This window comes from Ruegeria sp. CDSA033, assembly GCF_059612305.1.
Genome location: NZ_JBXWQI010000006.1, coordinates 109,093 through 164,827, shown reverse-complemented (window position 1 = coordinate 164,827; position 55,735 = coordinate 109,093). Strand labels below are relative to the sequence as shown.

Annotated in this window: 53 protein-coding genes, 1 other RNA gene and 1 riboswitch (2 of these 55 running past the window's edge); of the genes, 24 read left to right on the top strand and 30 right to left on the bottom strand. The window is 58.4% G+C overall.

Annotated features, from left to right (window positions below; genetic code table 11):
• Positions 1 to 705: the 5' portion of a transcriptional regulator FnrL gene (gene fnrL / locus AC2FLA_RS10845; RefSeq protein WP_496722122.1), read on the bottom strand. 36 nt of this gene lie to the left of the window's left edge; 705 of the gene's 741 nt are visible here — the first part of the coding sequence; the start codon lies at positions 703 to 705; the stop codon falls past the left edge of the window.
• A gap of 64 nt (positions 706 to 769) precedes the next feature.
• On the opposite strand from fnrL, the gene hemN reads away from it, so the two are divergent.
• The gene (gene hemN, locus AC2FLA_RS10840) at positions 770 to 2,125 is read left to right on the top strand and encodes an oxygen-independent coproporphyrinogen III oxidase (RefSeq protein WP_496722120.1); all 1,356 of its coding nucleotides are present in this window, start codon (positions 770 to 772) and stop codon (positions 2,123 to 2,125) included.
• Between the two features lie 177 nt (positions 2,126 to 2,302).
• The gene (locus AC2FLA_RS10835) at positions 2,303 to 4,231 is read left to right on the top strand and encodes an elongation factor G (RefSeq protein WP_496722118.1); all 1,929 of its coding nucleotides are present in this window, start codon (positions 2,303 to 2,305) and stop codon (positions 4,229 to 4,231) included.
• 20 nt (positions 4,232 to 4,251) lie between these two features.
• Here AC2FLA_RS10835 and AC2FLA_RS10830 read toward each other — a convergent pair whose 3' ends face one another.
• The 5 genes from AC2FLA_RS10830 to AC2FLA_RS10810 form a co-directional block, all read right to left on the bottom strand.
• Entirely contained in the window at positions 4,252 to 5,829 is a 1,578-nt protein-coding gene (locus AC2FLA_RS10830; RefSeq protein WP_496722116.1) for an ABC transporter ATP-binding protein, read from the bottom strand.
• Positions 5,826 to 6,932: an ABC transporter permease gene (locus tag AC2FLA_RS10825; RefSeq protein ID WP_108861177.1), complete on the bottom strand. Its 1,107-nt coding sequence runs from the start codon at positions 6,930 to 6,932 to the stop codon at positions 5,826 to 5,828. The genes AC2FLA_RS10830 and AC2FLA_RS10825 overlap by 4 nt, the downstream gene beginning before the upstream one ends.
• Positions 6,933 to 8,018: a microcin C ABC transporter permease YejB gene (locus AC2FLA_RS10820; protein WP_058272504.1), complete on the bottom strand. Its 1,086-nt coding sequence runs from the start codon at positions 8,016 to 8,018 to the stop codon at positions 6,933 to 6,935.
• Between the two features lie 9 nt (positions 8,019 to 8,027).
• On the bottom strand, positions 8,028 to 9,932 hold the full coding sequence (locus AC2FLA_RS10815; protein ID WP_496722114.1) for an extracellular solute-binding protein: 1,905 nt from the start codon (positions 9,930 to 9,932) through the stop codon (positions 8,028 to 8,030).
• A 174-nt stretch (positions 9,933 to 10,106) separates the two neighbouring features.
• Entirely contained in the window at positions 10,107 to 10,613 is a 507-nt protein-coding gene (locus AC2FLA_RS10810; RefSeq protein ID WP_496722165.1) for a c-type cytochrome, read from the bottom strand.
• Between the two features lie 119 nt (positions 10,614 to 10,732).
• On the opposite strand from AC2FLA_RS10810, the gene AC2FLA_RS10805 reads away from it, so the two are divergent.
• On the top strand, positions 10,733 to 11,566 hold the full coding sequence (locus AC2FLA_RS10805) for a prephenate dehydratase (protein WP_058279807.1): 834 nt from the start codon (positions 10,733 to 10,735) through the stop codon (positions 11,564 to 11,566).
• Between the two features lie 12 nt (positions 11,567 to 11,578).
• On the opposite strand, the gene AC2FLA_RS10800 is transcribed toward AC2FLA_RS10805, so the two are convergent.
• Genes AC2FLA_RS10800 through nudC form a run of 3 tightly spaced genes read right to left on the bottom strand, consistent with a single transcriptional unit; the run spans position 11,579 to position 13,561 of the window.
• A complete protein-coding gene (locus AC2FLA_RS10800) occupies positions 11,579 to 12,046 on the bottom strand; it encodes a GNAT family N-acetyltransferase (protein ID WP_496722112.1) in 468 nt (155 codons plus the stop codon).
• 26 nt (positions 12,047 to 12,072) lie between these two features.
• The gene (locus AC2FLA_RS10795; RefSeq protein ID WP_496722111.1) at positions 12,073 to 12,540 is read right to left on the bottom strand and encodes an SRPBCC family protein; all 468 of its coding nucleotides are present in this window, start codon (positions 12,538 to 12,540) and stop codon (positions 12,073 to 12,075) included.
• A gap of 40 nt (positions 12,541 to 12,580) precedes the next feature.
• A complete protein-coding gene (gene nudC, locus AC2FLA_RS10790) occupies positions 12,581 to 13,561 on the bottom strand; it encodes an NAD(+) diphosphatase (protein WP_496722109.1) in 981 nt (326 codons plus the stop codon).
• Between the two features lie 207 nt (positions 13,562 to 13,768).
• Here nudC and AC2FLA_RS10785 point away from each other — a divergent pair, with 207 nt between their 5' ends.
• The 3 genes from AC2FLA_RS10785 to rsgA all read left to right on the top strand — a co-directional run bounded on the left by AC2FLA_RS10785 (position 13,769) and on the right by rsgA (position 16,923).
• Entirely contained in the window at positions 13,769 to 15,598 is a 1,830-nt protein-coding gene (locus AC2FLA_RS10785; protein ID WP_496722107.1) for a bifunctional 2',3'-cyclic-nucleotide 2'-phosphodiesterase/3'-nucleotidase, read from the top strand.
• A gap of 39 nt (positions 15,599 to 15,637) precedes the next feature.
• Positions 15,638 to 15,736, top strand: an RNA gene (gene ffs, locus AC2FLA_RS10780) — signal recognition particle sRNA small type.
• A gap of 158 nt (positions 15,737 to 15,894) precedes the next feature.
• Entirely contained in the window at positions 15,895 to 16,923 is a 1,029-nt protein-coding gene (gene rsgA / locus AC2FLA_RS10775; protein WP_496722105.1) for a ribosome small subunit-dependent GTPase A, read from the top strand.
• An 8-nt stretch (positions 16,924 to 16,931) separates the two neighbouring features.
• Here rsgA and AC2FLA_RS10770 read toward each other — a convergent pair whose 3' ends face one another.
• Positions 16,932 to 17,789: an alpha/beta hydrolase family protein gene (locus AC2FLA_RS10770; protein WP_496722103.1), complete on the bottom strand. Its 858-nt coding sequence runs from the start codon at positions 17,787 to 17,789 to the stop codon at positions 16,932 to 16,934.
• A gap of 144 nt (positions 17,790 to 17,933) precedes the next feature.
• A riboswitch (cobalamin riboswitch) is annotated at positions 17,934 to 18,153 on the top strand.
• An 84-nt stretch (positions 18,154 to 18,237) separates the two neighbouring features.
• On the opposite strand from AC2FLA_RS10770, the gene AC2FLA_RS10765 reads away from it, so the two are divergent.
• Positions 18,238 to 18,645: a hypothetical protein gene (locus AC2FLA_RS10765; RefSeq protein ID WP_496722101.1), complete on the top strand. Its 408-nt coding sequence runs from the start codon at positions 18,238 to 18,240 to the stop codon at positions 18,643 to 18,645.
• A 7-nt stretch (positions 18,646 to 18,652) separates the two neighbouring features.
• On the opposite strand, the gene AC2FLA_RS10760 is transcribed toward AC2FLA_RS10765, so the two are convergent.
• Positions 18,653 to 19,150, bottom strand: coding sequence for a protein-tyrosine phosphatase family protein (locus AC2FLA_RS10760; RefSeq protein ID WP_496722099.1), 498 nt, complete (start codon positions 19,148 to 19,150; stop codon positions 18,653 to 18,655).
• A 157-nt stretch (positions 19,151 to 19,307) separates the two neighbouring features.
• Here AC2FLA_RS10760 and AC2FLA_RS10755 point away from each other — a divergent pair, with 157 nt between their 5' ends.
• From AC2FLA_RS10755 to recR, 3 genes are all read left to right on the top strand, one after another.
• Positions 19,308 to 21,059 carry a DNA polymerase III subunit gamma/tau gene (locus AC2FLA_RS10755; RefSeq protein ID WP_496722097.1) on the top strand — a complete coding sequence of 584 codons (1,752 nt, stop codon included), beginning with the start codon at positions 19,308 to 19,310 and terminating at the stop codon, positions 21,057 to 21,059.
• A gap of 157 nt (positions 21,060 to 21,216) precedes the next feature.
• The gene (locus tag AC2FLA_RS10750) at positions 21,217 to 21,561 is read left to right on the top strand and encodes a YbaB/EbfC family nucleoid-associated protein (RefSeq protein ID WP_496722095.1); all 345 of its coding nucleotides are present in this window, start codon (positions 21,217 to 21,219) and stop codon (positions 21,559 to 21,561) included.
• 64 nt (positions 21,562 to 21,625) lie between these two features.
• Positions 21,626 to 22,219 (top strand): recombination mediator RecR, encoded by a 594-nt coding sequence (gene recR / locus AC2FLA_RS10745; protein WP_496722094.1) that lies wholly within the window; start codon positions 21,626 to 21,628, stop codon positions 22,217 to 22,219.
• Between the two features lie 101 nt (positions 22,220 to 22,320).
• On the opposite strand, the gene AC2FLA_RS10740 is transcribed toward recR, so the two are convergent.
• Positions 22,321 to 22,803, bottom strand: coding sequence for a hypothetical protein (locus AC2FLA_RS10740; RefSeq protein WP_496722092.1), 483 nt, complete (start codon positions 22,801 to 22,803; stop codon positions 22,321 to 22,323).
• A gap of 109 nt (positions 22,804 to 22,912) precedes the next feature.
• On the opposite strand from AC2FLA_RS10740, the gene AC2FLA_RS10735 reads away from it, so the two are divergent.
• Complete coding sequence (locus tag AC2FLA_RS10735) at positions 22,913 to 23,401, top strand: hypothetical protein (RefSeq protein ID WP_496722090.1); 489 nt, start codon at positions 22,913 to 22,915, stop codon at positions 23,399 to 23,401.
• Here AC2FLA_RS10735 and AC2FLA_RS10730 read toward each other — a convergent pair.
• Positions 23,398 to 24,039: a ribonuclease T2 family protein gene (locus tag AC2FLA_RS10730; protein ID WP_496722088.1), complete on the bottom strand. Its 642-nt coding sequence runs from the start codon at positions 24,037 to 24,039 to the stop codon at positions 23,398 to 23,400. The genes AC2FLA_RS10735 and AC2FLA_RS10730 overlap by 4 nt on opposite strands.
• Positions 24,040 to 24,167: 128 nt before the next feature.
• Between AC2FLA_RS10730 and AC2FLA_RS10725 the strand changes: the two genes are divergently transcribed.
• Positions 24,168 to 24,929, top strand: coding sequence for a DUF1013 domain-containing protein (locus tag AC2FLA_RS10725; protein WP_058279793.1), 762 nt, complete (start codon positions 24,168 to 24,170; stop codon positions 24,927 to 24,929).
• 51 nt (positions 24,930 to 24,980) lie between these two features.
• Positions 24,981 to 25,370 carry a hypothetical protein gene (locus tag AC2FLA_RS10720; RefSeq protein ID WP_108861162.1) on the top strand — a complete coding sequence of 130 codons (390 nt, stop codon included), beginning with the start codon at positions 24,981 to 24,983 and terminating at the stop codon, positions 25,368 to 25,370.
• Positions 25,371 to 25,408: 38 nt separating this feature from the next.
• On the opposite strand, the gene AC2FLA_RS10715 is transcribed toward AC2FLA_RS10720, so the two are convergent.
• Entirely contained in the window at positions 25,409 to 26,437 is a 1,029-nt protein-coding gene (locus AC2FLA_RS10715) for a permease (RefSeq protein WP_496722086.1), read from the bottom strand.
• Positions 26,430 to 26,738 carry an ArsR/SmtB family transcription factor gene (locus AC2FLA_RS10710; protein WP_058272522.1) on the bottom strand — a complete coding sequence of 103 codons (309 nt, stop codon included), beginning with the start codon at positions 26,736 to 26,738 and terminating at the stop codon, positions 26,430 to 26,432. Before AC2FLA_RS10710 ends, AC2FLA_RS10715 begins: the two co-directional genes overlap by 8 nt.
• A 134-nt stretch (positions 26,739 to 26,872) precedes the next feature.
• Between AC2FLA_RS10710 and pdxR the strand changes: the two genes are divergently transcribed.
• The 6 genes from pdxR to AC2FLA_RS10680 all read left to right on the top strand — a co-directional run bounded on the left by pdxR (position 26,873) and on the right by AC2FLA_RS10680 (position 35,865).
• Positions 26,873 to 28,333, top strand: coding sequence for a MocR-like pyridoxine biosynthesis transcription factor PdxR (gene pdxR / locus AC2FLA_RS10705; RefSeq protein ID WP_282153009.1), 1,461 nt, complete (start codon positions 26,873 to 26,875; stop codon positions 28,331 to 28,333).
• 124 nt (positions 28,334 to 28,457) lie between these two features.
• Complete coding sequence (xsc, locus tag AC2FLA_RS10700) at positions 28,458 to 30,233, top strand: sulfoacetaldehyde acetyltransferase (RefSeq protein WP_282153008.1); 1,776 nt, start codon at positions 28,458 to 28,460, stop codon at positions 30,231 to 30,233.
• A gap of 4 nt (positions 30,234 to 30,237) precedes the next feature.
• Complete coding sequence (gene pta, locus AC2FLA_RS10695) at positions 30,238 to 31,260, top strand: phosphate acetyltransferase (protein ID WP_496722084.1); 1,023 nt, start codon at positions 30,238 to 30,240, stop codon at positions 31,258 to 31,260.
• Positions 31,261 to 31,338: 78 nt separating this feature from the next.
• A complete protein-coding gene (locus AC2FLA_RS10690) occupies positions 31,339 to 34,152 on the top strand; it encodes a molybdopterin oxidoreductase family protein (RefSeq protein ID WP_496722082.1) in 2,814 nt (937 codons plus the stop codon).
• A 91-nt stretch (positions 34,153 to 34,243) separates the two neighbouring features.
• Positions 34,244 to 34,993 (top strand): 4Fe-4S dicluster domain-containing protein, encoded by a 750-nt coding sequence (locus AC2FLA_RS10685; protein WP_496722080.1) that lies wholly within the window; start codon positions 34,244 to 34,246, stop codon positions 34,991 to 34,993.
• Positions 34,993 to 35,865 carry a dimethyl sulfoxide reductase anchor subunit family protein gene (locus AC2FLA_RS10680; protein WP_496722078.1) on the top strand — a complete coding sequence of 291 codons (873 nt, stop codon included), beginning with the start codon at positions 34,993 to 34,995 and terminating at the stop codon, positions 35,863 to 35,865. The genes AC2FLA_RS10685 and AC2FLA_RS10680 overlap by 1 nt, the downstream gene beginning before the upstream one ends.
• Positions 35,866 to 35,994: 129 nt before the next feature.
• Here the strand turns inward: AC2FLA_RS10680 and dapA are convergent, their stop codons facing one another.
• A complete protein-coding gene (gene dapA, locus AC2FLA_RS10675) occupies positions 35,995 to 36,867 on the bottom strand; it encodes a 4-hydroxy-tetrahydrodipicolinate synthase (RefSeq protein WP_496722076.1) in 873 nt (290 codons plus the stop codon).
• A 133-nt stretch (positions 36,868 to 37,000) separates the two neighbouring features.
• On the opposite strand from dapA, the gene AC2FLA_RS10670 reads away from it, so the two are divergent.
• On the top strand, positions 37,001 to 38,965 hold the full coding sequence (locus AC2FLA_RS10670) for a lytic transglycosylase domain-containing protein (protein ID WP_496722164.1): 1,965 nt from the start codon (positions 37,001 to 37,003) through the stop codon (positions 38,963 to 38,965).
• Here AC2FLA_RS10670 and AC2FLA_RS10665 read toward each other — a convergent pair.
• Together AC2FLA_RS10665 and mnmC2 are read right to left on the bottom strand one after the other, a co-directional pair.
• The gene (locus AC2FLA_RS10665) at positions 38,939 to 39,808 is read right to left on the bottom strand and encodes a DMT family transporter (protein ID WP_496722075.1); all 870 of its coding nucleotides are present in this window, start codon (positions 39,806 to 39,808) and stop codon (positions 38,939 to 38,941) included. The genes AC2FLA_RS10670 and AC2FLA_RS10665 overlap by 27 nt on opposite strands.
• Complete coding sequence (gene mnmC2 / locus AC2FLA_RS10660; RefSeq protein ID WP_496722073.1) at positions 39,805 to 40,470, bottom strand: tRNA (5-methylaminomethyl-2-thiouridine)(34)-methyltransferase MnmC2; 666 nt, start codon at positions 40,468 to 40,470, stop codon at positions 39,805 to 39,807. The genes AC2FLA_RS10665 and mnmC2 overlap by 4 nt, the downstream gene beginning before the upstream one ends.
• A gap of 49 nt (positions 40,471 to 40,519) precedes the next feature.
• On the opposite strand from mnmC2, the gene AC2FLA_RS10655 reads away from it, so the two are divergent.
• Positions 40,520 to 41,560: an NAD(P)/FAD-dependent oxidoreductase gene (locus AC2FLA_RS10655; RefSeq protein ID WP_496722071.1), complete on the top strand. Its 1,041-nt coding sequence runs from the start codon at positions 40,520 to 40,522 to the stop codon at positions 41,558 to 41,560.
• On the opposite strand, the gene AC2FLA_RS10650 is transcribed toward AC2FLA_RS10655, so the two are convergent.
• The 4 genes from AC2FLA_RS10650 to AC2FLA_RS10635 form a co-directional block, all read right to left on the bottom strand.
• On the bottom strand, positions 41,552 to 42,352 hold the full coding sequence (locus AC2FLA_RS10650; protein WP_496722069.1) for an HTD2 family dehydratase: 801 nt from the start codon (positions 42,350 to 42,352) through the stop codon (positions 41,552 to 41,554). The genes AC2FLA_RS10655 and AC2FLA_RS10650 overlap by 9 nt on opposite strands.
• A 49-nt stretch (positions 42,353 to 42,401) precedes the next feature.
• Positions 42,402 to 42,944 carry an NADPH-dependent FMN reductase gene (locus tag AC2FLA_RS10645; RefSeq protein ID WP_496722067.1) on the bottom strand — a complete coding sequence of 181 codons (543 nt, stop codon included), beginning with the start codon at positions 42,942 to 42,944 and terminating at the stop codon, positions 42,402 to 42,404.
• A gap of 115 nt (positions 42,945 to 43,059) precedes the next feature.
• Entirely contained in the window at positions 43,060 to 43,731 is a 672-nt protein-coding gene (locus tag AC2FLA_RS10640) for a YiaD family glycine zipper/OmpA-like lipoprotein (RefSeq protein WP_058272535.1), read from the bottom strand.
• Positions 43,732 to 43,839: 108 nt separating this feature from the next.
• Positions 43,840 to 44,529, bottom strand: coding sequence for a helix-turn-helix transcriptional regulator (locus AC2FLA_RS10635; RefSeq protein WP_496722065.1), 690 nt, complete (start codon positions 44,527 to 44,529; stop codon positions 43,840 to 43,842).
• Between the two features lie 103 nt (positions 44,530 to 44,632).
• Between AC2FLA_RS10635 and AC2FLA_RS10630 the strand changes: the two genes are divergently transcribed.
• Entirely contained in the window at positions 44,633 to 44,818 is a 186-nt protein-coding gene (locus tag AC2FLA_RS10630) for a hypothetical protein (RefSeq protein ID WP_496722063.1), read from the top strand.
• A 2-nt stretch (positions 44,819 to 44,820) separates the two neighbouring features.
• Here the strand turns inward: AC2FLA_RS10630 and AC2FLA_RS10625 are convergent, their stop codons facing one another.
• Positions 44,821 to 45,468, bottom strand: coding sequence for an RluA family pseudouridine synthase (locus AC2FLA_RS10625; RefSeq protein WP_496722061.1), 648 nt, complete (start codon positions 45,466 to 45,468; stop codon positions 44,821 to 44,823).
• A gap of 98 nt (positions 45,469 to 45,566) precedes the next feature.
• On the opposite strand from AC2FLA_RS10625, the gene AC2FLA_RS10620 reads away from it, so the two are divergent.
• Entirely contained in the window at positions 45,567 to 45,977 is a 411-nt protein-coding gene (locus AC2FLA_RS10620) for a nuclear transport factor 2 family protein (protein ID WP_058279776.1), read from the top strand.
• A gap of 2 nt (positions 45,978 to 45,979) precedes the next feature.
• Positions 45,980 to 46,690 carry an SGNH/GDSL hydrolase family protein gene (locus AC2FLA_RS10615; protein ID WP_496722059.1) on the top strand — a complete coding sequence of 237 codons (711 nt, stop codon included), beginning with the start codon at positions 45,980 to 45,982 and terminating at the stop codon, positions 46,688 to 46,690.
• Here the strand turns inward: AC2FLA_RS10615 and rarD are convergent.
• From rarD to AC2FLA_RS10580, 7 genes are all read right to left on the bottom strand, one after another.
• Positions 46,681 to 47,586, bottom strand: coding sequence for an EamA family transporter RarD (gene rarD, locus AC2FLA_RS10610; RefSeq protein WP_496706391.1), 906 nt, complete (start codon positions 47,584 to 47,586; stop codon positions 46,681 to 46,683). The genes AC2FLA_RS10615 and rarD overlap by 10 nt on opposite strands.
• A gap of 145 nt (positions 47,587 to 47,731) precedes the next feature.
• Positions 47,732 to 50,185: a GcvT family protein gene (locus tag AC2FLA_RS10605; RefSeq protein WP_496722057.1), complete on the bottom strand. Its 2,454-nt coding sequence runs from the start codon at positions 50,183 to 50,185 to the stop codon at positions 47,732 to 47,734.
• Between the two features lie 89 nt (positions 50,186 to 50,274).
• A complete protein-coding gene (locus AC2FLA_RS10600) occupies positions 50,275 to 51,249 on the bottom strand; it encodes a GlxA family transcriptional regulator (protein WP_496722055.1) in 975 nt (324 codons plus the stop codon).
• A 10-nt stretch (positions 51,250 to 51,259) separates the two neighbouring features.
• Entirely contained in the window at positions 51,260 to 52,153 is an 894-nt protein-coding gene (locus AC2FLA_RS10595; RefSeq protein WP_496722053.1) for a homocysteine S-methyltransferase family protein, read from the bottom strand.
• Positions 52,154 to 52,165: 12 nt separating this feature from the next.
• Positions 52,166 to 53,218, bottom strand: coding sequence for an alcohol dehydrogenase family protein (locus AC2FLA_RS10590; RefSeq protein WP_496722051.1), 1,053 nt, complete (start codon positions 53,216 to 53,218; stop codon positions 52,166 to 52,168).
• A gap of 2 nt (positions 53,219 to 53,220) precedes the next feature.
• Positions 53,221 to 53,697: a cupin domain-containing protein gene (locus AC2FLA_RS10585; RefSeq protein ID WP_282120300.1), complete on the bottom strand. Its 477-nt coding sequence runs from the start codon at positions 53,695 to 53,697 to the stop codon at positions 53,221 to 53,223.
• An 18-nt stretch (positions 53,698 to 53,715) separates the two neighbouring features.
• Positions 53,716 to 55,735, bottom strand: the 3' portion of a protein-coding gene (locus AC2FLA_RS10580; protein WP_496722049.1) for a GcvT family protein. The gene runs 431 nt beyond the window's last position; the window shows 2,020 of its 2,451 coding nt (coding positions 432-2,451); its start codon lies off the right edge, out of view; it ends in the stop codon at positions 53,716 to 53,718.

Here is a 55,735-nt window from a genome sequence, read left to right as displayed (position 1 = left end):
CTCGTCCATCAGACGCCGCATGTCGGGGATTGTCACGTGGCGTTTGCCTTCCAACTCGATAATCCCCTCTTTCTTCAGGGCCGAAATCTGGCGACTTACGGTTTCCAAGGTCAATCCCAGGTAATCTGCCATAGCCTCACGTGTCAGAGGAAGATCGAAAACGATCGGGCCAGGTTTTTGCTTGGGCGCAATTGAAGCGTCCCGCCGGGCAATGATTGACAGCAAGCTTGCAATCTTCTCGCGCGCGGTCTTGCGCCCCAGAACCAACATCCATTCACGCGCCGCGTCCAACTCATCCAGTGTCATCTGCAGCAGTCGATGGGCGATGTGCGGGGTGCTACCCATCAGGGTTTCGAACGGTTTCTTGCGAAAACAGCACATAACCAAATCTGTTGTGGCCAGCACATCGTAGGGCGCTGTTTCGCGACCGGGTCGTCCAACAAAATCGCTGGGCAATAGCAGGCCGACCATTTGCGTCCGCCCATCTTCCATCGTCTGGGTCAACGAGGCGATGCCCGACACGACAGAGCCCACAAAATTCATCTGATCCCCCGACCAGATAACCGTTTGGCCCGCCTCAAAGGTCCGATAATACTTGATGCCTTCAAGCGCTTCCAATTCATCGATATCACAATGTGCACAGACGGCGCGATGCCGAATGGGGCAGTCCGAACAGTTGGTATGGTCAAATTGCGCTTTTAACATCGTTCGCGGTTCCACTTGATCTCAGTCAAGGTTTCGTAGACGGCCGTGCCTTAACGGTATCGGTATGATAGTGAAACCGCAATTATCAAAGCTTGGACTATTTGACGCGAAAGTCCCGCGTTACACAAGCTATCCCACCGCCCCACATTTCAGCAACGATGTGGGGCCAAGTCTTTTTGGCGACTGGATTTCCGGGATCAAGCCCGGCAGTTCCGTGTCGCTGTACGTCCACGTCCCGTTCTGCCGCAGGCTGTGCTGGTTCTGCGCCTGCCGGACGCAAGGCACCCAGACCGACAACCCGGTGATCGCCTATGTGGATGTCCTCAAGGCCGAGCTGGACCTGCTGGCCGCCCACCTTCCTGCGGGTGTAACCCTTTCGCGCCTGCATTGGGGCGGTGGTACACCCACCCTGCTGAACCCCGATTTGATGCGCGATCTGGCCGCCCGGATTCTTGAGATTGTCCCGCTGGGGCCGGATGCAGAGTTCTCGGTCGAAATCGACCCGAACGAGATTGACGAGGGTCGGCTCGATGCATTGGCCGAGGCCGGCATGAACCGTGCGTCTATCGGCGTGCAGGATTTCGACGACGAAATCCAGAAAACCATCGGGCGCATCCAAAGTTACGACACCACCCGCAAGGCCATAGAAATGATCCGCGCGCGCGGCATCGCCAGCCTGAATGCCGATATTCTGTATGGTCTGCCGCACCAGACCAAGGCGCGGATGACTGAAAGCGTGCAGAAATTGCTGTCGCTCAGCCCGGACCGGGTGGCGTTGTACGGCTATGCGCATGTGCCGTGGATGGCCAAGCGGCAACAGCTGATCCCGACGGATGCCCTGCCAACGCCCGAAGACCGCCTGGATCTGTTCGATACGGCCCGGCGCCTGTTCCTGTGGGACAAGTATGCCGAAATCGGCATTGACCACTTTGCCACGCAGGATGACGGGCTGACGCACGCACTGAATACGGGAAGGCTAAAGCGCAACTTTCAGGGCTACACCGACGATCAGTCCGACGTTTTGATCGGGATTGGTGCGAGCTCGATCTCACGATTCCCGCAAGGATACGCCCAGAACGCACCCGCAACGTCGGCGCATACCAAAGCGATCCGCGAGGGCGGGTTCTCAATATCCCGTGGGCATTTGTTCAAAGGCCAAGACATCTTGCGCGCCCGATTGATTGAAGCGTTGATGTGCGATTTCCGGATAGATACCGCCGAGATACTGCGCGACCACAACATCACCGCCGCGGAATTGCAGGAGATGTATCAGACTGCAAACGCAACCTTCGACGGGTTGCTAAGCATCTCTGAAGACGGCCTGTTCATCCCGCCCGAGGCGCGCGCGCTGACCCGAATGGTCGCCCGCACCTTTGACGCCTATGATCTGAGCAAGGCGGGACACAGCTCGGCGATCTGATACCGACGCAGGACAGGACTTGACGCGGAGGGTGGGTTTTCCCCACACTTGTAGGGCGGGTGGAAATCCGCCCCGTGCCTGAGGCAGGCAGAGTATCAGACAGTATGTGCCGACGCGTTCGCGCTCGACCGACTTTTTCGTGCAGCCGTTCTGCAACTTGAAAGAGGGACTGCATTCATGCGCGTTTTTTCTGTCCTCGGCCCCAGCCACTCGGGCAAAACAACACTGGTCGAGGCCATTAGCCGCCTTGATGGCCGGCCAACCACATTCGACGTTTCCGGAACCGTGCATTTGCACGGTTTTTCTTACTTGGACGAACCCTGGTGTGCCATCGACGTGAATGGTGGCAGCGACACCATGGCTTATGTCGGCCCTGCCATGGCGATCTCGGATGCTGCTGTCGTTGTCGTACCGCCCGACCCGGACGCCGCCGTGCTTTGCGCCCCTTATCTGCGGCTGGTCGAAGAGGCGAGTATTCCCTGCTTTCTGTTCATCAATCGCATGGACACCCCTAACGGACGCATCCGCGATATCATCGCCGCTCTGCAAACCTATTGCACACACCACATCGCATTGCGGCAGGTTCCAATCCGCGATGGCGAGGCGATCATCGGCGCGGTCGACCTGATCTCGGAACGGGCATGGAAGTATCAGGAAGGGCAACCCTCGGCCCTGATCGAACTTCCGCAGTCCGTCGAAGACCGGGAACAGGAAGCCCGAACCGAATTGTTGGAGACGCTTTCAGATTTCGATGATCATCTGTTGGAGCAACTGATTGAGGACAAACAGCCGCCCAGCGCAGAAATCTATGATCTGGCCGCGCAGGTTCTGCAAAACCATCAGTTGATCCCGGCCTGCCTGGGGTCCGCCAGCCACGGCAACGGGTTGACCCGTTTGATGAAAGCGCTGCGTCACGAAGCTCCTGAATTCAACATCGCCGCCGGGCGGGACGAAGCAGCTGAAGACGCGCGCGCAATTGCCGGGTTCGCGGATGTTAAAAAGCACATCGGAAAAATCATCGTGCTGCGCGGTCTGGGAAAGGGCGTCAAAGCGCATGAAGCTCTGGGCGGCGAAACGGTTGGCAACCTGACGACACTGGATGCCAAAACACAAATTTCGGAATTGGAAGCTGGCCAGATCGGGCTGGCCGTGAAATCCGACCACCTCAATCCCGGCAACCTGTACGACAACACCGGAACTACACCGTTACCGGAATGGGCCGAGGCCCATCCGGCCGCCCACCGGCAAATTGTGTCGCCTGCACATGAGCGCGACGATGTACGCCTGTCAAACGCGTTATCCCGACTGGTCGAGATCGACCCCGGACTGCACCTGCAACACGATGAACTGAGCGGTCATGCGGTTCTGGGATCGCAGGGGCCTCAGCATATGCGCCGGGTCAGCGCCAAACTGGCCGAAGACTTCGGTATCGAGATTGAGACCCAGACGGTTGAGACGGCCTATCGCGAGACCATCCGCGCACCGATCGAACATCGTCATCGCCACCGCAAACAATCCGGCGGCGCAGGACAATTTGCCGATGTGGTGATCTCGATCGCTCCGACCCCACGTGGGGCCGGGTTCGAATTCGTAGAGATCGTCAAAGGGGGCGCTGTGCCCAGAAACTATATCCCTTCGGTCGAACACGGGGCCAAGGATGCTCTGGTGCGAGGGCCCGAGGGGTTTCCCGTTGTGGATGTCAAAGTCACGCTCAGCGATGGCAAGCATCACAACGTCGACAGTTCTGACTATGCGTTCCGCACTGCGGGCAAGAACGCGGTGCGGGAGGCTTTGCCGCAAGCGAAACCGGTCGTGCTGCAGCCCATCCTGAACGCCGAAATTCACCTGCCCTCGGATTTCGTGGGCGACCTGGTGCCTACGATCAGTTCGCTGCAGGGTCAGGTTCTGGGCTTTGAAGGCAATCCCAACGCGTCTGGATGGGAGATTTTCAATGCCCAACTGCCTGCTGTGGCCGAAGACGAGTTACACCGCACCCTCGCCAGCGCGACACGCGGCACCGGGTGGGTAAAACTGCAATTCGACCATTACGAAGAGCTTCGCGGCCCGGTTCCAAAATCCGCGGCACGCGAAACAGCGAATGCCTGAAAGCCCCGGGCGGGCTGGTTTCAGCCCGCCGCCGCAATCAGTTCGCGGGTATAGTCTGTCTGGGCGTTTTCGAACAGATCTTCGGCTGACCCCATTTCGATCACGTCACCGTTTCGCATGACAATCACATTGTGGGACATCGCACGCACGACTTTCAGATCGTGGCTGATAAATAGGTAGGCCAGTCCGTACTTACGCTGCAAATCGCGCAACAGGTCGACGATCTGAACCTGCACAGTCATATCCAGGGCGCTGGTCGGTTCATCCAGAACCAGCAATTTGGGCCTGAGGACCATGGCTCGTGCAATGGCAATACGCTGACGCTGCCCGCCCGAGAATTCGTGCGGATAGCGGTCCATCGCAGCCGGGTCCAAGCCCACTTCGGTCATCACTTCGGTCACCAGCTCCCGTGGCGAGCGGTGCGGGTCGACCTTGTGGATCGCCAGCCCCTCGGCAATGATCTGCTGGCAGGTCATCCGCGGACTGAGGCTTCCGAATGGGTCCTGAAACACAATCTGCATGTCCTTGCGCAAGCGCCGCAACTCTCGCGTCGACCAGCGGCGTACATCCTGATCGCGGAAGGTTATCGCCCCTTCGGACGCAATCAACCGCATGATTGCCAGCGCCAGCGTTGTCTTACCTGAGCCGCTTTCGCCCACAATCCCTAAGGTTTCACCGGCGCGTACGCTGAGCGTTGCATCGTTCACCGCCTTCACATGGCCAACTGTGCGTTTCAGGAACCCGCGCTGGATCGGGAACCAGACCTTAAGATGATCGGTGCGCGCCACTTCTTCGGCGTCGGGGGCCACAGGATCGGGGTGACCGGATGGCTCCGCCGCCAGCAGCTTGCGAGTATAAGGATGTTGGGGGTTGTCGAATATCTCCTGGGTCGGGCCGGTCTCGACAATCTCGCCATCTTTCATCACACAGACCCGGTCGGCGATGCGGCGCACGATCCCAAGATCGTGTGTGATGAACAACATCCCCATATTTTCGGATTTCTGAAGCTCGGCCAGCAGTTCGAGGATCTGCGCCTGAATGGTCACATCCAGGGCCGTTGTCGGCTCATCCGCGATCAGGATATCGGGCTTGTTGGCAAGTGCCAGGGCGATCATGACGCGTTGGCGTTGGCCACCTGACAATTGATGCGGATAGCTGTCCAGGCGCTCCTCGGGATCGCGGATGCCAACCTTGGTCAGTAGTTCGACAATCCGGGCCCGTGCAGCATCACCTGTCAGACCCTGGTGCAATGCCAGCGACTCGGCCATCTGTCTCTGGATCGTGTGCAGCGGGTTGAGCGAGGTCATCGGCTCCTGAAAGATGAAACTGATGTCGTTGCCGCGCACATCCATCAGGCGCTGGTCAGACGCGCCGATCATCTCCTGCCCTTCATAGGTGACCGAGCCTTCGACAATTGCACTGTCGCCCAGCAAAGACACTGTCGACAGCGCAGTGACTGATTTTCCGGATCCGGATTCGCCTACCAGCGCAACCGTTTCACCCCGATCCACAGTAAAGGACACGCCCTTGACTGCTGCGCTCACCTGCCCGTCCTGACGGAACGAGACCTTGAGGTTGTTCACATCCAGCAGGCTCATGAAAAGGTCTTTCTGGGATCAAATGCATCGCGCACGCCTTCGAAGATGAAGACCAGTAGCGACAGCATGATGGCAAAGGTGAAAAAGGCGGTGAAGGCCAGCCACGGTGCCTGCAGGTTCTGCTTGGCCTGCAAGGTCAACTCACCCAAAGACGGGGCGGAAGATGGCAGGCCGAAGCCCAGAAAATCCAATGAGGCCAAGCCGCCGATGGTGCCCGTCACGATAAAGGGCATGAAGGTCAGCGTGGCGACCATCGCGTTGGGCAGCATGTGGCGGAACATGATTGTCATATTGCCCACACCCAGCGCCCGTGCGGCGCGTACGTATTCCAGATTTCTCGCCCGCAGGAACTCGGCGCGCACAACTCCCACAAGCCCGGTCCAGCTGAACAGGATCATCAGCGCGACAAGCAGCCAGAAACTTCGACCCAGAATGGCGAACATGATGATGATGACGTAAAGCGAAGGCGTCGCTGACCAGATTTCGATGATCCGTTGGAAGATCAGGTCCAGCCAGCCGCCAAAAAAGCCCTGAATGGCCCCGGCGAATATCCCAACCAGACTGGCCACACCCGTGACCATAAGCGTGAACAAAATCGACAGGCGGAAGCCATAAATTACACGGGCCAATACGTCGCGCTTGGTGTCATCCGTGCCCAGCAGGTTTTGTCCGTTGGGTGGCAGCGGCGCTGCACCGGGGCGATCAACGCTGGTGTTGAAGGAATACGGGATCAACGGCCAGACGGCCCAGCCACGCTCGTACCCTTCTGCCTGGAATGTACCGGCCTTGATTTCGTCGATAATCCCCTCGGGATCGTCAAAACAGTCTTCGATGCCACCGCTGTCGATCAAACACTGCACCTCGGGGTCGCGATAGATCGCCTCGGTCTGGAAATCACCGCCGAATTCGGTTTCCGCGTAGAAATTGAAGATCGGTGTGTAAAATTCACCCCGGTATTTTACGAGGATTGGTTTGTCATTGGCGATGAACTCGGCGAATAGCGATAGGCCGAAAAGGACGGAAAAGACCATCAGCGACCAGAATGCACGCCCATTACGACGAAAATTGCGCCAGCGACGCTGGTTGAGAGGAGAAAGGGCCATTTACCCCTCCCGCTTTTCGAAATCGATGCGCGGGTCGACCAGCACATACATCAGGTCACTGATGATGCCGACAACCAACCCCATCAAGCCAAAGATGAACAAGGTTCCAAAGATCACCGGATAGTCGCGCGCCACTGCGGCCTCGAACCCCAGACGGCCGAGACCGTCAAGCGAGAAGATCGTTTCGATGATGATCGACCCCCCGAAGAAGACGCCGATGAAAACCGCAGGGAATCCGGCGATTACGATCAGCATCGCGTTGCGGAAAACATGGCCGTACAGAACCTGACTTTCGCTCAGACCCTTGGCGCGGGCGGTCATGACATATTGTTTTTTGATCTCGTCCAGAAACGAGTTCTTGGTCAGCAGAGTCAGCGTCGCAAAGGCAGAAATCGTCAGCGCGATAATCGGCAGGGCAATGTGCCAGAAGTAGTCGACGATCTTGCCAAACAGGCTGAGGCTGTCCCAGTTATCCGAGGTCAGCCCCCGAAGCGGGAATATCTGCCAATAAGATCCCCCGGCAAACAGAACCAACAGCAGGATCGCAAACAGGAACCCGGGAATAGCATAGGCTACGATGATCGCGCCGCTGGTCCAGGTGTCGAACTGTGAGCCGTCCTTAATCGCCTTGCGAATGCCCAGCGGGATTGACACCAGATACGCGATCAACGTGGACCACAGACCCAGCGAGATTGACACCGGCATCTTCTCCAGCACCAGATCGGTTACGCTGATCGACCGAAAATAGCTTTCGCCAAAGTCCAGCGTCAGGTAATTGCCCATCATGTCGAAGAACCGCTCAACCGGCGGTTTGTCGAATCCGAATTCCTTTTCCAGCTCTTCGATAAACTCGGGCGGAAGGCCACGCGCACCAATGTAACGGTCATTCGTACCGCCGGTTTGTTGCTCGATGTCACTGCCGCCGCCGGCGATCCCTTCAAACACATCACCGCCACCTTCCAACTGGGCGATGATCTGTTCAATCGGACCGCCAGGAACGAACTGAACCAGCGTGAAGTTGACGATCATGATCCCAAGCAGGGTTGGGATGACCAGCAACAGTCGTCTAAGAATATATGCTCCCATGGGGGCGGATTACCTCAAGGCGCCGGAGGATTTCAACTCGGCCTCTTTCTCTTCGTTGATCCACCAGAGGTCTTCAACACCCAATGCGTAAGGCGGCAGATTTTCCGGGTATTCGTACATGTCCCAGTAGGCAACCCAGTGCTTGCCCAGATACCACGTGGGAACCATGATCCGCTTCGCGCGCAGGACGCGGTCCAATGCGCGGACGTTTGCAAACAGCTCTTCGCTGTCTTCGGCAGAGGCAATGTTATCGATCAGCGGTTCGATATCCGGGCCATGCACACCCGACGGGTTGAAGACCGAGTAAGAGGCCGCTTCGGTTCCGAACTGCTGATACAACCCTGTCGACGGCTGCAACGACCTCGGGTACCCGCCAACAATCATGTCGAAATCACGGTCCCGGCGGCGCAAGGTGAACTGGGCGTTGTCCACCCGGTTGTAACTCGCATCAATCCCCATTGCCCGCAAATTGGCGACGAAGGGTTGAATAAGCCTGTCCAGCGTTGGCTGGTCGGACAGAAATGCAACAGACAGCACTTCGCCCTTGTCGTTGCGACGAATGCCGTCATCCCCAACAAGCCAGCCAGCTTCGTCCAGCAGTTTCATCGCCTTACGCAAGTTGCCGCGGTCATTTTGGCGGGCGGCCCGGGATTCATGCGCCGAAACCGGTTCCTGGGTCAGGATGGCGGGGTCCAGTGCGTCGCCCAATTCTTGCAACACCTCAAGCTCGCGCCCTTCGGGCTGGCCGGTCGCCTCTAGATGCGTTCCTTCCCAGAACGAACTACGTTGCTGGAATAGCCCATATTGCAGGCTCTCATTCGTCCATTCGAAATTATATGCCAGCTGAATAGCTTCGCGAACGCGGGGATCCTGAAACTTTGGCCGGTCAAGGTTCATGATGAAGCCCGACGCCGACGGCACATTTCCGTCTGCCAGTTCGGCCCGCACGACAGAGCCATTCGCAATTGCCGGGAAATCATAGGCCGTTGCCCAGCTTTTTGAGTTGTTTTCCTGCCGAAGGGTAAATGTGCCCGCCTTGAACCCCTCCATTGCAGCAATGGAATCGGCGAAATACTCAACGCGGATGGTGTCAAAGTTGTTGCGGCCCATGTTAACGTTGACATCGTTGCCCCAATAATCGGGGTTGCGCTTGTAGACGATGCGCCGGTTGATGTCATAATCATCCAGAACATACGGCCCCGAGCCGATACCCGGATCCAGCCGCGACTTGTCCAACCGGCGGTTTTCAGGGTCTTCCTCGAACCATTTCTTAGAGAAAATCGACGTGGCCCCAACTTGAGAAATCCGGCCTCGGCGGGGGAAATCTGGCGAGAAGTAGAACTTTACACGATGGGTATCCAGCGCCTCGGCCTTGGGGATCCGTTGGCGAATTGCGTCGGCATAAGATTTCAGCCCTTGGTCCAGCAGCAGATTATGGGAAAACACCACATCCTCGGCCGTCACCGGTGTGCCGTCGGAAAACCGCGCCTCGGGGCGGATGTTGAAGATCACCCAATCATAGCTTTCGGGGTACTCCAGGCTTTCGGCTAGCAGGCCATAGTAGGCCGCTGGTTCGTCATAGGACGGAACCAGCAGGCTTTCGTAGTGATCTGCCGACCGCGCGCCAGCCCGGCCCTGCCTGGTATAGGGATTAAAGCTGTCGAACGTGCCTTGCGCCGCATAGGAGAGTTCTCCACCACGTGGCGCATCCGGGTTCACATAGTCGAAATGCGCAAAGCCTTCGGGGTACTTTAAATCACCGAATTCCGAGAACCCATATGATTTGATTATCTTTTCCTCAGCAAAAAGCTGAGTTGCAGCGGCTGCACAGAGCAATGCCCCCAAAGCCAGAATGTGAACTAAGCGTCCGAAATCCCTTGTTCGCGCTAAAGCGGTAACTCTATTGGATTTCATGTGGCTGATCCCCTGCTCGTTGACGTCTTTAATATTGTTTGCGCCAGCTAAAAGACCAGCACTGCCAGTTTCAAGTTTAGAGTGCGTGAACACTTTGTGAAGATTTACTTAGACAAAAAATAAAGCCGCTGCACGGGGCAGCGGCTTTTGAATGCGTCAAAACTGAGCGAAAGATCAGTTGATGGTCTGCAGATAAGCAATCAGGTCTGCCCGGTCTTGCGGTTTTTTCAGACCGGCAAAGCTCATGGACGTACCCGAGATATATGCGCTGGGCTTGGCGATGAATGCGTCCAGCGCCTCGGGAGTCCAGTTTCCGCCATGCGCCTGCATCGACGCTGAGTAGCCGCCGAAACCTTTGGCCGTAGCGACCGGGCGATCCACGATTGCAAACAGGTAGGGGCCTGTGCCGTTGGCGCCGTCTTCCAACTTGTGGCAGGCAGTACACTTGCGGAAAACCCTCGCGCCCTTTTCGGGGTCTGCGGCGGCCAGCATGTCTTCGAACACCACTTCTTCGCCGTCAGCGCTTTCACCAGAGCTTTCGGTTTCGATAATATACGAGGCCGTCTCACCATGCCCATCCGCATGGTAAAGCACTTCGGCACCCCATTTGGCCAGAAGCAGCACCAGGAAGGTGCCAAACAGGCCTGCTGCGGCCTTGGTAACTGTCATCGTGTCGAACATTGATCGCGAGTCCATTTCAGCTGTCTGCGGGGTGTCTAAGGCTTCCCCTTACAAGAGGCAAGGTATAGACACCGCGACTAAACGCCCAATTATCGAACTTGTTGCACGGAATCGACCAAATGACCAAACGTATTGCATTTCAGGGAGAACCCGGCGCCTACAGCCACGAGGCCTGCCGCAATGCCCGCCCCGATATGGAGGCCCTGCCCTGCCGAACTTTCGAAGATGTGATCGAATCGGTCCGCGCAGGTGAGGCTGAATTGGCAATGCTGCCGGTCGAAAACACCACGTACGGCCGGGTCGCCGATATCCACCGTTTGCTTCCCCACAGCGGGTTGCACATCATCGAAGAAGCGTTCGTGCGCGTTCACATCAACCTTCTTGCCGTTCCTGGGGCCAAAATCGAGGATGTCACCGAGGCACACTCGCACCTGGTTCTGCTACCGCAATGCGCCGGGTTTTTGAAAGAGCACAACATCAAAGGACGCGTCAGTCCTGACAACGCGCGTGCGGCCCGCGAGGTCTCGGAACAAGGCGAGGTGCATTCCGCAGCATTGGCCAGCGAGTTGGCCGGCGAAATCTACGGCTTGAACGTACTTGCCCGGCACATTGAAGACCGCGACAACAACACCACGCGCTTTCTGGTGATGTCACAGCAGGCCGACATGTCACGCCGCGGAGAACACGGCATGATCACCAGTTTTGTTTTTCAGGTGCGCAACATTCCGGCTGCGCTTTACAAAGCGATGGGCGGGTTTGCGACGAACGGCATCAACATGACCAAGCTGGAAAGCTACATGGTCGATGGGTCCTTCACTGCGACCCAGTTTTATGCCGATATCGTGGGCCACCCGGACGACCGGAACGTACAGCTGGCGATGGAAGAACTGGAACACTTCACCACGAATGTCGAGATTTTGGGCGTCTACCCAGCGGCTCAACCGCGCGGCTGAAGCGACCTCGGTTCAAGTCACAGAGAAGCTTTTGCGCCGGGCGCCCTCGTGCTGCCGGTAGTCCACAAAGCCCATTGCCGAATAATAGGCCAATCCTTCGGCGTTTGTGGCCGAAATGGTCGCGTCAATGGCCGGTAGTCCACTTTGCCGTGCCGCCAAGAGCGTCGCACGAAACAGGGCACGCCCGACACCGCGCCGTGCGGCCGACGGGCGAATATGCGTTCCAATGACGCCCCACCCGACCGGAGCACCATATGGGTTGTTTTCGAACGCCCATTTCAACGATTGAAATCCCAGGACCTGTTCCACTTGAACAGCGACAGAACATCTGATCCGGTCGGGGTCGGCCACGTAATGCTCGCGGGCAAAATCAACGTCGCAGCGCTTGTTACGCTTTCCGGCCGCTGCGATGTCCCGCAGCACCTCTGAGATACCTTGGGCATCCGTCAACACCGCCTCACGAACAATAAAACTATCCATCTCGTTCCCACCAAAGCTTTGGATAATCAGCCGCCATGAATGTGACGTTGTTCCATTTCCCGTGCGAACTCGGTCAGGCGCAACTGAAACTGTCGGCGAAACCGGGATTGCCCAAGCCTTAGTGATTGTAACAGCAGCCGCGCAGGCAGGGATTTGGCTGACAGGGACATATCAACGCTTATACGCGTGCGGCGCTGCGACAGGGCCAAAAGCTCGACCGTGGTGATCCCGTTCATCCCCTTGCTTGCCGCTTCGAATCGCATCAGCGAAGGCGGGTCGCATTCCGCCATCTGCACGGAAATCTGACGTGGCTTTCCGCGTAACCTGAATTCTGTTTCCCAACTTGTGCCCGGAACAACGCCCAATTCGCCGGAAATCCGCCGGACCTCGATCCCGCGCCGCATTGCGATCCGTTCGAATCGGTCAAAGTCGGCCGCCATTTCGAACACCGAGTTGATGGGAGCTTCGATATCTTCGCGCACTGTAAACTGCATTGTGGTTCGGGGTTCTCTCGCTTTTAAGAACAGTATTTTGTCAGTCCAATGTATCTGCAAGCCAGTTTTGTAAAAGAAAATGCGCAATCGCACCCTTGCGGGCTGGCAGCAAAACGGGGTGTTCACCGGCAAAGGCCTGCATCATCTCGGATTTGGTAACCCACATCGCATCTTCGATTTCGACCGGGTCGATGGTGATGTCGCGCGACAACGCCTCACCTGCGCAGCCGAACATCAAAGAGGCCGGAAACGGCCAGGGTTGGCTGGACAGGTAACGGACCTCACCCACGGGCACCCCGGCCTCTTCCATCACTTCCCTGCGGACTGCGGCCTCAAGCGTTTCACCCGGTTCAACAAACCCTGCCAGCAGCGAATACATCCCTTCCGGCCAGCCCGGCGAACGCCCCATCAGCACTGAATCGCCACTGGTAATCAACATGATGACGACCGGATCGGTACGCGGAAAGTGCTGCCCACCACAGGACGGACAACTGCGCTGCCACCCAGCCTGCACAAGTTCGCTGGCTGCGCCGCACCGGGCGCAAAACCGATGCGTGTCGTGCCATGCAGTCACCGCCTTGGCCGAGGCCGCCAGTTCGGCGTCACGCGCCGACAAACGGGTCATGATCCGGCGCAGTTCGGCAAAAACATGGCCGTGGGGCAAGTCCGGGTGCTGTTGCTCTGACTTGTCGATAAAGCCTCCGACACCGGACACGTCCAACCCATCAGCCGTCCAGCCCGAAATATCAGTGGCAAACACCGGCGCGTCATCTGATAGTCCCAGGAATACAGGCTGCTCGACGGAACCGCCCGGCCCGTTTTCGACCAGCTTATGCGACATCGCGATCAGCCCCAATCGATCCAGCGCCTCACCCTGAACCAAGACTTTACCGCGCCACAACAGCAGGCATTTTGCATCGGGATGCGTTCGCGCCCGCGCGACCGCATCAGCATCCCCACGAATATGCGCCGCACGATCCAGCCCCGAGCTACCAAACGTCACATATTCCGCATTTTTCATAAGTTATCCTTAGACTTGTCCGCACAGGGCTGCCATGTCGGTCAATCAGTTGCAACGGTGTTTCACCCTCAAAATCACAGGTCGCCATCGAATGAACACAGCTAAGCCTTGCAATTCACTGTGATTAATCTTTTTGTTGAAAATGACTAAGACAAAACTGCCAAAAGTAGAAATTTGAAACCTTCCCCTTCTCTGCCTTCGCAGACCGTGCAGATCCGAATACTGGCCACCACGGATCTTCATATGAACTTGAGGAGTTTTGATTACTATTCTGACACCCCTGAACCCACAATTGGCCTGACCCGAACCGCCAGTCTGATCCTCGAAGCCCGAACTGAGGCGCAGGCGGAAGGCTCAACCGTGCTGCTTTTTGACAATGGCGATTCGCTGCAGGGAACTCCGGTTGGGGATATGGCCGCCGAGCAAGCTGACAAGCCGCATGCGCTGATGCAGGCCCTTGGCGCGTTAGAGTATGATGCGATCGGGTTGGGCAATCATGATTTCGGGCTCGGTCAAGATATACTGGACCGCATCCTTTCGCAGGCCCCCTGTCCGGTGGTTTGCAGCAATGTTCATCGCCCGGGCGCTAACGAGGTCTGGCAGGATCAGGCAGTTCTAACCCGCCGGGTTGAGGTCGCGGGGCACCAAGCCTCGCTAACCGTCGGCGTCTTCTCGGTGGTTCCGCCGCAGACCCGGAATTGGGAATCTCATCGGCTGGGTGATGACGTCCGGATAGACGACATCCTGACCTGCGCGCGTACTAAAGTGTCTGAGCTTCGATCCCGCGGCTGCGACGTGATCGTTGCGCTTGCCCATACGGGGTTGGGGTCCGTCGACCCCGCGCCCGATCTTGAAAACGCGATAATCCCCCTTGCCACGATTGAGGGTATAGACGCCATCGTCGCCGGGCACACGCATCTGACCCTGCCGGGGAAGTCGCACGCTGGGCTGGAACACGTCGATGCCACTGGCGGTATGGTGCATGGCACACCTGTGGTCATGCCGGGATCTGCCGGATCTCATCTTGGCGTGATTGATCTGACGCTGACTGCCACGACTGAAAAGGGCTGGTCGGTCGTGGAGCATCGCTCTGAACTGCGCCCGGTCTCGGGTGCTGAACCTGCACCCGAAGACCCGCTGTTGGTGGCGATATTTTCGGATGTGCATTCCGCAACACGAAAACGGGCCGGGGAACCAATTGGGCATACGGATCAGCACCTGCACAGCTATTTCAGCTTTTGCGCCAAGGATCGCGGGCTTGCGATGGTGGCAGCAGCACAGGCTTCTGCTGTGCGCCAGAACCTGAAGGGCACACGCCATGAAGCGACACCTTTGCTGTCTGCCGTAGCGCCTTCGAAATTCGGTGGTCGCGCCGGGCCTCGCTTTTACTCGGACATTCCTGCGGGCGTGATGCGCATGCGACACGTGGCTGATCTGAACATCTTTCCAAACGAACTTCGTGCGGTCGCGGTGTCAGGAGAGCACGTCAGAGATTGGCTTGAAATGTCTGCGGGCGTTTTCAATCAGGTGAAACCTGGCGCGCAAACTGAATTGGTCAATCCTGATCGAGCCGGACACAATTTCGATGTACTATTCGGGCTAAGCTACGTGATCGACCTGAGCGTTCCGCCTCGGTTCGATGCGGATGGACATCTGGCAAATCCGGCATACCGGCGTATCTCAGATCTTCGTTTCCAAGGCCACGCGGTGACGGCCGAACAACGCTTTGTTGTTGCACTGAACAATTATCGGGCCAGCGGCGGCGGGCATTTTCCGTTCATACGGGGCGCCGAAATCATCAACGTTCCGGCTTTGCCGATCCAACACGCGCTGAAGGATTACCTGACCGGAGCATTGCCCACGGAATCGCTGGAACAGAGCCCCTGCCCATTCCGTTTTGCGCCCATGCCGGGGTCCTCTGTCCTGTTGAAGACCGGTCAACAGGCACAACGTCACCTCCCAGACATCGCAGAGTTCAGCCCAACGCTGGCTGGAACGGATGCCGAAGGGTTTTTGCGCATTCAACTCTCACTGTGACGGGTTGTCATTTCTACGTGTCTTCCCTATATCGAATTTCGAGAGGTTGGCGCGGGCGAGCGCCTCGCCAACCTGGTCAGGTCCGGAAGGAAGCAGCCACAACGAGCCCCGCTTGGGTCGATGTCCAACCTCTCACTTACTTGAACCGTTAGCCGCAGGAGGGCTTTTATGATTGTAGCAAAAACCCTTTGGGCAGAGCGTTTCTGAGGCCGACCCTCAAACCTGCCTGAACACATCACCGCTGGATGCGCGACCGCCATGCAGACGGCTTGCTGTACCTGAACACAGGCAGAACAATGTCCTTTACACTTTCGGACCTGGGATGGTCCTCATACTTTGCCGCACAACATGCGGCCAATCCAAAATGCGCTCCCTTTCGCATCACAGCCGTTCACCGTGATCGCCTGATCGGCGCAAGCATCAATGGTGAAACACCGCTGCTCACCCTAAACCAGCCGACGGGCGACTTTGCCGTCGGCGACTGGGTATTGGCGGATGATCAAAACCGCGTTCAACAATTGCTGGAACGCCGCAGCCTTTTGAAACGCCGCGCCGCCGGAACTGGGGCCGAGGCCCAGTTGATCGCCGCCAATGTGGATGTGCTGTTCATCGTCAGTTCCTGCAATGCCGACTTTAATCTTGCCCGGCTGGAACGGTATTTGGCTTTGGCACACCAGGCCGGGTGCTATCCGGTCGTCATACTAACCAAGGCCGATACCTGCACCGATCCTGACAAATACTCCAAAGCAGCCGTGTCGCTGTCTCCGTTTCTGACCGTGCTGGCAATCAATGCTTTGGATGCCATGGACGTTCAGCAAGTTCTGTCCTGGTGCCCCACCGGGCAGACCGCCGCACTGGTCGGCTCATCCGGTGTCGGCAAGACAACATTGGTCAACGCCATGACTGGTCTGGATGCGGCAACGTCCGGCATTCGCGAGGACGACGCGCGCGGGCGGCACACGACAACGGCGCGCGCGTTGCATCCGATGCAGAACGGAGGCTGGTTGGTCGATACACCCGGCATGCGGGCTTTGCGGTTGCTGGATGCACAAGATGGTGTCGACGAGGTCTTTTCCGACATTCTTGAATTGGCTCAGACCTGCCGCTTTTCCGATTGTCAGCATCAGGCTGAACCGGGCTGCGCCGTGCAGGATGCGATTTCCAACGGAACACTGGACGCAGAGCGGTTAGAGCGCTGGCGAAAGCTGCGGCGTGAAGATGAAAGGAACTCGGAAACCGTGGCGCAGTCTCGTGCGCGCGACAAGGCCTTTGGTAAGATGGTACGATCGGTGATGCAGGACAAGAAATCCCGCAAAAAGCTGTAAGTACCGGCTCAGGCGATCAACCGGGGCCATATGGCCGCATTTCGGCGCGCAAATGCGCCGATGTGACCGACCTCGGCCAATCCAAAGTCTTTCGGCGACAACTGATGCCGGCGGGCTTTGGGACCGTAAAGATCGGCCAGGCGCCAAACCGCGTTCGGGGGCACCACCTGATCATCGTCCATTGTGAACAGATCGACGGGTGTTTCCGACGCAGCCCAACGGGCGTCTGGAAGGCTTTTGCCGATTTCCGGCACGTAGCTCAGCGCAGCGGTGCACCATTTGCGCCACTGCCAGTAGACACGCGCCGGGAGGTCCGAGCCGAACCCAAGTGCCTTGCCCGGCAGGTATCCCAATGCCTTAACCAGCAATGGCGGGTGGGCATACCAGAACATTGTCGCCAGTGCGCGATACGGCCAGGGGTGGTCGGATACCGTCACCAAACCTGAACAGACACAGATCATCCGGTCGATCTGCTCAATATCGGGCTGAATTGGCCCCAGCATTCCACCCACCGAATGGCCAATGCTCCACTGCTGGGCGGCGGGAAATCTGCGCCGCATTTCGGCGCGAGCAGCGGGCATGTCGATCAACGCCCAGTCAGCCATCGTGGCCTGCGAATCGCGCAGGCGCCCGCGTAGAGAGTGGCCAAAATCGCGATAGTCATAGGTCAGACAGGCCATACCCTGTTCTTCCACCAACCACCGCGCAAAATGCTGGTAATAGTCGCGCGGTACGCCTGTGGCGGCATGGACTACAACCGCCACATCAGGTGCCGAGGCAGGCATATACAGCCGTGCCGACAGTTCGGCGTCTCCGGCAGAAAACGTGAAATCTTCGGTCAAAACGACCGGAGTGTTGTCCAACATGGTGCCCTCGCAAGCATCTGAACTATTCGGTTCACATATGGCATATCGGCGCTTTTGCGCGACTGGAGTCAACAGATTTTCAAAGTGACCAAGCGTCCACTTGAACGATGGAAAACAGCCCGCTTGACTCAAGCCACTTACAACCGCTAGCGATGAGGTGATGGTTCTCGTCCTTATATTGGGGCGGGATGAAAAGGGAACTCGGTGCGGTCCAGCCCGGCAATGCCGGAACGGACCAAGGCCGCGACTGCCCCCGCAACTGTAAGCGGTAAGCAATGCCGAAATACCACTGGCCGAAAGGCTGGGAAGGTCGGCAAAGCAATGACCCGCAAGTCAGGAGACCTGCCATCAAAGTAAAAACCGAAACTCGGGCGGGGTGTCCGGGCAGGTCTTCAGTACGCTGAGTTCCCTGTTCCACGTCCCCCGCTCACCGCGCGGAGGGCGCATTATGATCTGGAAGACAACGACCCACGAATTCACCGCCACCCTGTGCCAGAAAACGGGGAAAACCTGCCCCGCATTGGCCCAAATGGCTCGGGCCTTGGCCGAGGCGATGGCAACAGCACAACCAATGACGACCAGCGAATTTGAGGTGGACGGCTCCAGCGAACTGACCCATTGCGATGAGGGTTGCACCGCACGGTTTCGCGCCAGCCCGGCCCGGATCAGGGTCTATTGCGGGACAAACACAGGCGACTCAGCCGACACGTTGGACGAATACGCCGATATGATGTTCGGCCCTGACTTTTCCACTCTGCCTGCTGGTGTTTTGGCGGCCTTGCCTTGCGCCATGCTTCAGGCATCGGCCCTTGCACCGCGTCCATCGCATCAGGTTGTTCAACAAGCCACGGCCTGATCCTAGTTCACCGATCGCTCTGGGCCGGTTTCATGGCCCAAGCCTTCTGCTCATCCGTTTCCACCGCGCATGGTCGGGCCAAGCGCAGCCGGTTTAGCGCGTGGTTTGGATCTTCGCCACATTCCACCATGAGCCTCAGCGCGACCATCCCCGACCGCCCACAACCGCCACGGCAATGCACCAGCACGCGTCCACCGTCGGACAGAACCTGCCGGGCGGCTGCGCTGGCTTGGGGCCAAAGAGTTTCGATTGGCTGGGGCGGCGCGCCAAAGTCCTCGACCGGAAGATGCACCCAGGTAGCGGGTCTGCTTTGAACGTCTCTACCAAAACTGCCTGCACCGACCGGCTGCATCTCGGCCTCAGTGGTCATTGAAATCACCAGATCGGGGTTCCAGTCCTGTATCACCCTTAGATCGTCCACATACCCACCGCCGCCGCCAGGCAAAGGGGACAGCGCCAAGGTGCCTGAGCCAACAGGCAGCGCGTAGATTGCAAATTTTGCCAAAGCTTATGCTCCTACTGCCACCAGCCCACCAAATTTTGACAGCCGGTTTATCCCGCTTACAGACGCTGTCCAAACCGAAATTCCACAAAGGCTGCTGTGGACGTGGGCGGCCCGGGTCTCTACGCTACATTTCTGACACGAATCTGACAGAGCAGACATGACCGAAACGCCCAGCCCCGCCTATCAGGTTCTTGCCCGCAAGTACCGCCCTGAAACCTTTGCAGATCTGGTTGGACAGGACGCAATGGTGCGCACGCTAAAAAACGCGTTCGAAGCGGATCGGATCGCGCAGGCCTTTATCATGACTGGTATTCGCGGCACCGGCAAAACCACCACTGCCCGGATTATCGCCAAAGGCATGAACTGCATCGGCCCCGATGGCGAAGGCAAGCCAACAACCGAACCTTGCGGCCAGTGCGAGCATTGTGTGGCCATCATGGAAGGACGCCATGTCGACGTGATGGAGATGGACGCCGCCAGCCGGACCGGTGTGAACGACATCCGCGAGATTATCGACAGTGTCCGATATCGTGCCGCCAGCGCGCGCTACAAGATCTATATCATCGACGAAGTTCACATGCTGTCGACCAGCGCCTTCAATGCGCTGCTCAAAACGCTCGAGGAACCGCCCGAGCATGTGAAGTTCATCTTTGCGACAACAGAAATCCGCAAGGTGCCGGTGACCGTACTGTCCCGCTGTCAGCGGTTCGACCTGCGCCGGATCGAACCTGAGGACATGATCGGTCTGCTCAACAAAATCGCCGCAGCGGAAAACGCACATATCGCAGAAGACGCGCTGGCTTTGATCACACGCGCGGCCGAAGGATCTGCGCGCGATGCGACCTCGCTGTTGGATCAGGCGATCTCACATGGTGCAGGGGAAACAAGCGCCGATCAGGTTCGGGCAATGTTGGGCCTTGCAGATCGCGGGCGCGTTCTGGATCTGATGGATATGATTTTGCGTGGCGATGCGGCTGGGGCATTGACTGAGTTGAGCGGCCAGTATGCCGAAGGGGCCGATCCGCTGGCCGTTCTGCGCGATCTGGCCGAGATCACCCATTGGATTTCCGTGGTCAAAATCACGCCCGATGCCGCCGATGACCCCACCGTCTCACCGGATGAACGCGCACGGGGTCAACAGATGGCCGAGGCGCTGCAGATGCGGGTGTTGACGCGCATGTGGCAGATGTTGCTGAAGGCGCTGGAAGAAGTCTCTGCAGCACCCAACGCGATGATGGCCGCCGAAATGGCAATCATTCGTTTGACCCATGTGGCCGATTTGCCAAGCCCCGAAGAGCTTATCAAACGACTACAAGACGCACCTCCCCCCCCACCAAGCAGGGGACCTGGCGGTGGTGTGGCTGTGCCAACTCATGCACCTGCACAGGCGACGTCCTCTGCGCATCTCTCGGCGCAACGCGGGCCTGCAGGCGCGCCCACCGCAGTGCTTGCCCAGGACGTCCAGACCGCGCTGGCACACTATCCAACCTTCGAATACGTGGTCGAACTGATCCGCACCAACCGGGACGTAAAACTGTTGGTTGAGGTCGAAAACGGCGTGCGTCTCGTCTCGTATTCCCCGGGACGGATCGAGTTCACGCCGACGGACAAAGCGCCGACCGATCTGGCGCAAAGGCTTGGTTCGGCCTTGCAACGCTGGACCGGAAACCGATGGGCCGTCTCAATCGTGGCCGACGGGGACGCAGCAACAATCGCCGAGGTTCGAGACGCGGCTGATCTGGCGTTGAAAGCGCAGGCCGAACAACACCCACTGGTTCAAGCCGTTCTGATGCAGTTTCCGAAAGCGCGCATCAAGCGGATCGAAACCCCGGAAGAACGCGCGGCCAAGGTCGAAACCGAAGCCCTGCCGGAAGTCGAAGACGAATGGGATCCGTTCGAGGAGGATTGATCCGAACGACCAAAGCAGAAACACTCCCGCGCTGCCGGGCCCAACGGGAGGAAAGGTCTTGCCAATGACCTTGACGACGGGCGGGAGAAGCTCTCCCCTTGTACCCTACCGGCAGCATCCGTATTTAGGCGGCAAACCGATTTGCAGGAGAAAAGAAATGCTCAAGGGACTCGGCGGTCTGGGCGATATGGCCAAGATGATGAAATCCGCGCAGGATTTGCAGACCAAAATGACGGACATGCAGGAAGAGCTGAACAACCTGATGGTTGTAGGCAAATCCGGTGCAGGGCTGGTGAAGGCCACCGCCACAGCAAAAGGCGAGCTAAAGGGTCTGGACATCGATCCGTCGATTTTCAATGGCGACGATAAGGAAGTTGTCGAAGATCTGATACTGGCCGCTATCAAGGACGCGCAAACCAAAGCGGCCGAGCGCTCTCAGGCAGAGATGGCGAGGCTGACCGAAAGCATGGGTCTGCCCGCAGACATCAAGCTGCCGTTCTGATAGACACTCCTGACGACCCAAAGGCCGGGCACAACTGCCCGGCCCTTTTGCAGGAGCGCACGCCGTGAGTTCGAACAGCGATATCGACAATCTGATCGACCTGATGGCCAAACTGCCGGGCCTCGGCCCCCGTTCGGCTCGCCGCGCGGTGCTGCACCTGATCCGAAAACGCACTCTGCTGCTGACGCCCCTGTCGGACGTAATGCAGCAGGTGGCCGCCACCGCCCGTGAATGCCTGAATTGCGGCAATGTGGGCACCACCGATATCTGCGACATCTGCGATAGCGAGGATCGCGCGACCGGAGAATTGTGCGTGGTCGAAGACGTCGCCGACCTCTGGGCGATGGAACGCGCTGCAGTTTTCAAGGGTCGCTATCACGTTCTGGGCGGCACGCTGTCTGCCTTGGACGGCGTCGGCCCGGACGAACTGCGCATTCCCCGGCTCCAGGATCGCGTAATGGCCGAAGGGATTTCTGAGGTCATTCTGGCCCTGAACGCGACCGTCGACGGCCAGACCACAGCCCATTACATTGCCGATCAGTTGGAGGGGCAGGTGCGCCTGACCTCGCTGGCGCAGGGTGTGCCGATTGGGGGCGAGTTGGATTATCTGGATGACGGGACGATTACGGCCGCGCTGAGGGCGCGGAAGGAATTGTGAGCCTGCCTGACAGACCAAAACTCAATAGCTAACTTAATTCGTAACAAATTTGCCTATTTACCGTTCACGTTGGTAGTTTAACGCTGCCTACATAAATTAATTTAATAGGCTGTAATTCCACAGTTTTTTTCGAAGAAACGTAGTACTTCCTTGACGTTTATGGCCCTTAGAGTGAATTGCCCATACTTCCCTTTTGCGACAATCTTCGTAGTTCGATTTGTCTTTAAGATCTGGACGATATCAACGTCGTGCCGCTCAGAAACTGGCCGAAATCGGTTCGCTCCCGACCGGTTAGGCTGCTCAAACTCGAAGTCTTGGTTGCCTACTCTGACGATAGCACGCGAACCCTTTGGGTAGTCACTTCCGAGACCAACAAGCGGCGTTACAGCGTTTCTTTTTTGAGACCCAAACAAAAGCAATGATCCCTTAGGATCGCTCAAAAGTGCTTGGCAAGACAAACCATCCCGTTGTGTCTCTGCAGCAATCACCTGCCATTGTCCAATTGTCGCTGATTTTTCAGAAACAAGCGCAACGGCGGTTCCCGAAATTAACGTGCAAACAAGAATTACAATCAGTGCCTTCATAATCGTGTATCGCCCGGTTTTGAAAACAGAAAATAGTCGTTACAGTTAGTGTCAGATAATCCTTCCACACAAGAAAAATTGTGACAAAACTCAACCAAGGGACTACTAGATGACCCGTTTTCTCGCCCTCACATTTGCCGCCTTCACCGCATCCGCCGCTCTTTCACAAGAGCTCATCGACAAGGGCTTCGTCGAAGGCTGGAACATCATGATGGACCCCGCGCTGGGGAATGGATGCCTGATCCAGACGATCTATCAGGACCTCTCGGTCGTTCGGCTGGGCTATGACGCTCTGGACAATCGGGGATATTTCGCCGTCTACAACAAGGCGTGGGGCGACATCAAACAGGGCGAGAGTTATCCAATCCGGTTCGATCTGGACGGCAAAAGCTATGATGCCACTGCCATCGGCTTCAATCAGCGCGATGTGCCCGGCGCGACCGTGTTTTTCACCGACCGCAGCTTCGTGGATGCGATTGCGCAGAACAAGACCATGACGGTCTACAACCCCGCAGGTGAAGTGGTCATGGCGATTGACCTGAAAGGCACTGCCAAGGCGCTAGAATATGCGCGCGACTGCCAGAACAAGAAACTCTAGCGAATCGGATCAAACAGGGCGTCTTTGGCGGTGCAATCTCGGATTACGTCTCGCCCACAAGGCACGGGTTCAAGGTCACGCGACAGGCACAATCGGACCTCTTCTATATAGCCCTGCTTGCAGGTCACAGTGACCATGTCGCGTTCGAGGCCGGGGTTGGCCTTCAGAAAGGCTTCTTCCACGACCGATGCAGGTAATTTGACCGAGGCATCCAGCTTGCGGAATACCTGAGGACGCTCAACCGCCTCATACGCTTGCCGGGACAGCGCATAATAGTCGGACGCGCTGAGGCCCGAGCAGGTCCCGTGCTTTTTCCACTGATGCCACGCCAGACCGGAACTGCCCTGAATATCCGTCATTTTGCGTGACATAGCGCGCGATGGCGGTGCCTCGGGCGTGCGGCAGAAGGCGGGCCAGCCCTGATGGTACTGAGGCCACAGACCATGCAGGATCCAGCCATGGTCATGCCGGGTGTCGCATTGATCCGATCCGCGCGCATCGCCTTCGCGGGCGCACCAGTTTGGCGACCAGCTAAGCGACAAGACGTAGTAGTCAAACTCGCCCGCTTTTTCGCCATCGCCCAGCGCCGCCATTGCACCAAGAATCCACGAAACCAGCCCCAAAACAACCCAGCGCATTCGCCTCTTCCCTTCTTGCCTTGGCGCGACTATATACGGACCAAGTTCCCCGACAACGGAAACCTGCCCCAAAAAAGGGGCCGCCGAATTCCGGCGACGGGAAAGATGTATTTATAGGAGACGGGCTGATGGCAAAACCGCTTATGGCCAAGGCAACAGCCGTATGGCTGGTGGACAACACCACGATCAGCTTCAAGCAGATCGCGGATTTCGTAGGCATGCACGAGCTTGAGGTGCAGGGTATCGCAGACGGCGATGTGGCCGCTGGCGTGAAAGGCTTTGACCCCATCGCCAACAACCAGCTGACCCAGGACGAGATTGACACCGCGCAGAACAACACGCTGCACAAGCTGAAGCTCAAGTTCAACCCCGCTGCAAGCGGCGAGGAAAAGCGGCGCGGTCCGCGCTATACCCCGCTGTCCAAGCGTCAGGACCGTCCAAATTCGATCCTGTGGCTGGTCAAGTTCCACCCCGAACTCAGCGACGGTCAGATTGCCAAACTGGTGGGCACCACCAAGCCAACCATCCAGTCGATCCGTGAACGGACCCATTGGAACATTTCCAACATGCAGCCGATCGACCCCGTTGCGCTGGGTCTGTGCAAACAGTCCGAGTTGGACGCGATCGTGCAGAAAGCCGCAGCCAAGAAAGCAGCCGAAGGTGGCGTCATGAGCGATGACGAGCGCCGCAAGCTGGTTTCGACCGAACAGTCGCTGGAAATGGACGCGGCGCCGAAGATTCCGACCGCCATCGAAGGTCTGGAAACCTTCTCGCTGTCGGATGAACCTGCGGAAGAGAAAGAAGAAGAACCGATCCTCGACGCGGACAGCTTCTTCAACCTGCCCAAAGGCGGTGCCGACGACGAAGACGAAGACGATCCGCGCCCCTAAAGCACAGACAGCCCCGGCCTGAACGGACCGGGGCTTTTTTACGAGAAAACCATGCTGAACGTTCTTTCCAAACTATTTGGACCGCATCGCGCCGTTTCGATCTATGCCTTTCTGAAGACCTGGGGTTTGCCCGTGGCAGGCGGTGTTGGTCTTGTTGCCGTCGCTGCTGGTTTGCTGATCTTCAACGACAGCGGCGAGCACGAGCATGAGGCATTTATGACCGTCAACGTCTTGTCAGCGACACCCATCAACGGGGACCTCAAGAACGGCGTCATTGCTTCGGTCCGACTGCCGGACGGGTCTGCGACCTCGGTCACTTCGACCGACGCTCCGGTCTCACAAACCGTTGGCACCACGGCCTGCATCGAAAAACGTGTGTACGTGGACAGTGGCGAGGCTCGGTATCGGTTCAAACTGCCGCGCCACTGCGAAGCAGGATAAGTAAAGCCGCCCGGTAAGAACACCGGGTGGCTTTGGTTTCAGATCATCTGGAACAGAATGCCAGCGGTGATGGCCCCGGTGATCCCCAGCCCCAGATAGGTCGCAAAGACCCGTGGTTTGACCAATGACCAGACCGCGGCCATTGCCGGGATCGAACTGACGGCACCCGCGACCATGAAGGACATCGCGGCCCCTGCGCTCATCCCCTGTTCCATCAAGCCAGCCAGCAGCGGCGGCGCGACATAGGAGTTCAGGTAAGCAGGCATCCCGACCAACGCGGCAATGACAATGGGTACAACACCTTCACCGCCAACAACGCGCGCGATCAGGTCAGCGGGAACATAGCTAACCAACAGCGCCTCGAGCACATAGGCCAGAGCCAACCATTTCAGCAGGAACAGGCTGTTGTGAACGAACTCGGACCTGAAGCGCTGACGGCGCTCGGGTTCCTGCCAGAACTTCCAGACAGGTTTGTCCTCTGTTTTAGGTCCGCAACCGCAGCCAGCTGGTTTGTATTCGCGCAGAGGCTGGGCGAACGCACCACCTCGCATCAGGGCACGGACGGCAAAGCCACCAAACAGACCGAGTGCGACCGCTGCAATGGCCTTGCCGATTGCAAATGGCCAACCCAATGCGCCTGCCGTGATCAATAAGGTAGGTGGGTCAATCAAGGGCGAGCTGAGCCAGAATGCCATAACAGCCGACAAAGGCGCACCAAGCGCCAGCAGTCCGGCAATGAACGGAATGACTTCGCAAGAACAGAACGGTGCGAGGCCACCGAAGACCGCTGCGAGAAAGATCATCCGCGTCTCGCGCCCCTCAAAGGCGCGCGCGACCATCACCTCGGCACCTGTCGCCTTGAGGTAAGACAGAAGCAAGACGGCAAACAGAATATACTGGCCGGTATGTGCAAGGGCTTTGCCCGCAAAAGTCACGACCTCTCCCCAGTTGCCGGGGTCAAGGACGGCCACAAGCGCCAGAATGGCTACGATCACTGCCCATGGGGTTTTGATCAGATCAACGGCCACCTTTGCCGGTGCCTTTGGGTTTTGTGTCAGCTCAGCCATCGTTCGCAGCCTTTCCCACTTCGTCCGCGCAGCATTCGCTAAGAATGAACTGCGCGAGGCCTCTCAATTCTTCGTAGTTTGCGCGGTTGATGGTAGCACGCCCGATTTTCTCTTGCTCGACGACTCCGCCGGCCGCGAGAAACCGCAGGTGATGGGCCAATGTCGAAGGCGCAATGCCAGTGCGGTTCTGGATTTCCCCAACGGTCAACCCAGCCTCACCAGCCCGAACCAATGTCTTGAGAACCTTCAGTCGCGCTTCAGAGCCCATGGCCGAGAATCCTGCTGCAGCTGTTTCCCACATTTGACTTCTCCATTAAACTAGATTTCTAGTTATTTAGGTGAGTCGTTCTTTTTCGTCAAGCGCCTTGTTCACGAATTCTCGAGACGAGATTAAGTCCAGATTGCCCTCACCTTAAGTCCACCCTATAAGGCGCTATGGGAATATCGGTCGACACATTCTTTCTGGAACTGAACGGACAGGGCACACTGCAGGCGCAGATCCAGCAGATGATTGCCGAAGGCATCCTGTCTGGCCGGTTTCACGTTGGGGAAAAGCTGCCCTCGTCTCGCAAATTGGCGGCGCATCTGGGTGTTAGCCGGATCACGGTGACACTGGCGTATACGGAACTACTGGCCAATGACTACCTGACTGCCAAAGGCCGGTCGGGGTATTTCGTGTCGCAAAACGCGCCCGTGCCACCCAAGTATTCGCCTGTTCAAAAACGCGATGAAAATGTCGACTGGGACACTGCCCTGGCACGCAGGTTCTCGGATGGGGACGTGCTGCCCAAGCCCAGTAATTGGCGCGATTACAAATACCCTTTCATCTATGGCCAGGCAGATCGGAAATTGTTCGACCACGCCAACTGGCGTCTCTGCGCGGTCCGTGCGCTGGGTCACAAGGATTTTGCATCTCTGACCGGGGACTACATGGATCAGGATGATCCGCTGCTAATTGAATTCATCGCCCGTCACACGTTGCCGCGCCGCGGGATCGCCGCTCGCCCCGAAGAGATCTTGATCACTATGGGCGCGCAAAACGCGCTGTGGCTGGCCTCGCGCATCCTGTTGAACCGCAACCGCACGGCCGTTATCGAAGACCCCTGCTATTATGCACTGCGGGATTTGCTTAACCACTCTGATTGCAAAGTTTCACCACTGGCCGTTGACCGTGACGGACTGACCCCGGATGCGTTGCCGGATGAAACAGATGTGATTTTCACCACACCCAGCCATCAGAGCCCGACAACCGCAACCATGCCCGTCGATCGCCGCCACGAGTTGTTGAAACGCGCCCGCGAGCTGGACGCTATGGTGGTTGAGGACGATTACGAGTTTGAAATGGCCTTTCTGGGATCCCCGTCCCCGGCACTCAAGTCAATGGATCGCGACGGACGGGTGATCTATGTGGGCAGCTTCTCGAAGTCACTGTTTCCCGGATTGCGCCTTGGCTACATTGTCGGGTCCGAGCCCTTTATCCGCGAGGCCCGCGCTTTGCGTTCTTTGGTACTGCGCCATCCGCCGGGCCATATCCAGCGCACTGCGGCCTATTTCCTGTCACTGGGCCATTACGATGCTCAGATTCGGCGTATGTCCAAGACCCTTGCCCGGCGACGCGAAGCGTTGGATGCTGCAGTCGAACAGTACGGGCTTACCGCTGCCGGACGCGGAATCATGGGCGGCTCGTCGCTTTGGATGTCGGCCCCCGAGCGTGTGGACACGACCAAACTTGCCCAAAAGCTGCAGAGCCAGGGCGTCCATATCGAACCAGGCGCCCCGTTCTTCAATGGGTTGCACCGACCGCACAACTTCTATCGCCTTGGATACTCGTCCATTGGCCGGGACCGCATCGGGCCGGGCGTGAAACTGATCGCGGATGCCATCCGGTCCGCCTAGCACGGCTCTGGACATATCCCGCCTAACGTTCTGGCCCTAACGCCGCTTCGCCCCTTGCGCCAAAACCGTATCAAAGGCGGGTGCTGTGCCCGAACCTTTCTTCAATTGTGCGGAGAACACTCAGATGAAAATGACCACTGAAGAGGCCTTTGTTAAGGTTCTGCAAATGCACGGTATCGAACATGCGTTCGGTATCATCGGTTCGGCCATGATGCCGATTTCGGATATCTTCCCGGCCGCAGGCATCAATTTCTGGGACTGCGCCCACGAAGGTTCGGGCGGCATGATGGCGGACGGCTACACCCGTGCCACCGGCAAGATGTCGATGATGATCGCGCAGAACGGCCCCGGCATCACCAACTTTGTGACTGCCGTTAAAACCGCATACTGGAACCACACCCCAGTTCTGCTGATCACTCCGCAGGCAGCTAACAAGACCATCGGTCAGGGTGGCTTCCAGGAAATGGAACAGATGCGCATGTTTGCGGACTGTGTTGCCTACCAGGAAGAACTGCGTGACCCCAGCCGTGTTGCCGAAGTTCTGAACCGCGTCATCCTGCAAGCCAAGCGTGCCTCGGCACCTGCTCAGATGAACATCCCGCGCGACATGTGGACCCAGGTTGTCGACATCGAACTGCCTAAGATCGTCGAATTTGCCGCAACTGCTGGCGGCGACGAAGCGCTGGACGAAGCGGCAGCCCTGCTGTCCGACGCCAAATTCCCGGTCATTCTGAACGGTGCTGGTGTTGTTCTGTCCGGCGCGATCCCCGCATCCGCCGATCTGGCCGAACGTCTGACCGCACCGGTCTGCGTTGGCTATCAGCACAACGACGCCTTCCCCGGCTCGCACCCGCTGTTTGCCGGCCCGTTGGGCTATAACGGCTCGAAGGCCGGTATGGAACTGATCGCCAAAGCGGACGTTGTTCTGGCTCTGGGCACTCGTCTGAACCCGTTCTCGACCTTGCCTGGCTACGGCATCAACTACTGGCCGACCGATGCCAAGATCATTCAGGTTGACCTGAACCCTGATCGTATCGGCCTGACCAAAGACGTGACCGTTGGCATCGTCGGCGACGCCAAGAAAGTGGCCGAAGGTCTGCTGGAACGTCTGGGCGATAACGCCGGTGAAGCAGGTCGCGAAGACCGCAAGAACCTGATCGCCACCACCAAATCGGCTTGGGCGCAAGAACTGAGCTCGCTGACCCACGAGAACGACGATCCGGGCACCACCTGGAACGAGCGTGCACGTGCCGCTAAGCCCGACTGGATGAGCCCCCGCATGGCGTGGCGCGCAATTCAAGCGGCGCTGCCGACCGAGGCAATCATCTCGTCCGATATCGGCAACAACTGCGCCATCGGTAACGCGTACCCGTCCTTCGAAGAAGGCCGCAAGTACCTGGCACCTGGCCTGTTTGGCCCCTGTGGTTACGGCCTGCCTGCCGTTGTTGGCGCGAAAATTGGTTGCCCGGACGTTCCGGTTGTCGGTTTCTCGGGTGACGGCGCATTTGGTATCGCTGTGAACGAACTGACCGCGATTGGCCGCGAAGAATGGCCGGCCGTGACCCAGATCGTTTTCCGCAATTACCAGTGGGGCGCTGAAAAGCGTAACTCGACCCTGTGGTTCGACGACAACTTCGTTGGCACCGAACTGGACCAACAGGTCTCTTATGCCGGTATCGCAACCGCATGTGGTCTGAAAGGCGTCGTTGCACGCACTCAGGACGAGCTGACCGCGGCCCTGAACCAGGCGATCATCGACCAGAAAAATGGCATCACCACTCTGATCGAAGCCATGATCAACCAGGAACTGGGCGATCCCTTCCGTCGCGACGCCATGAAAAAGCCGGTCCGTGTTGCCGGTATCGACGCGGCTGACATGAATACGTCGGCCGGGGCATAATCGCGTGAAGCCACTACGCACAATTCTCGGAGCTGCCAGCAGCTCCGACAAGATCATCGCCCTCGCTGAGGGCGATGATCCACGTGTTGTTGAAGGTGCTTTGAAGGCCCGCAAAGAAGGTGTCGCGCGCATCATTCTGATTGGCGACAAAGCCAAAGTTACTGCCCTGCTGGCCGAACAGGCTGGTCAGGATGTCGACGGCATCGAAATCCACGATCCATCGGACTCTCCCCATGCCGAAGCGTTTGCAGCTGAGCTTTTCGAGCGGCGCAAGCACAAGGGCATGACGCCTGAAAAGGCCGCTGAAGAAATCAAACACCGCCTGAACTATGCCGCGATGCTGGTTCATACCGGTAATGCAGACGGAACCGTCGGCGGAGCTGTTGAGACCACGTCGGCCACAGTGCGCGCCGCTTTGCAGATCATCGGCAAAGCGCCCGACGCGGCCATGGTTTCCAGCTTTTTCCTGATGCTCTACTGCCGCGATCACCACACGGTCCGCGGAGCGCACATCTTTGCCGATTGCGGCCTGGTTGTTGATCCGAACGAACAGGAACTGGCCGAAATCGCCCGGGCATCTGCCGCGTCTTTCAAGGCGCTGACGCACGAGACGCCCCGCGTTGCAATGCTGTCCTTTTCCACCGGCGGCAGCGCCAATCATCCGAAAGTCACGAAGGTCAGCGAGGCCACGCAGATTGCAAAATCGGCTGACCCCGATCTGTTGATCGACGGCGAGCTGCAGTTTGACGCCGCATTCGTCCCCGAGGTGGCTGCAAAGAAAGCCAAGGATTCGCCCCTGCGCGGCGAGGCAAATGTCTTTGTGTTCCCGAACCTCGACGCAGGCAACCTTGGCTACAAGATCGCGCAGCGTATTGGGGGTGCCGAAGCAATCGGCCCGGTCCTTCAGGGGCTGGCGAAACCGGCCAACGACCTTTCACGCGGATGCTCAGCCGAGGACGTTCTGCACATGATCGCGGTTACGGCCGTGCAAGCAGAAACATCCAAAACCCGGACAGACGCCTCGTAAATCCGGCTAAAGCGAAATACTGTTCCGATTGATCTCTGCTCATGAGAATAATCGGATCAAAAGCCACAGGGACCAGAAATGAACCAGCCAATCATTAACACCTCTCCCAAGGTCTCTGACGAGGTCAGAAAAACAACGTGCTACATGTGCGCCTGCCGCTGTGGCATCAACGTACACATGAAGGACGGCAAGGTTGCCTATATCGAAGGCAACCGCGATCACCCGGTTAACAAGGGCGTCTTGTGCGCCAAGGGCTCGGCTGGGATCATGCAGGTCAATGCGCCCTCGCGTCTGCGCGCCCCACTGAAACGCGTCGGTCCACGTGGTTCGGGCAAGTTCGAAGAGATCAGCTGGGACGAGGCGCTGGACATCGCCGTTGGCTGGCTCAAGCCGATCCGTGAAGATAACCCAGAGAAACTGGCCTTCTTCACCGGTCGGGACCAAAGCCAAAGCTTTACCAGCTTTTGGGCGCAGAATTTCGGCACCTGCAACTATGCGGCCCATGGTGGCTTCTGTTCCGTCAACATGGCTGCGGGCGGTATCTATACGATGGGCGGCGCCTTCTGGGAATTCGGCCAGCCCGACTGGGATCACACCAAGCTGTTCATGCTGTTCGGTGTTGCCGAAGATCACGACAGCAACCCGATCAAGATGGGCATCGGCAAGATCAAGGCCCGTGGCGCACGGGTGATCGGCGTCAACCCGATCCGCTCGGGCTATAACGCGGTTGCTGACGATTGGGTCGGGATCACTCCGGGCACCGATGGATTGTTCATCCTGTCGATGATCCACGTGCTGATGAAGGCCGGCAAGATCGATCTGGACTATCTCAGCCGTTATACCAACGCGCCGGTTCTGGTCGACGCGTCCGAAGGCCCCACCAAGGGTCTATTCCTGCGCGATGAGAACGGCAAACCGCTGGTTGTTGACCGCAACACGGGCGAACTGACGGCGTTTGACAAACCGGGGGTCCGCCCCGACCTGTCGGCGACCTTTGAGAAGGATGGCGTCACCCATCGCCCCGTTTTCCACCTGATGGCCGAACGCTACCTTAGCGACGAATACGCGCCCGAGAAGATCGCCGAGCAATGCGGCATCCCCGCCACCCGTATCCGCGCCATCGCAGGCGAGTTGGCCCGCGTTGCCTTTGACGAAGCGTTCGAGCTGGAGCGCGAATGGACCGATTTCCGCGGTGAAAAACACACCAAGATGATCGGTCGCCCGGTTGCCATGCACTCCATGCGCGGTGTCTCGGCCCATGCCAATGGCTTCCAGACCTGCCGCGCACTGCACGTGTTGCAGATCATCCTCGGCACAGTCGAAGTCCCCGGCGGCTTCCGCTTCAAGCCACCCTATCCCAAACCGGTCGAGGCGCACCCGAGACCGCACTGCAAGGTAACCCCGAATACGCCGCTGGACGGCCCGCATCTGGGCTTTGTTCAAGGGCCAGAGGATCTGGCGCTGAAGGCAGACGGCAGCCCGGCGCGGATCGACAAGGCGTTCACATGGGACAACCCGATGTCCAGCCACGGGCTGATGCATATGGTAATCTCGAACGCACATGCGGGCGATCCCTACAAGATCGACACGCTGTTCATGTACATGGCCAACATGTCCTGGAACTCATCCATGAACACCAAGGGTGTCATGGACATGCTGACGGACAAGGATGAAAACGGCGGTTATGTAATCCCGCATATCATCTACTCCGACGCTTATTCGTCGGAAATGGTGGCCTATGCCGACCTGATCCTGCCGGATACCACCTATCTGGAACGGCACGACTGTATCTCTCTGCTCGATCGCCCGATCTGCGAAGCGGATGCTGCAGCCGACGCAATCCGCTGGCCGGTGATTGAACCCGACCGGGATGTCAAAGGTTTCCAATCAGCGCTGGTCGAACTAGCCAACCGCTTGGGCCTGCCCGGGTTCACCAATGAAGACGGCAGCGCCAAATGGCAGGACTACGCCGACTATATCGTCAATCACGAACGCAAGCCCGGCATCGGCCCGCTTGCCGGTTTCCGTGGTGAAAACGGCGATAAGGAAGGCCGCGGCGAGGTCAACCCGGACCAGCTGAACCGCTATATTGAAAACGGCGGCTTCTACGTGGCCCACATCCCCGAAGGCGCGGATTACTACAAACCATGGAACGCAGCCTATCAGGATTGGGCTGTCGGCATGGGCATCTATGACAGCCCGCAGCCTTACCTGTTCCAGCTCTATTCCGAGCCGATGCGCAAGTTCCAGCTTGCCGCCGAAGGCCATGGCGAACGTCAGCCCCCGGAACACCTGCGGGAACGCATCAAAGAGACATTGGACCCGATGCCCATCTGGTACGAAACAGACCAGACCGGCAACGAAGGCTTCACTGTCAACGCTCTGACCCAGCGCCCCATGGCAATGTATCACAGCTGGGGAACCCAGAACGCATGGCTGCGCCAGTTGCACGGCCGCAACCCTTTGTACGTTCCGACCAAACTGATGCGCGAGAATGGCCTGAGCGACGGCGATTGGGCCAAGGTGACCTCACCACATGGCGAAATCACGGTTCCGGTCATGGAAATGGCGGCCCTGAACGAAAACACCGTCTGGACCTGGAACGCCATTGGCAAACGCAAAGGCGCATGGGCTCTGCAAGAAGACGCGCCCGAGGCCACCAAAGGGTTCCTGCTGAACCACCTGATCCACGAGCTGCTGCCGCCCAAGGGCGATGGTCTGCGGTGGGCAAACTCTGATCCCATCACCGGTCAGGCCGCATGGTTCGACCTGAAAGTGAAGATCGAAAAAGCTGACGCACCAACGGATGCGGAAAGCCAACCGGAGTTCCCACCGATTGAATCTCCGGTCGGAACTGGACCGAAGGATTTGGCATGGAAGGTAGGCAAATGATTCGATCCCTGCTTCATCTGGTTAAAAGTATCCCGGGGTCTGGGGCAGCGCCCCAGTCCGCCCTCACCACAAAAGCGGAGGCAAGGTAGTCATGACCCAGCTCCCCACATCCACCGACCGCAAGATGGGTCTGGTCATCGACCTGGACACCTGCGTTGGCTGCCACGCCTGCGTCATCTCATGCAAAGGCTGGAACACCGAAAACTACGGCGCGCCGCTATCCGATCAGGACGCTTATGGTGCCAACCCATCCGGCACATTCCTGAACCGGGTGCACTCTTACGAGGTGCAGCCTGCGGAAGGTCACGCCCAGCTAATCCACTTCCCAAAATCCTGCCTGCACTGCGAGGACGCGCCTTGCGTCACCGTTTGCCCCACAGGGGCCAGCTACAAGCGGGTCGAGGACGGCATCGTGCTGGTCAATGAAAGCGACTGCATCGGCTGTGGCCTGTGCGCGTGGTCCTGCCCCTACGGCGCACGTGAACTGGATCAGGCCGAAGGGGTGATGAAGAAATGCACCCTCTGTGTTGACCGTATCTACAACGAGAACCTGCCTGAAGTGGACCGTGTTCCGTCCTGCGTGCGTACCTGTCCCGCAGGCGCGCGCCACTTTGGTGATCTGGGCGATGCGGACAGCGATGTCAGCAAACTGGTCGCCGAACGCGGGGGCATGGACCTGATGCCGGAAATGGGCACCAAACCCGTCAACAAATACCTGCCGCCACGGCCCAAGGATAACGTCGAAGATCAGATCGACATCCTGGCCCCGTTGCTGGCCCCGGTCGCTGAAGAGCCCAAAGGGTTCCTTAGGTGGCTGGACAAGACCTTGGAGAAGCTCTGATGCATCCAGCACCTTCCGTCATCATTTTCACCACCTTGTCGGGTCTTGGCTTTGGACTGTTGTTCTTTTTGAGCCTCGGTCTGCCAGACGTCTCTGGCTGGGTCGCTTTTGTCTTTTTCGCCATCGCCTACGCCCTGTCCGTTGGCGGCCTGATGGCGTCCACCTTTCACCTTGGCCACCCCGAGCGGGCCTGGAAAGCGTTTACGCAATGGAAGACCAGCTGGCTCAGTCGCGAAGGCTGGTGCGCGGTCATCGCTCTGATCGTCATGGGGCTTTATGCGATTGGCGTAATCTTCCTGGGCCAACGCTGGAGCCTTCTTGGCTGGATCGGTGCGCTGTTCTCGCTACTTACCGTCTTCACCACGTCTATGATCTACACGCAGCTCAAAACCATTCCCCGCTGGAATATGAACCTGACTCCGGCCATGTTCCTCAGCTTCAGCCTGGCAGGCGGCGCACTGTTGGCCGGGCAAGTCCGAGTGGCGCTGCCGCTGCTGTTGATCGCGGCGCTGGTGCAGATATTGTATTGGAAAAAGGGCGACAAAGCTCTGGAGGAGTCCGGCACAGATCTGGGCACGGCAACCGGATTGGGCGATCGCGGCACAGTGCGTGCATTTGAGCCTCCTCATACCGGCACCAACTATTTGCTGCGTGAATTCGTTCACGTCGTTGGCCGCAAGCATGCCGAAAAGCTGCGCATCATCTCGTTTGCGTTGGCGTTTGTTCTGCCGGTTATCCTGCTGCTGTTGCCATTCGGCCATTTCTTCGCGCTGCTGGCAGTGCTGTCCCATCTGGCCGGTGTTGCGACGTCACGCTGGCTGTTCTTCGCACAGGCCGAGCATGTCGTCGGACTGTATTACGGAAAACGGTAGGGGGCTCTGCCCCCGTCGCGGCAAGCCGCGACTCCCCCGGGATACTTTTGGCCAGATGAAGTCTGGATCCGGAACAAAAAAAGGCGGCGCTCGAGGTTCGAGGCCGCCTTTTTCTTTCTTGAATTCGCCTTAGATAAGGCCTGCGTGCTGAAGCGCCGCGTCGATCGCCGATTTGGTGCCGCTTTCCAGCCCTGACAGGGGCGAGCGGACTTCTTCGGTGCACAGACCCAATTTGCTGAGCGCGTATTTGGCACCCACGAGGCCGGGCTCGATAAAGATCGCTTCGTGCAGGGGCATCAGGCGGTCCTGATACTCCAACGCTTTGGCATAGTCGCCGTTCAGCGTCGCCTGCTGGAATTCGGCACACAGTTTGGGTGCGACGTTCGCGGTGACCGAAATACAGCCCACACCGCCATGCGCGTTGAAACCAAGCGCCGTCGCGTCCTCGCCGGACAGCTGGCAAAAGTTTGGACCGCAGGAGGCGCGCTGTTGGCTGACGCGGGCCAGATCTCCGGTTGCGTCCTTTACACCCACAATGCGCGGCAGTTTCGCCAACTCACCCATGGTTTCAGGGGTCATGTCGACTATTGACCGACCGGGAATGTTGTAGATGATGATCGGGATATCCGCGCAATCATGCAGTGCGCGAAAATGCATCAGCAATCCCTTTTGCGTGGGCTTGTTGTAATAAGGCGTCACGACCAGAGCTGCATCGGCACCTACTTTCTGCGCGAATCGCACGAACCGGATGGCCTCGACAGTGTTGTTTGACCCCGCACCCGCGATCACGGGAACACGACCAGCCGAGGCCCTTACAACCTCATCCACAACAGTTTCATGCTCTTCGTGGCTCAGGGTGGGACTTTCGCCGGTGGTGCCAACGGGAACCAGCCCGGTGGAGCCTTCCTGAATCTGCCATTCCACCAAGTGTTTGAGCGTCTTCAGGTCCAACTCGCCGTTGCTAAACGGTGTGACGAGGGCTGGCATAGAGCCTTTGAACATGACACGCTCCTTAGGTGCAGTTTGTAATTTTTACGCCTCGGTTTGCCAGAAATCTGTCTTTCTTGAGTTGAACCCGACGGCGCAAGCTTTATCCTGAATGGCTGTATCCTTGGTTGGTTGGGAAATGCAAGGGATGACACGCTTTCTGGCGTTTTTGACGGTCGTAATTTTGATTTCGGGCACACATGTGCGAGCCGACGCCGCAGGTGATCTGCGGGCCGGTATGAATGAAATGCGCAAGGGGGACTGGAATGAAGCCTTGCGTGTTTCTGGTGCGCGGGGTTCAGTGTCTCGGGACATCATCGTCTGGCACTGGCTGCGCGAAGGTTTTGGCAGTTCGGGTGACGTTCTGGTGTTTTTGGATCGTCGTCCAGACTGGCCTGGTCTGGCTTGGTTGCGGCGTAAAAGTGAGCCCGCCTTCACTGGCGCCGACCCGGATCGCGTTCTTAGATTCTATGCAAAACAGCCGCCGCAAACCGCTGAGGGCGCGTTGAACTATGCCGTCGCATTGAAGGCAAAGGGTCGTCAGGGAGATGCTGAGGCCGATATCGTCGCGGCCTGGCGGACGATGCCAATGGGCTCGGGTCTGCAAAAAGACTATCTTGAGAATTTTGGCAAGTTGCTGAAACCGCATCACGCCGCACGCCTGGACCGGATGCTATGGGACAACCATCTTGTCAGCGCAGGTCAGATGCTGCCGCTGGTCAGCGCCGATCAGCGCAAACTGGCTGAGGCGCGGATCGGTCTTCAGAAACGGCAACCCGGTGTCGACAGCAAGGTGGCGGCGGTTCCGAAATCGCTGGTCGATTCACCGGGCTTGGCTTTTGACAGATTCGTCTGGCGTGACAAGAAAGAGTTGGACGACAGCGCGATAGACTTGATGCTGGCGCGCTCTAACGGCCCTGATGCGTTGGGAGAACCTGACAAATGGGCCGAAGGCCGTCGCCGGTTGGCCCGGCTTGAGATGCGAAATGGGGACCAGAACCGCGCCTATCAGATTGCTGCCAATCACCACATGACGCCGGAAATGGGCTATGGCTATGCCGATCTGGAGTGGTTTTCCGGGTTTCTGGCCTTGCGGAAGCTGAATGATCCGGCGACCGCGATCCGGCATTTCCAGAACTTCTCGGACGCGGTGAAATCGCCGATCTCGAAAGGACGCGCCGGGTATTGGTTGGGTCGTGCCTATGCGGCCCATGGTGACGCCGAAAAAGCCTATGACGCTTATGCGATGGGTGCGGATTATCAGTCCTCTTTCTACGGCTTGCTGGCGGCAGAGCAGATCGGGCGTCCTTTCGATAGTGAGCTGGCTAACCCCCGCCGGGCACCCCATTGGAAACAAGCTGAGTTCTCCAATTCAAGTGTGCTGGAGGCCGGGCTACTGCTGCTGAAGGCTGACGAAGACACCCTATCTGAGCGGTTCCTGACTCATTTGGTGGAAGGGCTGGACCCGGTTCAGGCCAATCAGTTGGGCGATTTGGTGCTCGAGTTGAAGCAGCCGCATCTGGCCGTGATGATCGCCAAACGCGCTGCAACAGTCGGCCTGGTTTTGCCAGCCGCCTATTACCCGGTGCATCCGGTGGCCGACATGGGTCTGCCCATGGCCAAGGAAATGACACTGGCCATTGCCCGTCGGGAAAGCGAGTTTGACCCCGTTGTGATCAGTGGAGCCGGTGCGCGCGGGCTGATGCAGGTCATGCCAGCCACGGCAAAGCTTGTTGCCAAGGAATTGGGTATCCTAAGCGGCCACAAGACGATCAAGCTGACTTCGGATTGGCAATATAATGCCAAGTTGGGTGCCAATTACCTGTCCGGTCTGGCCGCTGATTTCAACGGAAACGTCGTGATGATGGCGGCCGGATATAACGCAGGTCCGCGTCGGCCGATGTCGTGGATGGATCGCTATGGCGACCCGCGCGCAGGTGAAATCGACGTGGTCGACTGGATTGAGGCGATCCCGTTCAGTGAGACCCGCAACTACGTGATGCGTGTGTCGGAAAGCCTACCGGTCTATCGCGCCCGTCTTGGCCAACCTGCCTTGCCGATCCCGTTCTCGCAGGAACTGGTCGGGTCAACGCTGGCGTCTTTCGCGCCATAGGGTGAACAGCCCGGCAGCGACAACCAGCGCTGCGCCTATGACCACTTCGGGGCGCAGCGTTTCACCAAAGACCGAGATTCCCAGGATCGCGCTCCAGACCAAGTGGAAATAGGCGAAGGGCTGCACCGCGCTGGCCTCGGCCATCTCATAGCATTTGATCAACAACCAGTGGCCCAGAACGCCGCTCACGCATAGCAGCGCCATCCAGGCCCAATCCGTCTGGGCCATCGGCTCCCAGAACCACATTCCCACTAGCGTCATGGTGACGGCACCACTGACGCCCGTCCAGAAAAAGCTGGTGGCGGAATTGTCCCGGCGGGACACGTAACGGGTCAGCAAACCATAGACTGCAAACATGAAAGCCGAGATCAGCGGAACAATGGCCCAAGGGTTAAAGACGCCCACGCCGGGTTGCAGGATGATCAGAACACCGATGCACCCAACGCCGATCGCGGCCCAGCGTCGCCAACCGACCTGTTCGCCCAATACCGGCCCGCTGAGAGCGGCGATCAACAACGGGTAGCAGATGAATACGGCCATCGCATCGATCAGGCCCAGAACAGTGAAACTGAAAACTGCGACGCAGATCTCTGCCGCCAACAGCAGGCCACGAAATATCTGCAGCTTCAGCTGGCTTGTCTGGGTGGTGGCCTTCAATCCGCCGGGCGCACGTGCGGCCAAAGCGATGACAAAGGCGGCGAAGAACCAATAGCGGATCATCACGACCATGTATGTGTTGTATGTTCCCGCTAGATGGCGCGAAATACCGTCCTGCAGTGCAAAGACGATGGTTGCGCCGACCATCAACGCAACCCCGGCGCGCGTATTGTTCTGCTGCGTCATGATTTGATTGCCCGGGTCATGTGGCGCTTGCGGCCGTAACCGGGTGTGCGCGTAACAGTGAAACCGGCATCCTCAAGCCTCCGTCGCACGAACCCGGCGGCGGTATACGTCGCCGCCGTCCCACCAGTGGCCGTGTGGTCGGCGACCTGCTGCATCAGGTCTGCACCCCATAATTCGGGGTTTTTAGCCGGAGAGAACCCATCCAAAAACCACGCATCGGCCGCACCTTCCCATTCTTGCAGAGTTTGACGCGCATCGCCTTCAACAACCTCAAGCCGCAGGGTGCCCAAATCACATGTGCCGCCTTTCCATTGCGCAAGAAAGCGTTCGGACCACGGCGCAACCGCAGGGAATGCCGCAAGGGCGCGGGACATGTCCCGTTGTTCCATTGGATAGGCTTCAAAACTTGTAAAGGTCAGGGGTGTGGTCTGGCCCGATCTCTCCCATTCGGACCAGACGGTCAGCATGTTCAACCCGGTGCCAAAACCCAGCTCTGCTATGTGAAACCCCGGTGTAAATCGTGCGGGCAGGTCATTGCCTGCCAGAAACACATGGCGCGTCTCTTCCAACCCGTTCTGCAATGAATAATACGGGTCGTCGAAACGATCCGAGACGGGGATCTGATCCTCTGTCCACGTCAGTTCGGCGCGCTGGTCTGCCATCGGGGAATCCTGTAGCTAAGCGGCGCGACACTGAACAAGGTAAAGGGGAATGGCAATGGTCGATGTGACGGTGCGCGGTGCGGGAATTTTCGGCCTGTCTATCGCTTGGACCTGCGCGCGGCGTGGCGCAAAGGTGCAGATCGTCGACCCTTTTGGTCCCGGAGCCGGATCCAGCGGTGGCCTGGTTGGCGCACTGGCACCGCATGTGCCCGAAAACTGGAATGCCAAGAAGGCGTTTCAGTTCGACAGCCTGATCATGGCTGAACCGTTCTGGACTCAGGTCGAGGCCACAGGCGGCGTATCACCAGGATATGCGCGGCTGGGGCGGCTGCAACCCATCGCTGACACGCGAACGCTGGAACTTGCCCATGCCCGTGCGGGCACGGCGGTTGAACTGTGGCAGGGTCGCGCTGAATGGCGGGTCGTTGAAACAGCCGCGGTCGGTGCATGGTGTCCGCCCAGCCCAACAGGGTTTGTCATCCATGATACGCTGAGCGCCCGCATGCATCCGCGCCGGGCTTGTGCGGCCTTGGTTGCGGCATTGGCTGTGATGGGGGTTGAAGTCGTAGCCGACGCACCGGACCGTGGGCAGGTTGTCCATGCAACCGGGCTCGCCGGACTTCAGGAACTGAGCGAAGCGTTTGGCAAAATAGTCGGCAACGGCGTCAAGGGACAGGCGGCTCTGTTGCGGTTCGATGCGGGTAAGGTTCCACAGCTTTTTGCGGACGCGATCCACTTCATACCGCATGCGGACGGGACATTGGCGATTGGATCGACCTCGGAGCGTGATTATGACGATCCGACCAGCACGGACGCGGCTCTGAACGACGTTCTGGACCGGGCGATGCGGACCGTTCCCGTCCTGCATGGCGCAGAGGTCATCGAACGATGGGCGGGTGTACGGCCACGCAGCAAAAGCCGCGCACCGATGCTGGGCGCGCACCCAGTACACAAAGGTCAATTCATCGCCAATGGTGGTTTCAAGATCGGCTTTGGCATGGCCCCGAAAGTAGCTGAGGTCATGGCGGATCTGGTTCTTGAGAACCGGGACACGATCCCGAGTGAATTCAGACCCGAAGCATCACTCTGATCGCGGAACAAACTCGGCGGACATGCATTGCCGCCCATCTGGTCCGCGCACCCACATCGCTTGGCCATTCCGGCACAAGGTCGCCGTCTCAGAGTGCATTAGCGGCGATGACGCGCGAAATGAAAACTGAGCCAAGGGACCTGCCAGATCCTCGGCAAACAGCATCAATAATTGTGCCAGCAAAGGGCCATGAACGACCAGGCCGTCGTAGCCTTCGACATCCCGCGCGTAGTCCAAATCGTAATGGATACGGTGCCCATTGAAGGTCAGCGCCGAGTATCGGAACAAAAACGTGCTGTCGAAAGTGACGTCTCGCCTGTCGGGTTCATCGGTACGGGCCGTAGGTGGCTTGGGCTTGATGTCAGTACCCGAAGGGTCAGGCCGATAAACTAGATCCTGCCATTCGCTCAGACACAATTGACCGTCCTGAGAAATCTCGTGTCGCAGGGTAACAAACCCCAGCGGTCCCGTCCGTCCGGTTTTTGTCGCCGCACTTTCAAGAACAGTCCGGCGCACGGCTTTCGAACCCGCGAACAGCGGCGCGTGAAACTGCAACCGTCCCCCGGCCCACATCCGACGTTGCAAGCCCATATCGGGGATCAAACCGCCCCCAACCTTTGGATGCCCGTCCCGCCCCAAATTGGCAGGCGGCTGAGGCGACCAGAAATACAGCTGGTGAAAGAACAGCGGCAGTTGATCGCCTGCTGTGACCCTGTCCTTGGTACCAAGCGCGGCCAGCAGCGCGGAGGCGCGGGCCGGATCCATCACATCGGTCTGTATTTCGTCAGTCATGGCGGCAGACTATGCAGACGGACCAGACCCGGCAAGCAGCCTCTCGATCTTAGAACCCAGCCTCAGCCCGCAGTTTCTGCATGAGTGTCCTCAGAGAACTTTCATAACGGTCGCTCAGCAATTTCCCCTGCTCATCAAACTCGTTCGAGCTGCTGGCCAGATGAATTTCTGGCCCCTGCAGGATACGAGGCTGGAACGGAACCATATAGCCGCGCAGAACCATCTGCGCCCGCTCGCCACCTGCGCGTCCTGCGGCAGCTGACATCACGGCAACCGGTTTGTCGGCCCAGGGGCGGCCATCGGTTCGACTGACCCAGTCCAAAGCGTTTTTCAGAACACCCGACGGGCCTTTGTTATATTCCGGGGTCGAAATGATCACGGCATCAGCCTGCGCGATCTGATCGGACATGGTTTGCACTGCGGCAGGAATGCCCTCGCCATCCTCAAGATCACCATCATAAAGCGGCAGGTTCAGATCAGCTTCGATATGCGTTCCCGGCTCGAACAACCGTGCCGCTTCGCGCAGCAATTTGCGGTTGGTCGCGCTTTGGCGCAATGAGCCGGACAGGCTCAGAAGTATGGGGTCAGACATTAGGAAACTCCGGTTCGGGTGTTTCCCAATAGCTAGCGTAACTTTCGCACGCACCAAAGACCGGATGACGCGCAGTCAATGTGCGAAAAATGGGCACCCGAAAGTGCCCATGTCATTATGTGTTTCCGTTCGGAATGATCTCGATGTCGACCCGGCGGTTCTGGGCCTTCCCCTCGGGCGTCAGGTTAGAGGCAATCGGGCGGTTTTCGCCCTGGCCGATGGTTGAGATGCGTGCACCACTTACGCCATTGGCTTGAAGAATATCGGCGACAGACCGCGCGCGGCGTTCAGACAGACCCTGATTATATGCTGCGTCGCCGTCGCTGTCGGTATTGCCGATGACCTGCACGTTCGAGTTGGGGTAATTCACCAGATTCTGCCCCACCCGGACCAGATCGGCCCGCAGTGCCGGGCGCACGGTCGCGCTGTCGGTGTCAAAGGTGATATCATTCGGGACGGTCACAATCAGTCGGTCGCCAGCGTTGGTAACGATGATGCCCTGATTGGCCAGTTGCTGACGCAGTTCTGCTGCTTGTTTGTCCAGTTGATTGCCGATCAGGCCACCCCCTGCCGCACCGATCGCACCGCCTGCCACCGCGCCCAAAAGCGGATCAGATCCATTGGCAATCGCGCCGACACCCGCGCCGATCAGACCGCCGAGGAGTGCACCCTGCTTGGCGTTCTGGTTCGGGTCCGAGGGCAGGTTCAATGTGCCGGGGTCCGTACAGGCCCCCAAAAACATGGCCGAACACAGCCCTGCGGCAAGAACACTCTTGGAAATCGTCATGAAATCACCTTCTGCTCTGGGGCCCGTTCACCGAACCCGCTTTGTTTGGCGCAGTATATCGCGTTACATTATCTTAGGCTCAAGCAACAATCGGGTGAAGTCGGCAAATTACCGCCGTTCAACAGGATCCAATTGGTTCTGGTCTTGCCAGATCGCTCGCAGAGGCTCCCCCTGCCCGCAGAAATGATCGTCTGTCACGTCGCAGGCCCAGATGCGATCCGTACGAAAATGGCGAAACCCATTCCTCAGCTCGCACCACGCCGCCAACATCGTGCATTCGATGTGGTAGATCAGGGCGACGGGTCTGACGACCCGCTCGGTTCGCTCACCTTCGGCGTTCACATAGGTGATGCGAATTTTGCTTTCAGAGCGGATGGCCTCGCGATAGTTTACGACAGGCACGCACCCCTTGGCCGGATCGTCCATCGGCGCACCCCATGGGGCGACCTGCAGCCAATCCGCAGGCGCGCGCAAAGCGTCGATCTTGCGGCATACGCGGTCTGCAGCCTGTTGCAGGGTGCTATCCCCTGTGCGCGCCAGCATCGACAACCCGACCCACAGTGCTTCGACCTCTTCAGCGTCGAAATTCAACGGTGGCAGGTCATATCCCCGCCGCATCAGGTATCCCACGCCGGCTTCACCCTCGATCGGGGTTCGCTGTGCCTGCAAAGCGGCGATATCGCGATAGACGGTACGCGCTGACACTTCGAGCTTTTCTGCCAGTGCCTCCGCCGTCACGGGCACATCGGCCGAGCGCAGGATCTGGATGATTTCAAACAGGCGGGTCGAGCGGCGCATAAGGTTCTCCAGTCATTCTGCTGACACACTAGCACACGCCCCTGACAGGGTGGTGTCAGGAGTGATCAGCGATCTTTGGAAAACAAACCAAAGGAGGTCGAACATGCCATACCTCGACAATCACGTGATGATGACATTGAAACAGGACCGCTGGGCGCAGGATCACACCTTGCGCGCGTTCGAGATCGAACGTGAAATTATGGCTGCCCGTCAGCCCTGCGCACCGCGCAAACGGACCAAGCGGTTCTCGCTGGGCAACCTCAAGATGCTGTGGACAAGCACGGCCTGAGGTCAGAAATCAGCCGGGGCGCGGAATTTCATCGAAACTCCGCCCTCGGGGCTTTTCAGGCGCAATTCCTCAGAATGCAGCATCAGACGCGGGAAATCGCGCGCTTCGCCCTCGGCGTAGAATGGATCGCCCAGAATCGGGTGGCCCAGCGCCAGCATATGAACGCGCAGTTGATGCGACCTGCCCGTTTTTGGGAACAATCGGACGCGCGTTGTCTCACCTTCGAATTTCACAAACCGCCAATCCGTGACGGCGGGTTTTCCAGTCTCATGACAGACCATCTGGCGCGGACGGTTGGGCCAATCCACGATCAACGGCAGATCGACGGTTCCGGACTTTTGCTCGATGCGCCCCCAAACGCGCGCGACATAGGTCTTGCGGGTCTGGCGCTTTTCAAACTGCATGCTCAGATGCCGCTGTGCGTGCGGTGACTGGGCAAACACCATGACACCCGACGTATCCCGGTCCAGCCGGTGCACCAGAAGGGCCTGCGGAAATGCCGCCTGCACGCGGGTCAACAGGCAATCGGCCAGATGCGCGCCACGCCCCGGTACAGACAACAACCCCGAGGGCTTGTTCACCACGATTAGCTGCGCATCCTCATGCAGCACTTCCAACGGCGTATTCGGGGGATCATAGGTCTCGCTCATGCGCGCCTGCCTATCGCACGGCGTAGGTTCCCGCAACGTCGGGCTTGCCTGAACGGATCGGTTCAGCAACTCTCAGGCCCAAAATCGGAGGAGAACCCATGCACCCCACAATCGCGCGCATGCAAGACGTTGTCGCCAAAGGCGATGAAACCCTGATCCACGAATTGCTGGCCGAAGACGTACGGTTTTCCCCGCCAACTTACTACAGCACCTGGACCGGACGCGAACCGGTGGCGGCTGTTTTAGGACATGTGGGACAGGTGTTTTCCGACTTCCGCTATCGCCGGATTATGGGTGAAGGCAAAGATTGGGCGTTGGAGTTTCAGTGCAAGGTCGGGGATCTGGACGCGGTCGGCGTCGATCTGATCACATTGAACGATGAGGGTCTGATACAGGAATTCGAGGTCGTCATGCGCCCTTATAAGACCATTGGCGCCCTGCGCGAGGCGATGATGGCTCGGGTTATGACGGACGCCCGCTTCCTCGAATACAAAAATGCGCTCAGCTAACCATGACGGCCCCGATTGCCGCCGATCAGATATTGCGTGTCCCACTGTTGCCGGTTCTGGCAGCACAGGCGATTTCCGTGCGTCGTAACGCTCAGCTGCTGCCCGAACCGTCCGGCCCGCGCCAAGGGCGCGAAGGGCGCGGCCCCCGGTTGCGGCTGCTCATCGCTGGTGACAGCTCGGCCGCCGGTGTGGGGGCTGGGCGACAGCAACAGGCACTATCGGGGTTTCTCGTGGCGCGGTTGGCCTGCCATTACAGCGTGGAGTGGCGACTGGAGGCGACGACGGGTCACACAACACAGGATACGCTGGAACGATTGAACCGCCTTGAAGGCAGCTATGACGCCGCCGTGACAGCCTTGGGTGTCAACGACGTCACGCGTGGAGTATCCCGGCAAAAGTTCACGGGTTTGCAGACCCAACTTCTGGATCATCTGACGAGCAAACTGGGTGTTCGCCGTGTCGTGGTTACCGCTGTGCCGCAGATGAACCGTTTTCCGGCCCTGCCCCAGCCGCTGGCCTGGGCACTGGGGCGACAGGCGGCCCGGCTGGATCAGGGTTTGCAAAAGGCCGCTGCGGCATTTCCGCAAGCCCGGCACCTGTCATTGGAGTTTCCGGATGACCCGGCACTGGCTGCTCCGGACGGATATCACCCAAGCCCCAAAGCCTATCGCTTGTGGGCGGAGGCCGCGGCCGACTTATTGCATCAGCGCTGACCCCGCATCTGACGGATCATCGGGATCGTATAGACCACCAAAGCCGCCCAGATCAGCGGGAAGGCGATCATACGGCCCCGATCGATCTGTTCCCCGAACACGGTAATCGCAGTGATAAAGATCATCGTTGGCGCGATGTATTGCAGGATACCCATTGTGGACAACCGCACCAATTTTGCCCCGTTGGCATAGACCAGCAGCGGAACAGCGGTGACAATGCCGGCACAGGCCAGCAGCATGGTGTCCCCGGCGGCAGCGCCAAAGTGGCCGGTTCCTTTTGCCCCTAACCAGGTGATGTAGACCAAGGCTGGGATCAGCAGGATCAGAACCTCAAGCAGAAAACCCTGATTGGGACCGATGGGCAGCGAGCGTTTGAAGAAAGCATAAAAACCCCAACTGACCGTCAGGGCCAGCGCAGCCCACGGCAGCCGACCCGCTTCGACGATCAATACCAGCACACCCAAAGCAGCTAACCCCACCGCCGCCAATTGCGTACGATTCAAAGGCTCACGTAACAGGATTGCCCCTAGCGCAATGCTGAACAGCGGGTTGATGTAATAGCCCAACGCTGCGTCCAACGCGTTACCGCTGGCAATCGCCCAGACGTAAATGGCCCAATTCACCGAGATCAAAGCCGCTGTCAGACAGGCCATGCCCAGCATTTTCGGGTTTTGTAAGGCAGCCTTCAAATCCCCGGTTCGCCCTAGCGCCACCAGCAACAGCCCGGCCACAGGCACCGACCATACAATCCGATGCGCCACGATCTCGACCGGCCCGATATGCGCCAGAGCTTTCATGTAAAGCGGCAGGAAACCCCATAGAACGTAGGCGGTCACCGCCAGAGCCAATCCTTTTGGCGTGTCCTCATTCTGGGGTGGTGTTGCGACGTCCGCCATCATGGATCTCCGGGTGATACCGTTTGTCTATACGGCTGTTCCGGAGGGTTTGGAAACTGCGAAAACCGTGAACGGTCGCATCAAGAAAATTGATATGTACCAAGAAAACGGGGCGCTAAAGCGCCCCGTGTGTCGAACCTTGGCGCTAAACTTTAACGCGCTCGGATTTTGGGTCGTACATCGGCTTGAGCGAAGCCTCGGCTTTGACTTTGACGCCGCACACATCGATCTCGTAGGTCGAGGCCAAAACGTCAGCGGCCTTTTCGCCTTCGCAGGGCACATAACCCAGACCGATCGCACCGCCCAGCGTGTGGCCATAGTTGCCTGAGGACAGATAGCCCACATACTCGCCATCCCGGATGATCGGCTCGTTATGGAACAACAGCGGTTCCGGATCGGTCAGCTTGAACTGAACCAGGCGGTTATGCGGTCCGCTTTCCTTGCGCGCAATCACCGCCTCACGCCCGATGAAATCGCTGCCCTTGTCGACCTTGACCGCAAAACCAAGACCGGCGTCGACCACATGGTCCTCACAAGTGATGTCGTGGCCGAAGTGGCGGAAGCCTTTTTCGATCCGGGCGCTGTCCATCATATGCATGCCGCATAGTGTTAGCCCCATGTCCTGTCCGGCCTCGTGCAGGGTTTCGAACACATGTCCCGCCATGTCGGACGAGACATAGATTTCCCAGCCAAGCTCACCGACATAGGTCACGCGGTGGGCACGGGCCAGACCCATGCCAACCTCGATGTCCTGCGCGGTGCCAAACGGATTGGTCGCGTTGGTGAAATCGTTGGGCGAGACCTTTTCAAGCAGCGTACGCGCATTTGGACCCATAATGGCCAGAACACCCTCACCCGCAGTAACATCAGTGACGACGACGTTGAAGTTGCCCGCATGGCGCTGCATCCAGCTCTGGTCAGCCAAACGGGTCGCTGCGGGGGTCACCACCAGATAAGCGGTCTCGGTCAGGCGGGTGACGGTCACGTCCGCCTCAATCCCGCCTGTGCGGTTAAGGAACTGGGTATAGACGATCTTGCCATTCGGCACCGAGTAGTCGCCGCCACCAATATAGTTCATGAACGCTTCGGCATCAGGACCGTCGACGCGGATCTTGCCGAACGACGACATGTCATACATACCAACGTTTTCGCGTACGGCTTTGTGCTCGGCGGCCGAGTTTTCGAACCAGTTCTGGCGTTTCCAGCTGTACTGGTATTCCCGCTCCTGCCCTTCATTTGCGAACCAGTTGGCACGTTCCCAGCCTGCCAGTTCGCCCATGACCGCGCCCTGTTCCAGCAGGTGGTGGTGGAACGGGGTCCGACGCACGCCGCGCGCGGTGGCCTTTTGGCGATAGGGATAATGGTCAGCGTATAGCAGGCCTAGGGTCTCTTTCGAGCGCTCAAACAGGTACTGCTTATTGCCCTGGAACGGCTGCATCCGGCTGATGTCCACGTCGCCCAGATCGAAAGGCTTTTCACCGCTGTCCATCCATTCGGCCAGCGCCATGCCAGCGCCACCGGCGGACTGGATGCCGATCGAGTTGAAGCCCGCTGCGACCCAGACGTTGTCCATCTCGGGTGCCAGACCCAGGTGATAGGCGTCATCGGGGGTAAACGACTCGGGCCCGTTGAAGAAGGTGTGAATACCCGCTTCGGCCAGCATCGGCATACGTTCACATGCAGCTTCGAGGATCGGTTCGAAATGGTCGAAATCCTCGGGCAGCTGGTCGAATTCAAAGGTGTCAGGAATACCGTCCATCGCCCAGGGCTTGGCATTCGGTTCAAATGCACCCAACAGGATTTTACCTGCGTCCTCTTTGTAATACGCGCATTCATCGGGAACGCGCAGAACTGGCAACTGGGTCAAACCGTCGATACTTTCGGTGACGATGTAGAAGTGTTCGCAGGCGTGCAACGGCACGTTCACACCAGCCATCTGGCCGACCTGATGCCCCCACATACCCGCGCAGTTCACCACCATGTCGCATTCGATATGACCCGAAGCGCTGCCGTCATCTGCGACCCAGTCTACACCAGTTACCTTGCGGCCCAGCTTGACGATTTCGGTGACTTTCACACGTTCTTTGACGATACCGCCACGCTGACGGGCGCCCTTGGCCAATGCCAAGGCGATGTTGGCCGGGTCACCCTGACCGTCCAGCGGCAAGTAAACAGCACCCTTCACGCCTTCGAGGTTGATGTGGGGATACAGCTCCTGAACACGTTCATTCTCGATTTCTTCGACCTCGACGCCGAAAGCGCGCGCCATGGCAGCCTGACGGTAGATCTCTTCTTTGCGCTCTTCGGTTAGCGCAACGGTGATTGATCCACAGCGTTTAAAACCTGTGGCCACACCGGTTTCTTCTTCGAGCGAGCCATAGAGTTCCTGGCTGTACTTCGCCAGCTTTGTCATGTTCGCCGTTGCGCGCAGCTGGGCGATCAGACCCGCCGCATGCCAGGTCGTGCCGCTGGTCAGCTGCTTACGCTCCAGAAGGACAACGTCTTTCCAGCCTTTCTTGGTCAGGTGATACGCCACCGAACATCCGATGACACCACCACCGATAATGACAACACGGGCCTTGTTTGGAAGATCAGCCATTCTCATGATTCCGCTTTATGAGTTTCCACCCAAAATGACACGGAAGAGCGACACAGAATGCACGAAAAACGTCAGCCCATTTGCAAAAATCAACGTTGTTTGACTTGCCGTTTTTCACGTCTCAGCACAAAGGGTGTCACGCCGAAGAAGCTTTTGTAGACCGACGAGAAACCGTTGGGAAACCCGCAGGCAAGACCAATTTCTCGAACACTCATCGTTGTGTTCAGCAGCAGGTTATTGGCCTTGGCCAGCCGCATTTCGCGATAAAAGCCGTTTGGCGTGGTTCCGAAATAGTTCTTGAACTTCCGTTCCAGCGATCGGTTCGAAAGCTTTAGCGCTTCGACGATTTCGTTAATCGGCAGCGGGTCTTCGATATTGGCCTGCATCACCTTGATGCACTGGTCCAGTTTGGCATCACCGGTAGCAGTGGTCTTTGATCCGGAAAACGGCTGGAGAGACGAGAAATCCCGGATGTTTTCGTGCAGCATGATGTCGGCCACGGTCATTCTTGTTGGCCCTGAGATGTGGCGCCCGATCACCGCCAGCGCGACATCGGTAGTGGCCTCCATCCCGGCGCAGGTCACCACGGCGCCCTGTTCTGTTGCAATCGACAGTTTGGCCTCGAACTGGGCGCGACGTTCACGCAGGAAGGACGCGTTCTCCCAGTGGGTCGACATGTCCTCGGTCCCCTGCTCGTCAATATAGCGACTTGCAGCTTCGGACAGCAAAAAGACCTGTGCACCGCGGAAAGTATAATCCGACACAACACGCCCCAGCGACAGATCAGGATGATCGGGGTCGGAATTTCCAATGACGAACAAATAGTCCGCGTTGGGCTGCGACGGAATGCTGTCGGTCTGGATCGTCGCCTCGCTGCTGCTGGCGACCGGGCCACCCCTCAGAGAGCGATAGGCATAGGTGAATGGCGGGCTCGGACAAACGCGGTTGGCCAACCGCAGCACCTCAACCAATGACGCCAGTTCCAGCAGCACATAGCCCGGCGCGACAACGATGTCGAAATGTCGCTGCGCGTTAGAAGCCGGGATGTTCGACGGCGATGGCATCACTTTCCTCTCAGACAATCCGGTGCCCAGCGGACCGCAATCGGTCGGCAAGGACCTCAATGTGGTCCGGCCCGACTTCGCAGCATCCGCCAACTATTGTTGCCCCCTGCGCTACCCATTCCATGGCATGATCGGCATAAGCCTCAGGTCCAAGATCGTGGCGTTGTGTCAACACGTCGACAGTCGGCGCGTCTTTCAGGAAATCCTGTGCAATCCCTGTGAACCCGTTTGCATAGGCCCCAAATGGTCGCCTCATCGTGGCTATGACCTTGAGCGCGGCGGGAATAGCCTCGGGGCGCGAACAGTTTATCAGAACAGCGTCAGGGGAGAATTGCTCAACAAGGGGCGCAATATCTCCAAGCGGTTCTCCGGATCGCAGGCGCGATCCATCATCGTCCATGACCGACAGAGCCAGCCAGACCGGCTTGCCCGCATCCTTTGTACCACGCAAAGCCCCTTCGGCCTCTTGCACCGAGGACACGGTTTCGATCAGGAAAAGATCAACGTGATCGGACATGAGGTTAACCAACTCGGCAAATTTTTTCGCAGCGTCTTCCACGTCGGGTTTCAGATCGGGACGATAAGACGCCAGCAAAGGGCCCAGCGCGCCAGCGATGCGACGGGAACTGTCCTTTCGCGCCCGGTTCGCCTGAGTAACCGCAGCATGGATCAGCTCGGGCAGTTGGCTTTCCATGCCCAGGCGCTCCAACCGAGAACGATGGACCGCGTAAGTATTGGTCGTGGCAACCGTTGCGCCACGGCGGAAGTATTCGGCGTGGACCTCTTGCACCAATTCGGGATGGTCGATCATTACGCGCGTCGACCACAGCGGGGTGGGTTTGTCCCCACTGCGTTTGACCAGTTCTTGCCCAATCGAGCCATCAAGAAGCGTGATATCTGCCATTTGCCAACCTCCCTACGGAATTAGAACGAGTTTTCCCGGCAGCGCCTTGGACTGAAAGTCCTCCTGCGCCTTGGCGATGCCTCTTAATGGATAGGTCTTGGAAACCAAAGGCTTGATGCGGCCCGCATTCATCATCTCGACAAGACGACCAAAGACTTCAAATGCCTGATGTGTGCAGCCGTGAATCGTGATGTCGCGCAGGTAGATCTCGCGAAGGTCAGCCTGCACTATCGGCCCCGCGATTGCCCCGGAAACGGCATAATGACCGCCGGGTTTCAGGGCCAAGATCAGACCGGGCCATGCCGGGCCTCCGACAACGTCGATCACGACGTCGAACATGTCCTTGGGCAGCGGCGCGTTGCGGTCAAAGGTGTCCACGGCCCCCTGCGCTTTGACCACCTCGGCCTTGGCTGAACCCGTAACGCCCCAAACCGTCGCCCCACGTAGCGCCGCCAGTTGCACGGCGGCAAGGCCCACGCCACCCGAGGCACCGGTAACCAGCACCTTATGCCCGGCAGTCACGCCAGCACGGGTCAATAGATTTTCGGCTGTGCCAAATGCACAGGGGATGGCGGCGATTTCGACATCTGACAGAGGTGAGGTCGTCACGTCGTACAGGTCGTCGGCCTGAACCAGACAATATTGCGCAAATGCTCCGTCGATTTCAGAGCCTAATGCGATAAAGCCAGTCGGATTGCCGGGGCGTGGGCGCGGCAAGTTGATCGGGCAAGTCACCCGTTGCCCGGCTTGAAACCCGGTCTCTTGCCCTGCCAATTCGACTATCCCACATAGATCGCCACCCTGAATGCGCGGAAACGCCAACGCACCTCCCCAGCCTCCGGCATCAACATCCTGATCAACGGCGTCCGTTGCCCCGGTCACGTCCGAGGAATACCAGCCGACCCGTGTATTGATGTCGGTGTTGTTTACCCCTGCAGCCGCGACCCGAACCAGAACCTGCCCCGGACCAGGCGTTGGGACCGGAATATCCTCGCGCCATTCCAGCGCTTCGAGACCGCCGTGGCGCGTCAGGTAAACGCCGGACATTTTCGTGGGCGTGGTCATCTTTAGACCCTGTCTTCCGGATGGGCTGGAACCGGCCCCATCGGCACAATGTCGTAACGCGCGTTCAGCTCGGCCATTTTCGCCTCATCTGCAAAGTCAGCCTCGGTCATTTTTGCCAGTTCAGCCAGAAACCCGTCGAACCCCGAGGGCTGAAAGATCATCAGCATTCTGGCGGGCGCGCCATCGGCGACGCGACACGCATGGGGTACTCCGGGTGGCACATGCATGGTTGTGCCGGGCGTACAGCGATGCCAGTCGCCATCAACGTAGAATTCCACCGCGCCTTCCAGAAAGTAAAAAGTCTCGGCGTGGGTATCATGGCGATGAAGGCCAAGCGCGAAGCTGGCCTTCAGATTGTCTTCCATAAGCGTGTATGCGCCATCCGTGTCCTGGCCGGAAACTTTCACAAAAGTGTGGTCGTTTTCCCAGTCATAGTTGAGACCCTCACCGGGTCCCAGTTTGGCGTATCGTTTGCTCATGGCGGTCTCCGTGAGAGTTTAAGCGCGCAACCGCTCGTTCTCAGGATCCCAGAGCGGCTGATCCTGCTCTACCACGGCGCGGCACTTTTGGCCGTAGATTTCGACTTCAAGCTCGGTGCCGGGGTTGGCAAGCTCGGCCTTGACCATGCCCAGCGCGATGGACTTGCCGACGCGGTAACCCCATGCGCCCGAAGTGGTCTCGCCCACGATCTCGCCGTTCTGCCAGATGCAGGACATGTAGGGCGCGTCGCAGTCTCCTGCATCCACTGTAATGGTGACAAAGGCCTTTTTTACGCCCTGCTGCTTTTCGTTCAGGATCGCGGCCTTGCCGGGGAAGTCCTGCGGCTTGTCGAGTTTGACGAACCGCTCCAGCCCACCTTCCAGCAGAGAGTAGTCGGTCGACAGGTCACCCTTCCATGCCCGATAGCCTTTTTCGATACGCAGTGAGTTCAGGGCATACATCCCGAACGGCGTGGCACCGGCGCCGATGATCGCGTCATAGATCGCAGGCATATGCTCGTTCAGGGCATGCACTTCCCATCCTAGTTCACCGGCAAAGGAGACGCGGATCAGGTAGGCGGGCTGGCCTGCAACCGTGGCGGACTGGTGGGTCAGCCAACCAGTGGTCAGATCGGCATCTGTCAGGTTCGACAGGGTTTCGCGCGATTTCGGGCCCGTGACGATCAGAGTGTCACGCGAGGTTGTCACGTCCTCGATCGACACACTGGCAGGCATTGCGTTCATCAGGATGTCACGGTCATGCCATTGCGCAGTGGCGGCGGTGATCATGACGAATTCGTCCTCGCCCAGACGGATACAGGACATCTCGGTCAGAATGCGGCCACGATCATCAGAGACATAGATGAGGTTCATCCGGCCAACCTTTGGCAGCCCTCCGGTTGCGAGACCGCGCAACGCCTCAGCGGCGCCCTCTCCCTTGACCATGAAGCGCGAGAAGCCTGGCAGATCCAGCACTCCACAATCATCTCGCACGGCCTCGCATTCTTCTTGGATCCGCTGCTCCCACGGGCCGGACCGACCCCAGGTATGGGTGGCATCAAGCGACGTGTCGTCGCCCGGCTTTGCGAACCAGTTGGCGCGCTCCCATCCGTTATAGGCACCCATCACGCCGCCCAGCGCTTTGACCTTGTCATGCACCGGCGACAGTTTCTTGTCGCGTGCGGCAGGCCATTCGTGATGAGGGAAGTGCATGGCGTATTCGTTGCCATAAACTTCCAGACCTTTCTGGTTGCAGTAGTCCTGATCTGTGTAGTCGGTGTAGCGGCGCGGATCGACGGCCCACATGTCCCATTCGGTCGCGCCATCGACGATCCATTCGGCCAGCACTTTGCCCGCGCCACCGCCCTGCGCGATGCCGAAAGTAAAGGTGTGCGCTTCGAACGCGTTTCTAACTCCCGGCATCGGGCCGATCAGCGGCAGCCCATCCGGTGCATATGGGATCGGGCCGTTGATGACACGGCCAACGCCCGAGGTTGCCATCAGCGGAACCCGTTCCATCGCGTCAGTGACGATATCCTCGATGCGGTCCAGATCATCGTTCCACAGCTGGAACGAGAAATCCTCGGGCATAGCATCGTCTTCAGTCATCCAGTGGCCCTTGCAGTTAGGCTCATACGGACCAAGGTTGAAGCCATTCTTTTCCTGCCGCAGGTAGTATGAGATATCCACGTCGCGCAGCAGTGGCAGTTTCTTACCACCGTTCGCTTTGGACCATTCTTCAATTTCTGGCACTTCGTCGGTCAGCAAATACTGGTGGCTCATCACCATCGCGGGAACTGTGCGGCCGCCAAAGGGCTTGAACCACTCTCCCACGCGCTGCGCGTAATACCCAGCGGCGTTCACAACATAGTCGCAGGCTATATCGCCTTTGTCGGTGTGTACGGTCCAGGTGCCGTCGTCGTGCTGAGTTACGCCAGTTGCCGGGCAAAAGCGGATAATCTTCTGGCCCATGTCACGGGCACCCTTGGCCAGCGCCTGTGTCAGCTGCGCCGGATCAATGTCACCATCGGTGGGATCG

Excerpts from the sequence above, each read along its gene's own strand:
- rsgA (WP_496722105.1), top strand. The coding sequence starts at position 15,895 with ATGTCCTTTACACTTTCGGACCTGGGATGGTCCTCATACTTTGCCGCA.
- AC2FLA_RS10725 (WP_058279793.1), top strand. The coding sequence starts at position 24,168 with ATGGCAAAACCGCTTATGGCCAAGGCAACAGCCGTATGGCTGGTGGAC.
- AC2FLA_RS10820 (WP_058272504.1), bottom strand. The coding sequence starts at position 8,018 with ATGGGAGCATATATTCTTAGACGACTGTTGCTGGTCATCCCAACCCTG.
- AC2FLA_RS10635 (WP_496722065.1), bottom strand. The coding sequence starts at position 44,529 with ATGCGCCGCTCGACCCGCCTGTTTGAAATCATCCAGATCCTGCGCTCG.
- AC2FLA_RS10795 (WP_496722111.1), bottom strand. The coding sequence starts at position 12,540 with ATGCAGTTTACAGTGCGCGAAGATATCGAAGCTCCCATCAACTCGGTG.
- AC2FLA_RS10620 (WP_058279776.1), top strand. The coding sequence starts at position 45,567 with ATGCACCCCACAATCGCGCGCATGCAAGACGTTGTCGCCAAAGGCGAT.
- AC2FLA_RS10720 (WP_108861162.1), top strand. The coding sequence starts at position 24,981 with ATGCTGAACGTTCTTTCCAAACTATTTGGACCGCATCGCGCCGTTTCG.
- AC2FLA_RS10770 (WP_496722103.1), bottom strand. The coding sequence starts at position 17,789 with ATGTTGGACAACACTCCGGTCGTTTTGACCGAAGATTTCACGTTTTCT.
- AC2FLA_RS10585 (WP_282120300.1), bottom strand. The coding sequence starts at position 53,697 with ATGAGCAAACGATACGCCAAACTGGGACCCGGTGAGGGTCTCAACTAT.
- AC2FLA_RS10595 (WP_496722053.1), bottom strand. The coding sequence starts at position 52,153 with ATGGCAGATATCACGCTTCTTGATGGCTCGATTGGGCAAGAACTGGTC.
- AC2FLA_RS10630 (WP_496722063.1), top strand. The coding sequence starts at position 44,633 with ATGCCATACCTCGACAATCACGTGATGATGACATTGAAACAGGACCGC.
- nudC (WP_496722109.1), bottom strand. The coding sequence starts at position 13,561 with ATGAAAAATGCGGAATATGTGACGTTTGGTAGCTCGGGGCTGGATCGT.
- hemN (WP_496722120.1), top strand. The coding sequence starts at position 770 with ATGATAGTGAAACCGCAATTATCAAAGCTTGGACTATTTGACGCGAAA.
- AC2FLA_RS10710 (WP_058272522.1), bottom strand. The coding sequence starts at position 26,738 with ATGTGGGAAACAGCTGCAGCAGGATTCTCGGCCATGGGCTCTGAAGCG.
- AC2FLA_RS10800 (WP_496722112.1), bottom strand. The coding sequence starts at position 12,046 with ATGGATAGTTTTATTGTTCGTGAGGCGGTGTTGACGGATGCCCAAGGT.
- AC2FLA_RS10835 (WP_496722118.1), top strand. The coding sequence starts at position 2,303 with ATGCGCGTTTTTTCTGTCCTCGGCCCCAGCCACTCGGGCAAAACAACA.
- AC2FLA_RS10670 (WP_496722164.1), top strand. The coding sequence starts at position 37,001 with ATGACACGCTTTCTGGCGTTTTTGACGGTCGTAATTTTGATTTCGGGC.
- AC2FLA_RS10650 (WP_496722069.1), bottom strand. The coding sequence starts at position 42,352 with ATGACTGACGAAATACAGACCGATGTGATGGATCCGGCCCGCGCCTCC.
- xsc (WP_282153008.1), top strand. The coding sequence starts at position 28,458 with ATGAAAATGACCACTGAAGAGGCCTTTGTTAAGGTTCTGCAAATGCAC.
- AC2FLA_RS10730 (WP_496722088.1), bottom strand. The coding sequence starts at position 24,039 with ATGCGCTGGGTTGTTTTGGGGCTGGTTTCGTGGATTCTTGGTGCAATG.
- mnmC2 (WP_496722073.1), bottom strand. The coding sequence starts at position 40,470 with ATGGCAGACCAGCGCGCCGAACTGACGTGGACAGAGGATCAGATCCCC.
- AC2FLA_RS10765 (WP_496722101.1), top strand. The coding sequence starts at position 18,238 with ATGATCTGGAAGACAACGACCCACGAATTCACCGCCACCCTGTGCCAG.
- AC2FLA_RS10825 (WP_108861177.1), bottom strand. The coding sequence starts at position 6,932 with ATGGCCCTTTCTCCTCTCAACCAGCGTCGCTGGCGCAATTTTCGTCGT.
- AC2FLA_RS10830 (WP_496722116.1), bottom strand. The coding sequence starts at position 5,829 with ATGAGCCTGCTGGATGTGAACAACCTCAAGGTCTCGTTCCGTCAGGAC.
- rarD (WP_496706391.1), bottom strand. The coding sequence starts at position 47,586 with ATGGCGGACGTCGCAACACCACCCCAGAATGAGGACACGCCAAAAGGA.
- AC2FLA_RS10805 (WP_058279807.1), top strand. The coding sequence starts at position 10,733 with ATGACCAAACGTATTGCATTTCAGGGAGAACCCGGCGCCTACAGCCAC.
- AC2FLA_RS10755 (WP_496722097.1), top strand. The coding sequence starts at position 19,308 with ATGACCGAAACGCCCAGCCCCGCCTATCAGGTTCTTGCCCGCAAGTAC.
- pdxR (WP_282153009.1), top strand. The coding sequence starts at position 26,873 with ATGGGAATATCGGTCGACACATTCTTTCTGGAACTGAACGGACAGGGC.
- AC2FLA_RS10605 (WP_496722057.1), bottom strand. The coding sequence starts at position 50,185 with ATGGCTGATCTTCCAAACAAGGCCCGTGTTGTCATTATCGGTGGTGGT.
- AC2FLA_RS10665 (WP_496722075.1), bottom strand. The coding sequence starts at position 39,808 with ATGACGCAGCAGAACAATACGCGCGCCGGGGTTGCGTTGATGGTCGGC.
- AC2FLA_RS10655 (WP_496722071.1), top strand. The coding sequence starts at position 40,520 with ATGGCAATGGTCGATGTGACGGTGCGCGGTGCGGGAATTTTCGGCCTG.
- AC2FLA_RS10680 (WP_496722078.1), top strand. The coding sequence starts at position 34,993 with ATGCATCCAGCACCTTCCGTCATCATTTTCACCACCTTGTCGGGTCTT.
- AC2FLA_RS10815 (WP_496722114.1), bottom strand. The coding sequence starts at position 9,932 with ATGAAATCCAATAGAGTTACCGCTTTAGCGCGAACAAGGGATTTCGGA.
- AC2FLA_RS10690 (WP_496722082.1), top strand. The coding sequence starts at position 31,339 with ATGAACCAGCCAATCATTAACACCTCTCCCAAGGTCTCTGACGAGGTC.
- AC2FLA_RS10590 (WP_496722051.1), bottom strand. The coding sequence starts at position 53,218 with ATGACCACGCCCACGAAAATGTCCGGCGTTTACCTGACGCGCCACGGC.
- AC2FLA_RS10810 (WP_496722165.1), bottom strand. The coding sequence starts at position 10,613 with ATGTTCGACACGATGACAGTTACCAAGGCCGCAGCAGGCCTGTTTGGC.
- AC2FLA_RS10625 (WP_496722061.1), bottom strand. The coding sequence starts at position 45,468 with ATGAGCGAGACCTATGATCCCCCGAATACGCCGTTGGAAGTGCTGCAT.
- AC2FLA_RS10735 (WP_496722090.1), top strand. The coding sequence starts at position 22,913 with ATGACCCGTTTTCTCGCCCTCACATTTGCCGCCTTCACCGCATCCGCC.
- AC2FLA_RS10685 (WP_496722080.1), top strand. The coding sequence starts at position 34,244 with ATGACCCAGCTCCCCACATCCACCGACCGCAAGATGGGTCTGGTCATC.
- AC2FLA_RS10600 (WP_496722055.1), bottom strand. The coding sequence starts at position 51,249 with ATGCCATCGCCGTCGAACATCCCGGCTTCTAACGCGCAGCGACATTTC.
- AC2FLA_RS10640 (WP_058272535.1), bottom strand. The coding sequence starts at position 43,731 with ATGACGATTTCCAAGAGTGTTCTTGCCGCAGGGCTGTGTTCGGCCATG.
- AC2FLA_RS10715 (WP_496722086.1), bottom strand. The coding sequence starts at position 26,437 with ATGGCTGAGCTGACACAAAACCCAAAGGCACCGGCAAAGGTGGCCGTT.
- AC2FLA_RS10645 (WP_496722067.1), bottom strand. The coding sequence starts at position 42,944 with ATGTCTGACCCCATACTTCTGAGCCTGTCCGGCTCATTGCGCCAAAGC.
- AC2FLA_RS10750 (WP_496722095.1), top strand. The coding sequence starts at position 21,217 with ATGCTCAAGGGACTCGGCGGTCTGGGCGATATGGCCAAGATGATGAAA.
- dapA (WP_496722076.1), bottom strand. The coding sequence starts at position 36,867 with ATGTTCAAAGGCTCTATGCCAGCCCTCGTCACACCGTTTAGCAACGGC.
- AC2FLA_RS10615 (WP_496722059.1), top strand. The coding sequence starts at position 45,980 with ATGACGGCCCCGATTGCCGCCGATCAGATATTGCGTGTCCCACTGTTG.
- AC2FLA_RS10740 (WP_496722092.1), bottom strand. The coding sequence starts at position 22,803 with ATGAAGGCACTGATTGTAATTCTTGTTTGCACGTTAATTTCGGGAACC.